At 73.1% G+C, this 57,671-nt stretch carries 41 protein-coding genes, 3 pseudogenes and 2 CRISPR repeat arrays (2 of these 46 cut by a window edge); of the genes and pseudogenes, 16 read left to right on the top strand and 28 right to left on the bottom strand.

Features of this window, described 5'->3' with window-relative positions; genetic code table 11:
- Together OYE22_RS23275 and OYE22_RS23270 are read left to right on the top strand one after the other, a co-directional pair.
- On the top strand, positions 1-1,998 hold the 3' portion of the coding sequence (locus tag OYE22_RS23275) for a hypothetical protein (RefSeq protein ID WP_277322213.1). Its footprint begins 1,164 nt before the window's first position; 1,998 of the gene's 3,162 nt are visible here — the last part of the coding sequence; its start codon lies off the left edge, out of view; the stop codon is at positions 1,996-1,998.
- A 329-nt stretch (positions 1,999-2,327) separates the two neighbouring features.
- Positions 2,328-3,359 carry an aliphatic amidase gene (locus OYE22_RS23270; RefSeq protein ID WP_277322212.1) on the top strand — a complete coding sequence of 344 codons (1,032 nt, stop codon included), beginning with the start codon at positions 2,328-2,330 and terminating at the stop codon, positions 3,357-3,359.
- A gap of 37 nt (positions 3,360-3,396) precedes the next feature.
- Here the strand turns inward: OYE22_RS23270 and OYE22_RS23265 are convergent, their stop codons facing one another.
- The 7 genes from OYE22_RS23265 to OYE22_RS23235 form a co-directional block, all read right to left on the bottom strand.
- Positions 3,397-4,599, bottom strand: coding sequence for a LuxR C-terminal-related transcriptional regulator (locus tag OYE22_RS23265; protein WP_277322211.1), 1,203 nt, complete (start codon positions 4,597-4,599; stop codon positions 3,397-3,399).
- A 24-nt stretch (positions 4,600-4,623) separates the two neighbouring features.
- The gene (gene sbnB, locus OYE22_RS23260) at positions 4,624-5,625 is read right to left on the bottom strand and encodes a 2,3-diaminopropionate biosynthesis protein SbnB (RefSeq protein WP_277322210.1); all 1,002 of its coding nucleotides are present in this window, start codon (positions 5,623-5,625) and stop codon (positions 4,624-4,626) included.
- Positions 5,626-5,747: 122 nt separating this feature from the next.
- Positions 5,748-6,728: a 2,3-diaminopropionate biosynthesis protein SbnA gene (gene sbnA / locus OYE22_RS23255; protein ID WP_277322209.1), complete on the bottom strand. Its 981-nt coding sequence runs from the start codon at positions 6,726-6,728 to the stop codon at positions 5,748-5,750.
- A gap of 183 nt (positions 6,729-6,911) precedes the next feature.
- Positions 6,912-14,189, bottom strand: a complete 7,278-nt coding sequence (locus OYE22_RS23250; RefSeq protein ID WP_277322208.1) for a non-ribosomal peptide synthetase — start codon at positions 14,187-14,189, stop codon at positions 6,912-6,914.
- Positions 14,179-16,143, bottom strand: a complete 1,965-nt coding sequence (locus OYE22_RS23245; protein WP_277322207.1) for a non-ribosomal peptide synthetase — start codon at positions 16,141-16,143, stop codon at positions 14,179-14,181. Before OYE22_RS23245 ends, OYE22_RS23250 begins: the two co-directional genes overlap by 11 nt.
- A gap of 149 nt (positions 16,144-16,292) precedes the next feature.
- Positions 16,293-17,228: an ornithine carbamoyltransferase gene (locus OYE22_RS23240; protein WP_277322206.1), complete on the bottom strand. Its 936-nt coding sequence runs from the start codon at positions 17,226-17,228 to the stop codon at positions 16,293-16,295.
- Positions 17,229-17,429: 201 nt separating this feature from the next.
- A complete protein-coding gene (locus tag OYE22_RS23235; RefSeq protein ID WP_277322205.1) occupies positions 17,430-17,630 on the bottom strand; it encodes an MbtH family NRPS accessory protein in 201 nt (66 codons plus the stop codon).
- Between the two features lie 1,476 nt (positions 17,631-19,106).
- On the opposite strand from OYE22_RS23235, the gene OYE22_RS23230 reads away from it, so the two are divergent.
- Both OYE22_RS23230 and OYE22_RS23225 read left to right on the top strand, forming a co-directional pair.
- On the top strand, positions 19,107-20,489 hold the full coding sequence (locus tag OYE22_RS23230) for an MFS transporter (protein WP_277322204.1): 1,383 nt from the start codon (positions 19,107-19,109) through the stop codon (positions 20,487-20,489).
- Positions 20,490-20,672: 183 nt separating this feature from the next.
- Complete coding sequence (locus OYE22_RS23225; protein ID WP_277322203.1) at positions 20,673-21,248, top strand: hypothetical protein; 576 nt, start codon at positions 20,673-20,675, stop codon at positions 21,246-21,248.
- A gap of 84 nt (positions 21,249-21,332) precedes the next feature.
- On the opposite strand, the gene OYE22_RS23220 is transcribed toward OYE22_RS23225, so the two are convergent.
- The 5 genes and pseudogenes from OYE22_RS23220 to OYE22_RS23200 all read right to left on the bottom strand — a co-directional run.
- The gene (locus OYE22_RS23220; protein WP_277322202.1) at positions 21,333-21,608 is read right to left on the bottom strand and encodes a hypothetical protein; all 276 of its coding nucleotides are present in this window, start codon (positions 21,606-21,608) and stop codon (positions 21,333-21,335) included.
- Positions 21,605-22,195 carry a hypothetical protein gene (locus OYE22_RS23215; RefSeq protein ID WP_277322201.1) on the bottom strand — a complete coding sequence of 197 codons (591 nt, stop codon included), beginning with the start codon at positions 22,193-22,195 and terminating at the stop codon, positions 21,605-21,607. Before OYE22_RS23215 ends, OYE22_RS23220 begins: the two co-directional genes overlap by 4 nt.
- Positions 22,192-22,644, bottom strand: coding sequence for a hypothetical protein (locus OYE22_RS23210; protein WP_277322200.1), 453 nt, complete (start codon positions 22,642-22,644; stop codon positions 22,192-22,194). Before OYE22_RS23210 ends, OYE22_RS23215 begins: the two co-directional genes overlap by 4 nt.
- 111 nt (positions 22,645-22,755) lie before the next feature.
- On the bottom strand, positions 22,756-23,481 hold the full coding sequence (locus OYE22_RS23205; protein WP_277324443.1) for a hypothetical protein: 726 nt from the start codon (positions 23,479-23,481) through the stop codon (positions 22,756-22,758).
- Between the two features lie 261 nt (positions 23,482-23,742).
- Positions 23,743-23,940: pseudogene (locus tag OYE22_RS23200) on the bottom strand (helix-turn-helix transcriptional regulator); the annotation flags it as partial.
- Between the two features lie 67 nt (positions 23,941-24,007).
- Between OYE22_RS23200 and OYE22_RS23195 the strand changes: the two are divergent.
- From OYE22_RS23195 to OYE22_RS23185, 3 genes are all read left to right on the top strand, one after another.
- Positions 24,008-24,685, top strand: a complete 678-nt coding sequence (locus tag OYE22_RS23195; protein ID WP_277322199.1) for an HAD hydrolase-like protein — start codon at positions 24,008-24,010, stop codon at positions 24,683-24,685.
- Positions 24,686-25,582: 897 nt separating this feature from the next.
- The gene (locus OYE22_RS23190; RefSeq protein ID WP_277324283.1) at positions 25,583-28,117 is read left to right on the top strand and encodes an SdrD B-like domain-containing protein; all 2,535 of its coding nucleotides are present in this window, start codon (positions 25,583-25,585) and stop codon (positions 28,115-28,117) included.
- A 407-nt stretch (positions 28,118-28,524) separates the two neighbouring features.
- Entirely contained in the window at positions 28,525-29,205 is a 681-nt protein-coding gene (locus OYE22_RS23185; RefSeq protein WP_277324282.1) for a hypothetical protein, read from the top strand.
- Between the two features lie 31 nt (positions 29,206-29,236).
- Here the strand turns inward: OYE22_RS23185 and OYE22_RS23180 are convergent, their stop codons facing one another.
- On the bottom strand, positions 29,237-30,589 hold the full coding sequence (locus tag OYE22_RS23180) for a right-handed parallel beta-helix repeat-containing protein (protein WP_277322198.1): 1,353 nt from the start codon (positions 30,587-30,589) through the stop codon (positions 29,237-29,239).
- 90 nt (positions 30,590-30,679) lie between these two features.
- Here OYE22_RS23180 and OYE22_RS23175 point away from each other — a divergent pair, with 90 nt between their 5' ends.
- Both OYE22_RS23175 and OYE22_RS23170 read left to right on the top strand, forming a co-directional pair.
- A complete protein-coding gene (locus OYE22_RS23175) occupies positions 30,680-31,867 on the top strand; it encodes a Dyp-type peroxidase (protein ID WP_277322197.1) in 1,188 nt (395 codons plus the stop codon).
- A 104-nt stretch (positions 31,868-31,971) separates the two neighbouring features.
- The gene (locus tag OYE22_RS23170) at positions 31,972-32,847 is read left to right on the top strand and encodes a GNAT family N-acetyltransferase (protein ID WP_277322196.1); all 876 of its coding nucleotides are present in this window, start codon (positions 31,972-31,974) and stop codon (positions 32,845-32,847) included.
- 1,132 nt (positions 32,848-33,979) lie between these two features.
- On the opposite strand, the gene OYE22_RS23165 is transcribed toward OYE22_RS23170, so the two are convergent.
- Positions 33,980-34,714 (bottom strand): SDR family oxidoreductase, encoded by a 735-nt coding sequence (locus OYE22_RS23165; RefSeq protein ID WP_277322195.1) that lies wholly within the window; start codon positions 34,712-34,714, stop codon positions 33,980-33,982.
- A complete protein-coding gene (locus tag OYE22_RS23160) occupies positions 34,711-34,977 on the bottom strand; it encodes an Atu4866 domain-containing protein (RefSeq protein WP_277322194.1) in 267 nt (88 codons plus the stop codon). Before OYE22_RS23160 ends, OYE22_RS23165 begins: the two co-directional genes overlap by 4 nt.
- A 141-nt stretch (positions 34,978-35,118) precedes the next feature.
- Between OYE22_RS23160 and OYE22_RS23155 the strand changes: the two genes are divergently transcribed.
- Complete coding sequence (locus OYE22_RS23155; protein WP_277322193.1) at positions 35,119-35,952, top strand: helix-turn-helix transcriptional regulator; 834 nt, start codon at positions 35,119-35,121, stop codon at positions 35,950-35,952.
- 112 nt (positions 35,953-36,064) lie between these two features.
- Positions 36,065-36,750: direct repeats of the CRISPR family, unit length 28 nt; unit sequence GGGCCATCCCCGCGCGCGCGGGGACCAG.
- Between the two features lie 422 nt (positions 36,751-37,172).
- Positions 37,173-37,367, top strand: a pseudogene (locus OYE22_RS23150) (transcriptional regulator); the annotation flags it as partial.
- Here the strand turns inward: OYE22_RS23150 and OYE22_RS23145 are convergent.
- From OYE22_RS23145 to OYE22_RS23125, 5 genes are all read right to left on the bottom strand, one after another.
- On the bottom strand, positions 37,348-38,010 hold the full coding sequence (locus OYE22_RS23145; RefSeq protein WP_277322192.1) for an HAD family hydrolase: 663 nt from the start codon (positions 38,008-38,010) through the stop codon (positions 37,348-37,350). The pseudogene OYE22_RS23150 and the gene OYE22_RS23145 overlap by 20 nt on opposite strands.
- An 803-nt stretch (positions 38,011-38,813) precedes the next feature.
- Positions 38,814-39,095 carry a hypothetical protein gene (locus OYE22_RS23140; RefSeq protein ID WP_277322191.1) on the bottom strand — a complete coding sequence of 94 codons (282 nt, stop codon included), beginning with the start codon at positions 39,093-39,095 and terminating at the stop codon, positions 38,814-38,816.
- A gap of 5 nt (positions 39,096-39,100) precedes the next feature.
- Positions 39,101-39,526 carry a hypothetical protein gene (locus OYE22_RS23135; protein WP_277322190.1) on the bottom strand — a complete coding sequence of 142 codons (426 nt, stop codon included), beginning with the start codon at positions 39,524-39,526 and terminating at the stop codon, positions 39,101-39,103.
- Positions 39,523-39,936: a hypothetical protein gene (locus OYE22_RS23130; RefSeq protein ID WP_277322189.1), complete on the bottom strand. Its 414-nt coding sequence runs from the start codon at positions 39,934-39,936 to the stop codon at positions 39,523-39,525. The genes OYE22_RS23135 and OYE22_RS23130 overlap by 4 nt, the downstream gene beginning before the upstream one ends.
- Positions 39,937-40,050: 114 nt before the next feature.
- The gene (locus OYE22_RS23125) at positions 40,051-41,226 is read right to left on the bottom strand and encodes a helix-turn-helix domain-containing protein (protein WP_277322188.1); all 1,176 of its coding nucleotides are present in this window, start codon (positions 41,224-41,226) and stop codon (positions 40,051-40,053) included.
- Between the two features lie 120 nt (positions 41,227-41,346).
- On the opposite strand from OYE22_RS23125, the gene OYE22_RS23120 reads away from it, so the two are divergent.
- Positions 41,347-41,874, top strand: a complete 528-nt coding sequence (locus OYE22_RS23120) for a flavoprotein (protein WP_277322187.1) — start codon at positions 41,347-41,349, stop codon at positions 41,872-41,874.
- A 126-nt stretch (positions 41,875-42,000) separates the two neighbouring features.
- A complete protein-coding gene (locus OYE22_RS23115; RefSeq protein WP_277322186.1) occupies positions 42,001-42,696 on the top strand; it encodes a hypothetical protein in 696 nt (231 codons plus the stop codon).
- Positions 42,697-42,963: 267 nt separating this feature from the next.
- Positions 42,964-43,175: a CRISPR direct-repeat array (repeat unit 29 nt; unit sequence GGGTCCATCCCCGCACGCGCGGGGACCAG).
- 246 nt (positions 43,176-43,421) lie between these two features.
- Here the strand turns inward: OYE22_RS23115 and OYE22_RS23110 are convergent.
- Both OYE22_RS23110 and OYE22_RS23105 read right to left on the bottom strand, forming a co-directional pair.
- Complete coding sequence (locus OYE22_RS23110; RefSeq protein ID WP_277322185.1) at positions 43,422-44,330, bottom strand: NADP-dependent oxidoreductase; 909 nt, start codon at positions 44,328-44,330, stop codon at positions 43,422-43,424.
- A 265-nt stretch (positions 44,331-44,595) separates the two neighbouring features.
- Positions 44,596-47,631, bottom strand: a complete 3,036-nt coding sequence (locus OYE22_RS23105) for a LuxR family transcriptional regulator (protein WP_277322184.1) — start codon at positions 47,629-47,631, stop codon at positions 44,596-44,598.
- Between the two features lie 654 nt (positions 47,632-48,285).
- Here OYE22_RS23105 and OYE22_RS23100 point away from each other — a divergent pair.
- Positions 48,286-49,893 carry a S8 family peptidase gene (locus tag OYE22_RS23100; protein ID WP_277322183.1) on the top strand — a complete coding sequence of 536 codons (1,608 nt, stop codon included), beginning with the start codon at positions 48,286-48,288 and terminating at the stop codon, positions 49,891-49,893.
- A gap of 157 nt (positions 49,894-50,050) precedes the next feature.
- Here OYE22_RS23100 and OYE22_RS23095 read toward each other — a convergent pair whose 3' ends face one another.
- From OYE22_RS23095 to OYE22_RS23080, 4 genes are all read right to left on the bottom strand, one after another.
- A complete protein-coding gene (locus OYE22_RS23095; RefSeq protein WP_277324281.1) occupies positions 50,051-50,383 on the bottom strand; it encodes an antibiotic biosynthesis monooxygenase family protein in 333 nt (110 codons plus the stop codon).
- 444 nt (positions 50,384-50,827) lie between these two features.
- A complete protein-coding gene (locus OYE22_RS23090; protein ID WP_277322182.1) occupies positions 50,828-51,595 on the bottom strand; it encodes a GNAT family N-acetyltransferase in 768 nt (255 codons plus the stop codon).
- Positions 51,596-51,657: 62 nt separating this feature from the next.
- Entirely contained in the window at positions 51,658-52,614 is a 957-nt protein-coding gene (locus tag OYE22_RS23085; protein WP_277322181.1) for a helix-turn-helix domain-containing protein, read from the bottom strand.
- A gap of 56 nt (positions 52,615-52,670) precedes the next feature.
- A complete protein-coding gene (locus OYE22_RS23080; RefSeq protein WP_277322180.1) occupies positions 52,671-53,546 on the bottom strand; it encodes a serine protease in 876 nt (291 codons plus the stop codon).
- A 142-nt stretch (positions 53,547-53,688) separates the two neighbouring features.
- On the opposite strand from OYE22_RS23080, the gene OYE22_RS23075 reads away from it, so the two are divergent.
- Both OYE22_RS23075 and OYE22_RS23070 read left to right on the top strand, forming a co-directional pair.
- Positions 53,689-54,981: a helix-turn-helix domain-containing protein gene (locus OYE22_RS23075; RefSeq protein WP_277322179.1), complete on the top strand. Its 1,293-nt coding sequence runs from the start codon at positions 53,689-53,691 to the stop codon at positions 54,979-54,981.
- A 424-nt stretch (positions 54,982-55,405) separates the two neighbouring features.
- Positions 55,406-55,981, top strand: a complete 576-nt coding sequence (locus tag OYE22_RS23070) for a snapalysin family zinc-dependent metalloprotease (RefSeq protein ID WP_277322178.1) — start codon at positions 55,406-55,408, stop codon at positions 55,979-55,981.
- 15 nt (positions 55,982-55,996) lie between these two features.
- Here OYE22_RS23070 and OYE22_RS23065 read toward each other — a convergent pair.
- A pseudogene (locus OYE22_RS23065) lies at positions 55,997-56,928 on the bottom strand (IS5 family transposase).
- Positions 56,929-57,298: 370 nt separating this feature from the next.
- Positions 57,299-57,671, bottom strand: the 3' portion of a protein-coding gene (locus OYE22_RS23060; RefSeq protein WP_277322177.1) for a TerB family tellurite resistance protein. The gene runs 83 nt beyond the window's last position; only the last 373 of its 456 coding nucleotides appear in the window; the start codon falls outside the window, past its right edge — the gene reads right to left on this strand; it ends in the stop codon at positions 57,299-57,301.

Below are 57,671 nucleotides of genomic sequence, written 5' to 3'. Positions count from 1 at the left end.
CTGGCCGAGGACTTCCTCGCGCTGACCTTTCCCGGGCACGGCGTCACGGGCTACGCCAGCGCGCCGTGGGCGGCGGAGGCCGCGAGGCTGCTGCTGGCCCGCGACGCGCGGGGCGAGCCGCCGGCGTACGCGGCCCGCGCGGTGACCTTCCTCGCCTCGGCGGCGGCCCCGCACCGCTGGCCGCACCTGACGGACGGGCTCGCGGGCGTGCTGCGCGCCGACCCCGCGCTCGCCGTGGACGCCGGTGGCGCCGCGCTTGGCGCGTTGGCCGAACTGGACCTGGACCGTGCCCTGTTGGAGGCCATCGACGGCCACCTGCCGGAGCTGGGCCAACTCGACCTGGACGCGGGCATCGCGCCCTTCGCCGAGCGGCTGAGCGCGCTGCGGCTGGCCACCAGCGCGACCCCGCTGGAGCGGGCGCGGCTCCACCTCGACCTCGGGTTCCGGCTGTGGCGGGCCGGCCAGCGGCACGAGGCGCTCGCGGCGACCGAGCGGGCGGTCACGGACTTCCGGCGAACCGACCAGGAGACGGAATTGGCGGCCGCGCTCGCGCAGGCGAGCGAGTACGCCGGGCGGGTGGGCGACCGCACGCGGAGCCGGCTCGCGGCGCAGGAGGCCGTGGACCTCTACCGCCGACTGGCCCAGAGCGACCCGGCCACCCACGAGCCGGGGCTCGCGGTGTCGCTGGCCCACCTCGGGCAGGGGCTCCTCACCGAACAGCGGGGCCGCGAGGCGCTGCGGGCCATGGACCGGGCGACCGAGATCTTCCAACGGCTGGTCGACGCCCATCCGGTGGCGTACGAGCCGGGGCTCGCGATGGCCCTGGCCAACCAGGGCTCGCTGCTGTGGAGCCACCGCCGGTGGGACGCGGCGCGGGAGGCCACCGAGCGGGCCGTAGCCCTGTTCCGGCGCCTGGTCGCGCCGGACGGCGGGGCCGAGGGGACTCCCGCGCCGGACGCGGGGCCGGCCGCCGACGAGGGCGCGGTGCCACCGGCCGACGGGGGCCCGGATGCCGGGGGCCCGGACGCCGGGGGCCCGGACGCCGAGGGCCCGGACGCCGAGGGCGCGGAAGGCGGGCGGCCCGGCGGTGGGCCCGCGGCGGGCGGGCCCGGGCTCGGTCGTGCGGTGACGGTGGACGAGAGCGACCTCGCGCTGGCGCTGAGCAACCTGGGGGTCATGTACTGGGGCGCGCGGGACCGTACCCGGGCGCTGGCCACCGCCCGGGAGGCGGCCGACATCTACCGGCGCGTGGCGCGCGCCAACCCGGCCGCCTTCGAGCCCGAGCTGATCCGGGTCCTGAACGACCTGCGGAGTTTCCTCTTCCGCAGCGAGCGGTGGCGCGAGGGACTGGTGGTGGCCGAGGAGGCGGTGGGCATCGTCCGCGAGCGGGCGGCGGACGACCACGCGGCCCGGGCCCGGCTGGCCGGGCTGCTCGTGCGGTGCGCGCGAGGACGCGTGCGCTCCGGGCTCGACGTGCACCGGGCCGAGCACGAGGTGGCGGAGGCAGTCGCCCACTACGAGCACCTCGCGGCGGCCCACCCCGACTTCGCCGGCTCGCTGCGGGAGGCGCGCGAGGCCCAGCGGGAGGTACGGGACAAGCTCCAGGGCATCCCGCCCGAGCCGCACCGCGACTGGACCGCCGAGGAGCACTGGGTCACCCTCCTCGGCCAGGACGAGGTCTGGCAGGACGCCCAGGACCACCGCTACCTGCTCGACTCCATGTCGCCGCGCTACTGCCGCAACGTGGAACGGTTCATCCTGAGCCAGGCCGACGCCGTCTACGAGCTGCTCGTACGCACCCTGCGCATCGCGCCCGACACCCTGGACCGCGGCCCGGAGGAAAGCGCCGCCCAGTGGCTGCGCCGGCAACCCCTCCTGGTGGCCCTCCGCCGCCGCGCCGACGGCAAGCCCGCCAGACCCGCACTCTGCCACTGCGGGTACCCCATCGCCCCGGACTGGCAGCACGACCACTGCTACCCGGGCATCATCGTGGACTGAGCCGGACGGCGGCCGGCCCCGCGCAGCCACCCGCCACCCACGCCCCCGTCCCGCACGCTCCCGCCCCGCCCCACCCCACCCCGTGCCGCCGAACGCGCCACGGGGGTAGCGGGTGGGGCGGGGTCCGCGCTTTGCTGGAGGTCCCGCGGAACGCGAGCGTCCTGTTTGCCGCTCCCCACGCCCCTACTCCCCCACCCTCCGCCCCACTCGGCAAGCGCCGCACGACGCCCCCTGGCGCCCGTCCGGCGCGCGGGACCCGCGCACCGCGACCGCGCCGGGCCGCCCGGCGCGGGAACCGCGCCAGAGGTGAGGATGAGGAGGAGCGAGCGATGCGACACGGTGACATCTCGTCGAGCCCGGACACGGTCGGCGTCGCGGTCGTCAACTACAAGATGCCCCGTCTGCACACCAGGGAGGAGGTGCTGGACAACGCCCGCGCGATCGCCGACATGGTGGTGGGCGTGAAGAGCGGGCTGCCCGGCCTGGACCTGGTGGTCTTCCCCGAGTACTCCACCCAGGGGATCATGTACGACCGGTCCGAGATGCTGGCCACCGCGGCGTCCGTACCGGGTGAGGAGACGGACGTCTTCGCCGCCGCGTGCCGCGAGGCACGGGTGTGGGGCGTGTTCTCGTTGGCGGGCGAGCGGCACGAGGAGCATCCGCACAAGCCGCCGTACAACACGCTGGTGCTCATCAACGACCAGGGCGAGATCGTGCAGAAGTACCGCAAGATCCTCCCGTGGTGTCCGGTGGAGCCCTGGTACCCGGGTGAGTCCACCTACGTCTCGGACGGGCCGAAGGGCCTGAGGATCTCGCTGATCATCTGCGACGACGGCAACTACCCGGAGATCTGGCGGGACTGCGCCATGAAGGGCGCCGAACTCATCGTGCGCTGCCAGGGCTACATGTACCCGGCCAAGGACCAGCAGGTGCTGATGTCCAAGGCGATGGCGTGGGCCAACAACTGCTACGTGGCGGTGGCCAACGCCGCCGGGTTCGACGGCGTGTACGCGTACTTCGGGCACTCGGCGATCATCGGGTTCGACGGGCGCACGCTGGGTGAGACCGGCGAGGAGCCGTACGGCATCCAGTACGCGCAGCTCTCGGTGTCGGCGATCCGGGACGCGCGGACCTACGACCAGTCGCAGAACCACCTGTTCAAGCTCGTGCACCGGGGCTACACCGGCACCGAGGCGGCGGGCGAGGGCGCGGCGGGCCTGGCGGAGTGCCCGTTCGACTTCTACCGGCTGTGGGCGAACGACCCCCGGAAGGCGGCCGAGCGCGCGGAGGCCGTCACCCGGTCCACGGCCTCGGTGCCACCCGTGCCACCCGTGCCACCGGGCGGGGGCGGTACGGCCTGAGCCGGCGCGGGGGGCGGCGGGCCGGTGACCGTGTGGGCTAACCCGCCCGCTCCCGGCCCGTCGGGCCGTGTTCGGCGCGTGGGTCGAAGGTGCCGTGTTCCGTCTCGTACTGGTGGATGAGGTAGCCGGCGCGCATGCGGTTGCGGGCGCCGAGGCGGCGCAGGATCTCGTTGATGTGGCGCTGGCAGGTGCGGACGGACATGCCCATGCGGCGGGCGATGGCCTTGTCGTCTTCGCCGGCGACGAGCAGCCGCACGATGTCGGACTTGACGGCGTCGGACGCGGCGATGGCCTGCTGGCGGCCCAGCTTGGCCGGGAAGGGCGTGGCCTGGTCCCACAGTCGGTCGAAGGTGGTGGCCACGAAGTCGACCGTGCTGGGGTCGCGGACGACGACCGCGCCGCGCGGGTCGCCGCGCAGCGCGAGGACCGCGACCTGCCGGTCGACGACGAGCGCGCGGGCGAACCGGTCGCCCAGCGTCCTGGCCGGGCAGCCGAGGTCGGCCAGATGCTCGGCCTGGTCGACGGCGGCGTGGTGGAACTGCGCCGTGTGCTGGTACAGCGCGCGGACGCGCAGCCCGCGGGCGCGCACCGGCTCGGCCAGTTCCAGCGGTTCCCACGGCGCCTCCTGCGGCCCGCCGGCGCCCGGTTGGGCCGCGAGCAGCTCGCGCGTGGCGTGCGCGAGCAGTTCGGCCACGCGGCGGCGGACCGCCAGCGCGCCGGTGACCACCTCGGTGCCCTGGCCGCGCAGCCGGTGCGCGACGCCCTCCTGGTAGCGGTCGGCGAGGGCGGTCAGCTCGCCGCGCACGTGCGTGAGCGTCTCCTGGAGTTCGGCGATCCGGCGCGCGGCGGGCTCGACGAGGTGCAGTTCGGCGTGGTCCGGCGAGACGGCCGTCAGCCGGCCCGGCTCCGCCTGCGCCGGCCGCAGCAGGCGCAGCCGCAGCAGCGTCTGGAGGCAGCGGGTCAGCTCGTCCTCGGGGCGGCCGGTGAGGCGTACGAGGTCGGGCAGGCCGATGCTGGTGGTACGGCTCGCGTGCGCGTAGACCTCGACCGCGGCGGGCTCCAGCGGGGTCAGGGACGCCAGCTGTTCGATCTCCGCCTCCGCCGACGCCGCCTGGGGTGCGGGCTGGCGCTCGCGCCGGGGCGGGGCGCCGGCGGAGGGGGCCGGGCGCGGTGCGCGCGCGTGCGGCACCGCGTCCGGCCCGAGGGCCGTCGCGTCGATGTGGTGCGGGGAGGTCGTCACCCTGTGCCTCCTGACGGTGGCGTCCTACCAGCGCTTGGTCTCGCCGATGAAGTCCGGGATCTCGATGGCGGTGCCCTGCCGGCGGGCCTGGCCGAGCACGTGGTGGCCGACGGCGAGGTCGAGGATGCCGAGGCCGAACGGGGAGAAGACGGTGGGCTTGGCGGGGTCGAGGGTGACCTCGCCCTGGAGCAGGGCGCCGAGCGTGCCGGTGATGAAGTCCCGTCCCCCGGTGAGCTGTTCGGCCAGGTGTGGCGAGGTCTGCGCCTTGAGGCAGTGGTCGACGTCGTCCACCACGTTGTTGCTGCGCAGCAGCACCTCGGGGGCGATGTCGCGCAGCGAGATGTTCAGCAGTACCTGGCTGGGGCGCAGGCTGGTGTCCGCGCCGACGTAGGGGGTGGCCGCGGTGGTGGCGAAGACCACCAGGTCCCGGTCGAGGGCGTCGTCCAGGGTGCCGATGGCGACCGGGACGCCGAAGCGGGTGGCGGCGTGCTCGCTCAGGTGGCCGGCGCTGGTGGGGTCGAGGTCGTGGACGAGCACGTCGGCCACGGCCACGCCGGCCGCGTGCAGGTAGTCGAGGATGGTGCGGGCGATGACGCCGGCGCCGACGACCGCGAGCCGTGCCGGTTCTGCCGAGGTGACCAGCCGGGAGGCGGCGACGGCGGCCGATGCCGCGGTGCGTACGGCGCTGATGGTGGCGGCCTCCAGGCAGGCCAGCGGGTAGCCGGTGGCGTAGTCGTTGAGCAGCAGCGTGGCCGAGGCGCGCGGCAGGCCCTCCTTGATGTTGTCGGGGAAGCTGGCGATCCACTTCATGCCGATGGTGTCGACGTCGCCGCCGAGGTAGGAGGGCAGGGCGATGACGCGCGCGTTGGGCTTGTCCGGGAAGCGCAGGAAGTAGCTGTCGGGGTTGACCGACAGTCCCTGCTCGTGGGCGATGTAGGTGTCGGCGACGATGCGCAGGACGTCCTGGTGCGCGCCGGCCAGGACGGTGGAGACGGCCGCGCCGGGCACGACGAAGAAGTGGGACATCGGCTCTTCCTTCTGGGTGGGTGGGAGTGGGCGTGAACTCGGTCGGGCTGACTGCGATGTGGCTGGTGGTTGGCTGGTGGTCGAGGGTGCCGGCCCGCGCCCGTTTCGGGTGGGCCGGGTGGTCAGGTGGTGGTGACGTGGCCGAGGCTCGCCAACCCGGAGACGTCCGCGTAGCGCTCGGTGACCCAGGTGTCGGAGTAGACGGTGTCGATGTACTTGTCGCCCATGTCCGGGGATATGGCCGCGACCCGGGAGCCCTCGGGCAGCGAGGGGGCGAGTTGCCGCACGGCGGCGAGCACGGTGCCGGTGGAGCCGCCGACGAGGAGCCCGTAGGTCTCGGCGACCCGGCGGCACATGGCCACGGTGTCGGCCTCGGCGATCAGGGTCTTCTCGAAGCCGCCGTCGTCCACGAAGATCTCGGGCCGCCGGCTGGCGCCGAGGCCGGGGATGAAGCGGGGGGCGGCGGGGGCGCCGAAGGTGACCGAGCCGACCGAGTCGACGGCGATGACGCGGGTGGCCGGGCTGTGTTCGCCGAAGTAGTCGACGCAGCCCATCAGGGTGCCGGTGGTGCCGCAGCCGACGAACAGCGCGTCCACGGGGCCGAGCCCGGCGTGTACGGCGGCGGCGGTGCGGTCCCGGTGGGCGCGGACACCGGCGGGGTTGGCGTACTGGTTGAGCCACACTAACTCCGGGTCGGCGGCCAGGCGTTGGTGGATGTAGTTGATCCGGGTGTGCAGGTAGCCGCCCTGCGCGTCGCGGGTGCTGACCACGACCACGTCGGTGCCCAGGCTCTCCATGACGCGGATCGAGTGCCGGGCCGCGTTGGGGTCGGTGACCACCGTGAGCCCGTACCCCCTGGCCGCGCAGGCCACCGAGAGGGCGACGCCGAGGTTGCCGGACGAGGACTCGATGACGCGGGAGCCGGCGCGCAGCGCACCGGTCCGCTCCAGTGACTCGATCAGCGCGACGGCGGTCTTGAGCTTGACCGATCCCGCCGGGTTGAGCCCTTCCAGCTTCAGGAACACCTCGCCGGTGGCGAGGAAGCCGGGCAGACGGAGGAATACGTCGTCCATGACGACGTCGGAGGCTCTTTCGAAGATCATGTCGATCGTCCCTCTCCCGGGCCTGCGAGATCGTCGCGGCCTCGGACCGGTCCACACCTGACAGCTACGGGTTGTTGGGCGTGCGGGGCGTGCTCGGCTGGTCCGCCCGGGGGGCGGGCGCCCTCGCGGGCCCCGCCCGTCCCCGGTCGCGCTCGGGTGGTCGCAGCGGCGGACTCTGGCTTCCTACGGACGCCGGGTCGCGGCTGACTCCACGGTAGTGAGGTGCTTCTCCAGGACGGCCGCTATCTCGGCCAGCGGCCCGGGAGCGGTCATCTCCAGGTGGTGGCAGTCCACGACGTGGTCGTGGACCCGGCCGGTGACGTACGGCTTCCACAGCTCGGCCAGCGTGCCGCCGGTCACGGCCTCCCGGCCCGTGGTGCGGCCCGCGGTGAAGAACAGCACGTCGCCGTCGAAGGGCCGGGCCGGTGGCTCGGCACCGATGCCGGCCTCGTTGCGGTAGGTGGCGTACAGGGCGTCCAGCGTCGTGCCCTCCAAGCCGGTGAGCGGGGATTCGGCGGCGGCGAGCGCCGCGCCGAGGGTGCCGGGTGGGGCGTCGGCCCCCTCCGCCGCGGCCCGCCGCAGTTCGGCCAGTGTCAGGGGCCGCTCGTCCCAGGCGGTGGCGCTCAGTCCCGCCTCGTGCAGGAGGTGCGCGACGAACTCCGCCTCGGCGGCCGGGTCGGGGGCGGCGGCCGGTGGCTCCGCGTGGCCCGCCCGCGGCGCGGCGCCCCCGTGCGCGGGCTCGGCGTCCAACAGGGCGAGCACCGGCACGCGTTCGCCCGCCGCACGCAGCCGCACGGCCACCTCGTGGGCGATCCGGCCCCCCGACGACCAGCCGAGCAGCAGGTAGGGGCCGTGCGGGGTGACCGAGCGGATCCGCTCGGCGTAGTCGGCGGCCATCTCGGCGGTGCTCACGGGCGCGAAATCGGGCCGGGTCAGGGCCCTGGCCTGGAGGCCGTACAGCGGCTGTTCGGCGTCGAGCAGGCCGGCGAGGCGGGCGTACGGCCAGGCCAGGCCGGTGCCGGGGTGGACGCAGAACAGCGGGGGCCGGGAGCCGGCGCGGCGCAGCGGCAGCAGGACGTTCAGGCCGGCGGCCCGGTCGTCGGTGTCCAGGCGGGCGGCCAGGCCCGCGACGGTGGGCGCCTCGAACAGCAGCCGCACCGGGAGCCGCACGCCGAGCCGGGCGCGCACCCGGGCGGCGAGCCGGGTGGCGAGCAGCGAGTGGCCGCCGAGGTCGAAGAAGTCGTCGTCCACGCCGACCCGGTCCACCCCGAGCACCTCGGCGAAGAGCGCGCACAGGGCCTGTTCGCGCTCGGTGGCGGGGGCGCGGCCGGCGCCGGGCGTCGGCAGGTCGGGCTCGGGGAGCCGGGCCCGGTCCACCTTGCCGTTGTCGCTGAGCGGCAAGGTGGGCAGCGGGACGAGCGCCGAGGGCACCATGGCGGCGGTGAGCGTGCCGGTGGCGTGGGCGCGTACGTCCTGGGGGGTGGCGTCGCCGGTGTAGTAGCCGACGAGTCGGTTGTGGCCGCCCTGGTCGGTACGGACGGTGACGACGGCGTCGCGTACGCCGTCGGCCTCCCGCAGGGCGGCCTCCACCTCGGCGAGTTCGATGCGCTGGCCGCGGATCTTGACCTGGTGGTCGTTGCGGCCGAGGAACTCAAGCTGCCCGTCGGGGCGGTAGCGGGCCTGGTCGCCGGTGCGGTACAGGCGTGCGCCCGGCCGGCCGGAGAAGGGGTCGGGCAGGAAGGTGTCGGCGGTCTTGGCGGCGTCGCCGACGTACCCGTAGCCGACGCCGACGCCGCCCACGTACAGCTCGCCGACGGCGCCGAGCGGCATGGGGCGCAGGTGAGCGTCGAGGACGTACAGCTCGGTGTTGCGGATGACGCCGCCGATCGGCACCCGCTGCCCGGCCGCCGGCGGGGCGTCGGCGGTCAGCCAGGCGTGCGTGACGTCGTCCGAGCACTCGGTGGGCCCGTACGCGTTGACCAGCGGGATGCCGGGGAAGCGGGCGAACCAGCGGGCGCACAGGTCGGCCGCCAGGGCCTCGCCGGTGACCATCAGCCAGCGCAGCGCGGGCAGTTCGGGGGCCCCGCCGGTGGTGTCCCAGGTGTCCAGGGTGGTGCGCAGCAGCGAGGGCACCACCTCGACGCCGGTGACGCGCTCGGCGGCGACCTGGCCGAACAGCCGGTCCGGGTCGGCCACCAGGGAGTCGTCGGCGATCCGGGTGCGCCCGCCGACGACGAGGGCGCACAGCATCTGCCAGATGGAGATGTCGAAGCTGAGCGGCGCGTTCTGCAACACGCTGTCGGCCGCGGTGAGGGTGAGGTCCTCGGCCTTGGCGAGCAGGTGGTTGTTCATGCCACGGCGGTGCACGATGGCGCCCTTGGGGCGGCCCGTGGTGCCGGAGGTGAACAGGATGTACGCCAGGTCGTCCGGGGTACCGACGGGCGGGGCCAGCGCGTCCGGCGCGTCGGCCTCCCCGTCCAGCGCGATGACGGCCACCTCACCGTCGACCAGCCCGGTCAACTCCGCTGCTTTAGCCGTCAGTTCGGGGTCGGCGAGGACGGCGGTGGCGCCACCGCGGGCCAGCATGTCGGCGTTGCGGCCGGTCGGCCCTGTGGGGTCGAGCGGCAGGTAGGCGGCGCCGGCGCCGAGGATGCCGAGCAGCGCGGTGGGCACGGCGGCCGAGCGGCGGGCGAGGACGGCGACCACGGCGCCGTGGCCGGCGCCGGCCTCGACCAGCCGGCGCGCGAGCGCGGAGGCCCGGCCTGCGAGGGTGGCGTAGTCCACCGGGCCCCGGTCGTCTACGAGCGCGACGGCGTCCGGCGTGGTGGCGGCGAAGTGCTGGACGCGGGCCACCACGTCGGTGAGGTCGGTGGGCCGTTGGCTGCGGTTGAACTCCACCAGCAGGCGGTGGCGTTCGGCGTCGCCGAGCACGTCGAGGGAGCCGATCGTGCGGCTCGGGTCGGCGGCGACCTGGCGCAGCACCCGCAGCAGGCGATCGACCAGGGCGCGGGCGGTGGCCGGGTCGAACAGCTCGGTGCTGTAGTCGAGCCGGCCGCGCATCCCGGCCGGGCCCGCGTCGGTGGTGCGGGCGCTCAGCTCGAAGGAGAGGTCGAAGGGCACGGCCGCCGAGCCCACCGGGACGCTGGTGGCCGTGAGCCCCGCGAACTCCGGCTCCTCGTCGGCGTTCTCCTGGACGCCCAGCTCGACCTGGAACAGCGGGTTGCGGCCGGCGACCCGGGTCGGGTTGACCACCTCGACCAGCCGCTCGAAGGGCACGTCCTGGTGGGCGTAGGCGGCCAGGTCCACCTGGCGTACGCGCTCCAGGAGTTCGCCGAAGGCGGGGTCCCCCGCGACGTCGGTGCGCAGCACGAGCGAGTTGACGAAGAAGCCGACCAGGTCGTCGAGGGCCGGGTCGGCGCGGCCGGCGACCGGGGTGCCGATGGGGATCTCGGTGCCGGCGCCGAGCCGGTGCAGGAGCGCGGCCAGCGCGGCCTGGACCACCATGAACAGGCTGGCCTGGCGCCGCGCGGCGAGCCTGGCGAGCGCCGCGTGCAGCTCGGCGTCCACGGTGAACAGTTCGGCCCCGCCGCGCCGGGCGCTGGTGGCCGGGCGCGGCCGGTCGGTGGGCAGCGCCAGTTCGTCGGGCAGGCCGGCCAGCGCGTCGCGCCAGTGGGCGAGCTGGCGGGTCAGCAGGCTGTCCGGGTCGGCCTCGGAGCCCAGCCGCTCGTGCTGCCAGGCGGCGTAGTCGGCGTACTGGACGGGCAGCGGTCGCCAGTCCGGGGCGCGCCCGGCACGGCGGGCGGCGTAGGCCCGGGACAGGTCGTCGGCCAGGGGGCGCATGGACCAGCCGTCGGCGGCGATGTGGTGGACGACGAGCAGCAGCGTCCACTCGCCCGGGCCGTGGGAGAAGAGGGTGGCCCGCAGCGGGGGCTGGGTGCGCAGGTCGAAGGGGCGGAAGGTCTCGGCGATCAGCGCGTCGGGCAGCTCGGCCACGGTGGCGGTCCGCTCCGCCAGCTCCGGCGCGGCCCGGTCGGCGGTGAGGATCGCCTGCTGGGGCTCGCCGTCGCGCTCGGGGTAGACGGTGCGCAGCACCTCGTGCCGGGCGACGACGTCGGCCAGCGCCCGGCGCAGCGCGTCCCGGTCCAGCTCGCCCGCGAGCCGGATGGCCAGCGGGATCTTGTACGGGGAGTGCGCGGGGTCCATCGTGTCGAGCAGCCACAGCCGGCGCTGCCCGAAGGAGGTGGGCGCCTGGGTGCCGCGCGGGCGCGGGCGCGGGGGCGGCCCGGCGGCGGGCGCGCCGCCCAGCTTGTCGGCGATGCCGGCGACGGTGGGCGAGTCGAAGACGGCCCGCACCGGGAGTTCGGCGTCCAGGACGGTGCGCACCCGGGAGGCGAGGCGCATGGCGAGCAGCGAGTTGCCGCCGAGGTCGAAGAAGCTGTCGTCGATGCCGAGTCGGGCGCCGCCCAGGGTCTCGGCGAACAGCTCGCACAGCCGCTCCTCCAGCGTGGTACGCGGGGCGCGGCTGGTGGCGAGGCCGGCGAGTTCGGGGGCCGGGAGCCTGCCGCGGTCGAGCTTGCCGTTGGGGCTGAGCGGCAGCCCGGCCAGGACGACGACGGCGGCCGGCACCATGTAGTCGGGCAGCTTCTCGGCGGCGAAGCGGCGCAGCGCGGCGGGGAACTCGCCGGTGCCCAGGGTGGGCGCGACGCCCGCGCCGTCGGGTGGCACGACGTAGGCCACCAGTCGCCTGCCGCCGCCGGTCGCGCCGTCCCTGGCCAGCACGGTGGCCTGGGCGACCTGGGGGTGTTGGAGGAGTACGGCCTCGATCTCGCCGAGTTCGACCCGGAAGCCGCGGATCTTGACCTGTTCGTCGGCGCGGCCGACGTACTCCAGCGTGCCGTCGTCCCGCCAGCGCACCAGGTCGCCGGTGCGGTACATGCGCTCGCCCACCCCGAAGGGGCAGGGCACGTACCGGTCGGCGGTCAGCCCCGGGCGGCCCAGGTAGCCACGGGAGACGCCGGCGCCGGCGATGTACAGCTCGCCCACGACGCCGACGGGCACCGGCGCGTACGCCGCGTCGAGCACGAAGGCGCGGCCGTTCCACACCGGGCGGCCGATGTTCTGCACGCCGCCGTCGCCCAGTCGCTGCGGGCTGGTGGCGTCGGCGGTGCACTCGGTGGGCCCGTAGCAGTTGTACGCCTCGACGCCGGAGAGCCGGCCGACCTCGGCCAGCAGAGCCTCGCCGATGGCCTCGCCGCCGAGCACGAGGACCCTCGGGTGCTGGGGTCCTTCGAGGAGGCCGGCGAGCAGCAGTTGTTCGGCGAAGGAGGGGGTGACGTCCACCAGGTCGATGCGCCGCTCGGTGGTGAAGCGTACGAACCTGGCCGGGTCGTACCGGCAGTCGTCGCTGATCAGGTGCAGTTCGTGCCCGTCGAGCAGCCACATCATGCCGGCCACCGACGCGTCGAAGGAGATGGAGGAGGTCAGCGCGAGCCGCAGCCGCCGCGCGCCGGCCCGCTCTGCGGCCGGGCGGAAGAACTCGGTGCGGTGGTTGTGGAACAGGTTGACCGCGTTGCGGTGCTCCATGACCACGCCCTTGGGCCTGCCGGTGGAGCCGGAGGTGTAGATGACGTAGACGGGGTGGGCCGGCAGCAGGGGCGCGTCGCGGTCGGCGTCGGTGAGGTCGGCGCCGCTGGCCGCGTCGGCCTCGGCGACCACGGCCGGGTCGTCCAGGAGCAGCGTGGGGGTGCCGGGTGGCAGGGCGGCGGCGTCCGCGCTGGTGGTGACGACGGTGACCGGTGCGGAGTCGCTGACCAGGTGGGCGATGCGCGGGCCCGGGTAGTCCGGGTCGATGGGCACGTAGGCGGCGCCGGACTTCTGGATGGCCAGCACGGCCGGCATCATCTCGGCCGAGTGCCGCAGCGTGAGGCCCACCAGCCGCTCGGGCCCGGCGCCGCGCGCCACCAGCACCCGGGCCAGCTTGTTGGCCCGTTCGTTGAGTGCGGCGAAGGTGTGGGCGTGGTCCCCGTACGCGGCGGCCACCAGGTCGGGGGTGCGCGCCACCTGCGCCTCGAACAGGTCGACCAGCGTCATGGCCGGCACCGGGTGGGCGGTGTCGTTCCACTCGACGAGGACGCGCCGCCGCTCGGCCGGGCCGAGCAGGTCCACGGCGGAGTGCGGTTGCCCGGGGTCGGCGGCGAACGCGGTCAGCAGCCGCACCACCCAGTCGAGCAGCCGGTCGGCCGCGTCGTCGTCGAGCACGTCACGCTGGTGGTCAAGGCGCAGCGTCAGCTCGTCGCCGGGCAGCACGGTCAGCGCGAGCGGGTAGTGGGTGGCGTCGATGTCGTACGCCTCGACCACGCGCGGTCGCGCGCCCGCGTCGGCGGGCCGGGTGGGGTAGTTCTGGAACACCATCAGGGTGTCGAACAGGGTGCCGTGGCCGGCCAGTTGCTGGATCTCGGTGAGCCCGATGCCGTGGTGCGGCAGCAGCGCGGCCTGCTCCTCCTGGAGGCCGGCGAACTGGTCGGCCAGCGAGGCGCCGGGCCGCACCCGCAGTCGGGCCGGCAGGGTGTTGATGAGCAGCCCCACGAGCCGGTCGACGCCGGGTACCTCGGGCGGTCGGTGCGAGACGGTGACGCCGAAGACGACGTCGTCGCGGCCGGTCAGCCTGGACAGGGCCAGCGCCCACGCGCCCCGCACGACGGTGTTCAGGGTCAGCAGGCCGGCGCGGGCGCGGGCGGCCAGCTCCGCGGTGGTCGCCGCGTCGAGGCTGGCCCGCGTGGTGCGCGCCGGCCCGGCGACGGCGCCTGCGGCCTCCGGGGCGACCAGGGTCGGCCCCTCCAGGTCGGCGAGCGCCTCCCGCCACGCCGCGCGGGCCGCGGCCCGGTCCTGCCGGCCCAGCCACTCCAGGTAGCTCTTGTACGACCCGGCGGGCGGCAGCCCGGTGGTGTCGCCGCGCTGCCGGTAGAGCGTGAGCAACTCGTCCACCAGCGTCGGGATGGACCAGCCGTCGAGCAGGATGTGGTGGTGGGTGAGCACCAGTCGCCAGCGGGTCCGGCCGTGCCTGATCAGCGTCAGCCGCAGCAGCGGCGGCTGCGCCAGGTCGAACGGGACGGCCTGGTCGGCGGCCATGAGGCGGTCCAGTTCGGCCGCGCGCTCGTCCTCCGGGAGCCCGGTCAGGTCGTGCTCGGCCAGCGGCACCCGCACGGTGGCGGGGATGAGCTGGGCGGGCGTGCCCTGCTTCTTGGCCAGCCGGAAGCAGGCGCGCAGCGTGGCGTGCCGGTCCACCAGGGCGTCGACGGCCACCCGCAGGGTGTCCGCCTCGACGTGCCCTTCGAGTTCGATGACCATCTGCGGCATGTACAGGCCGGCACCGCGCTCCTCGAACAGCGAGAGGAACAGCAGCCCCTCCTGTAACGGTGACAGCGGCCAGATGTCGGAAAGCCCCCGGCGCTCAGAACTCATTGGCCCACTCCCCCGTGAGGTCGTCGATGTCTTCCTGGCTCAGCGCGAGCAGCCCGGGCGCCGGCTCCGGCCGCGCCCCGTGGCCGGCCGGCCCCGGCGGCGAGTCCGGTCCCACCGGCCCCGTCGGCACGCTGGTGGGCTCGGGCGCGGGTTCCAGGCGTTCGGCCAGGGCGGCGGCCCGCTGGAGGGTGAACACGTCCTTCGGGGCGAGCACCCAGCCGGCCTCGCGGACCCGGGCCGCGAGCCGGATGGCCAGCACGCTGTCGCCGCCGAGGTCGAAGAACGCGTCGTCGGGCCCGACCCGTCCCACGCCGAGGACCTCGGCGAACAGCGCGCACAGCAACTCCTCGCGCGGGGTGCTCGGCGCGCGCCCGGTGCCGGTGCCGGTCAGCTCGGGGGTGGGCAGGGCGGCGCGGTCCAGCTTGCCGTTGGGGTTGAGCGGGAAGGCGTCGAGCAGCACGAGCGCGCTGGGCACCAGGTAGTCGGGCAGCCGCTCGGCGAGGTGACGGCGCAGGTCGGCCACGGCCGGGCGCGGGCCTGGCGCCGGGACGACGTAGCCGACCAGGCGCTTGGATCCGGGCCGGTCCTCGCGGGCGACGACCACGCAGTCCGCGACCCGCGGGTGGGCGGCGAGGGCCGCCTCGACCTCGCCGGGCTCGACGCGGAAGCCGCGGATCTTGACCTGGTGGTCGACCCGGCCACGGAACTCCAGGTTGCCGTCGGGCCGCCACCGCACCAGGTCGCCGGTGCGGTACATGCGCCCGCCGGGCGGGCCGAACGGGCAGGGCAGGAAGCGCTCGGCGGTCAGTCCCGGCTGCCGCAGGTAGCCGCGCGCGAGCCCGGCGCCGGCGATGAACAGCTCGCCCTCCGCGCCGACGGGCACCGGGCACAGGTCGGCGTCCAACACGTACACCCGCGTGTTCAGCACCGGGCCGCCGATCGGCGGTGGGGCCCCCGCGCCGGCGCGTACCTCGGTGGCCACGGCGTCCACGGTCGCCTCGGTGGGCCCGTACGCGTTGAACATCCGCCGCCCGGGCGCCCACTGGTCCACCACCGTGGCCGGCAGCACGTCGCCCGCGGTGGCGATGGTGCGCAGCGTGGGGTGCGTGGCGGACGGCAGCGCGGCCAGCACCTGGGGCGGGATGGTGACGTGCGTGGCGCCCGTACGGTCGATGAGCGCGCCCACCTCGGCGCCGGACAGGCAGTCCCGTGGCCGGATGATCAGGGCGGCGCCGGAGCACAGCGCCATCAGCATGTCGCCGACCGAGCAGTCGAAGCTGAACGAGGCGAACTGGAGCACCCCGTCGCCCACGGTGATCCCGAACCGTTCGATGTGGTCGACGGCGAGGCTGGCCAGCCCGGCGTGGGTGACCACCACGCCCTTGGGCGCGCCGGTGGACCCGGAGGTGTGGATGACGTAGGCGGCGTTGCCCACCGCGAGCGGCCCGCGCCGGTCGGCGTCGGTCAGGTCGGCCGGGTCCTGGCGCCCGACCAGCTCGGCGGTGTCCGGGTCGTCCAGGACCAACACCGGTGTGCCGGCGGGCAGTTCGGCCGCGACGGCGTCGGTGGTCAGCGTCAGCAGCGGTTCGGCCGAGCCGAGCAGCGCGGCGATCCGGGCGGCCGGGTACGCGGTGTCCACCGGGACGTACGCCGCCCCCGCCTTGGCCACGGCCAGCGAGGCCAGCAGCGTCCGCTCCGAGCGCGGCACCGCCAAAGCCACCAGGTCCTCGGGCCCGGCGCCACGGGCGACCAGCACCCGGGCCAGCCGGTTGGCCCGCTCGTTCAGCTCTCGGTAGCTGAGGGTGGTGCGGTCGTGGACGACCGCCGGATGGTCGGGCGTGCGCCGCGCCTGCGCCTCCACCAGGTGGGGAAGCGTGGCCGCCAACCCGGTACGGACCGTGTCGTTCCAGGCCACCCAAGCCGCTGCGGACTCGGTGGCGGGCAGTGGATTCACCGGAATCTCCCGCGTCGATGTGATCAGCTCTGAGCACCTGTCCGTGGGCAGCAGTCAGCACCGGGCGTCCCCCGTCCGGACGGCGGGGCACCTCGCGGGCGCCCCGCACGCCGCCACCTCAGCGGGCAGTCAGCGAACGACGGTGCGGATCACCGCTTCGCCGCGCACCATTCCAGGACGGCCATAGCCGCGTACATCTTGTTCTCCGACTGGTCGAAGGCCAGGCTGTGCGGGCCGTCGAGCACCTCGGCGGTGACGTCTTCGCCGCGGTGGGCCGGCAGGTCGTGCAGGAAGACCGCGTCCGGGCTGTCGTCCCAGAGCGCGGTCGTCACCTGGAACGGCGCAAAAACGTCACGCCACCCCGGGTCGGGCTTGCTCGTGCCCGTCGTCTGCCACCGCGTGGTGTAGATGACGTCGACATCACGCGGCGGGCTCGCCATGGAGTGCGTCTCGCTCACCCGCGCGCCGCTGGCGCGCGCGTTCTGCTGGGCCCGGCCCAGTACCCGCGGGTCAAGGCCGTAGCCGGGTGGCGTCCGCAGCTCCAACTGGACGTCCGGGTAGCGGCTGAGCGTCAGCGCGAGCGCGGCGGCCGAGTTGTTGCCCTCCCCCACGTAACACACGCGCAGCCCCTCGACGCGGCCGAAGTGGGCGAGCATCGTGGTCAGGTCGGCGATGGCCTGCGTGGGGTGCTCGTCGGCCGTCATCGCGTTGACCACCGCCATCCGGTCCTGCCGGGCGAAGGCCCGCAGTTCGGCCGGGTCGCCAGCGGTCCGCACCACCAGCAGGTCCAGCATCCGCGAAAGCACCTCGGCGGTGTCCTCCAGCGTCTCGCCGGTGTTGGTCTGCAGGTCGCCGGGCCCGAACGAGATGAGCTGCGCGCCCAGCCGCAGGGCGGCGGCCGAGAAGGACGTACGGGTACGGGTGGAGGTCTTCAGGAAGTGGATGCCGGCGACCAGGCCCGCCAGTTGGTCACCGGAGCGGACGGAGCCGCGGGAGAACTCGGCGCCCCGCTCGACCAGGGCGCGCAGTTCCGCATCGGTCAGGTCCTTGGTGGAAATCAGGTGTCGCACCGTGGCGTTGCTCACTGTCTACCTTCTGCCTTTCACGACGCACCGGTTGGGTGTGGAGCGCGGCTCAACTCGTGGCCCCACACGGCGGATTCACCCTGCGGACGCACACGGCGGCCCCTCGCATCGCGGTCGATGCCGAGCCGGGTCCGGCCGCTCGCGGTGGCGATCGACGGTCGGACGGTGGCGGGGCGGGGCGGAACGGGCGACGCCCCGGGGTCAGGAGGCGCGGGGCGTGGCGCGGCGCAGACTGGCCGGCCGCATGTCGGTCCACACCCCGTCGATGTGCGTCAGGCAGTCCTGCTTGGCGCCCTCGAACCCCTCGGCACGCCAGCCCGGCGGAAGCTCGCTGGCCGCGGGCCAAATGGAGTACTGCTCCTCATCGTTGAGCACCACGCGAAAGCGTTGGTCGTCACTCATGGACTCCCCCGAGCCAAGGCGGCCCTCCAGCAGAGAGCCGTACGGAATTCCGGTCGTGTCCCGGTCATCTGCGAACACCGGTCGTGCGGTGGTGCTGGTGCCTGTGCTGGGTGGGGCTGGCCGACGCCACTGACCGACGCCCGATCGCTCGGCGACCCCCTCGCCGCCCCGCTCGCGTTGGACTCTGCCACGGTCCGGGACCCCTCGCTACTCCCCTCACCGCGCTGGCAGTTGACGCCCGGGGAGAAGACGGAGCAAAGGCGGGAGTACCACCCCGACGCCGCCGTTGTCGCAGCCGCAGGTTGCCATCGAGTGACATCCCGAAGATATGACCAAGATCACACTCGGGTACGCACGGTGGTGCCACGGGCACGCGCCGGTGGCCAGTTCGACGCCCCTATCCACCCCCGTCGACCGGCCAGGTGGCCAACCCGTCACCTTCCATCGCTCGTCGTCGACGCGTTCCGGCCGGCGACCACCCCGTTCACCCCGCGTCCCAGCTTCCGCCATTCGGCTTGAAATGACTGTCCGGTACGAGGCTTTGGTCGCCCCACCCCGCGCGGCGGGTACGCCATCTCGGCCACGCCGCACCGGATTCTGGGTGACTCGGCGACCTCATCTAGCTTTCGCCGTAAGCGAGTTGACAGCCTCCCGGGCCACCCCGTCCCACCGCGCCCCCCGCGCGCGATCGCGCCTCCGAACCCCGTTCTCCGTACGCCCCCGACACGGCCCGTACGGGGCGGAGGCGGCCGGGGCACGACGCCCGGAGGACCAGAAGGCGCAACCGGAAGGCGCGAGCGGCCGGGCCCCGGCGGGGACCGGCCCCAGAGGGCCGGGCGGTCACGGCCGGACCCGGTCGCCGGGGCCGCCAATGCCGCCTGTACCGCCAAACCGGTGAACTCCTCACATCGCCGCTGGCCACGACCGCGCCCTTCAGGACGTACCGATCCCGCCCATACGAAACCCGAGCCCACCGCCCCGCGCCCGCCCGCACCGTCGCACCGAGGTCACACCGGGCATTCCGGCCGTTGCCGCGACGGCGCGCCCCGCGCGCCCACGCCGACACCCCCGGGGGCGTGCCACCCTTGTGTGCCCGCGTGGCCCGCGCATATCTTTCTGCCCGTCAAGTGGGGCCGCAGCGAGGCCGACCGCGATACCCGATGATCCTGACCGGTGTGGGTCAGGAAGAAGCCGAAGAATTCGGCGGGGTGGCGGGGGCCGCGCCGGTGACCAGTGCCGGTGGCGTCGTCACCGGCCTTCGCTGTGCGCGGGCGCTGTGCCCCCGCCCCGTGACGTGCCGTGGCTACCGCCCGCCGCGGCGCTCCCCCTGCCTTCCCGGTCGCGGCCCAGTGGCGCGCGCGTGCCCCCGCGAGTCGCGGCGGCACGGGCCGCGCCCGCCGGCCCGCGACCGCGTCCGACTCGAACTCCGGACGTGCCGCCACGCGTCCGCGCCTGAACCAGGTCTCAAGGAGCAACGTGTTCAAGGATCTGATCCCGCCCCCGGGCCCGCCGCGCGGCCTGGCGCTCGCCCAACTGGTGTGCCGCCTCGGTGACGGCGCCTACAACATCTGCGCCGCGCTCTACTTCACCCGCATCGTCGGGCTGTCCCCGTTCCAGATGAGCCTGGGCCTGACCATCGGCTGGTCCGCCGCCCTCGTACTGAGCGTGCCGCTGGGCCACCTGGCCGACCGGGTGGGCCCGCGAGGGACCTCGGTCACCCTCTTCGTCTGCGCGGCCCTGTCGGTGGCCTCCTTCATCTTCATCACCTCCTTCGTGCCGTTCATCATCGCCTCGTGCGCGTACGCGGTGAGCCAGCGCGGTGGCTCGGCCGCCGAACAGGCACTGCTCGCCGGTCTGGTGCCCAAGGAGCAGGTGACCCGGGTGCGGGCGTTCGTCCAGTCGAGCTACAACGCGGGCATGACGATCGGCGCCGGCCTCGGTGGCCTCGTGCTGCTCTTCGACCGACAGGGCGCGTACTACGCCGCGTTCGCGCTGAACGGCATCGCCTTCCTGATCGCCGCGTACATCCTGCGCCGACTGCCGGCCGTGGCCCCGGTCCCGAAGGAGCAGCTCTCCCCGGACGGCAAGTCGACCAGCAAGTCGGTCTTCCGGGACGCCCCGTACGTGGTGATCAGCGTCCTGAACACGGTGCTGCTGCTGTACGTGCCGCTGATCGCCGTGGCCCTGCCGCTGTGGATCAGCGAGCACACCTCGGCGCCGGTGTCGCTGCTCTCGGTGATGCTGATGCTGAACACTGTGGTCGTGGCGCTGTTCCAGGTCCGCGTCTCGGAGGGCGTCAAGGACCTGACCAGCGCCATCCGCTACCTCCTCCTCGGCAGCTTCCTGCTGGCCGCCGCGTGCGTCGCGTTCGCCTTCTCCGGCACCTGGGACTCGGCCTGGACGGCCGGCGTCCTGCTCGTCGTCGCCGCGGGCCTGATGGTCGTCGGCGAGATGATGCAGGCCGCCGGCGAGTGGGAGGTCAGCTTCGGGCTGGCCCCCAAGGGCAAGACGGGCCAGTACCAGGCGTTCTTCGGCAACGGCATCACCGTCGCCGAGATGCTCGGCCCGCTGGTGCTCACCGGCCTCATCGTCTACTGGGGCGCCCCCGGCTGGATTCTGCTGGGCGGGCTGTTCGTCGCGGTCTCGGCCGCGATGGCCCCCGTGATCCGCTGGGGCGGCCGGGTACGGGACGAGAACGAGCGGCTGGAGCAGGAGTCGGTGGCGGCGGCCGACGCGGACCGGCCCACGGACCGGGCGGAGCCCCCGGCCGGCTTGGCCCCGGCCCCGACCGCGACGTCAGCCCCGGCCGCCAAGCCGGCCACCGGCCACCCGGGCGAGGCGGTGGACGACCTGGTGTAGCGGCCGGCCCACGCCGAAGCACGCACGCCCGGTCGCGCCTGCCCGAGCCCGAGCCCGGTCGGTGGATTTCCACCATGCCCCGACGAACATGACGTCATAGCGATATTGGCCTTAGACGCACGGAAAGCGAAGTCATAGCGTCAGGAGTGTTCGCATCGGGGTTCGCAACGAGGGGAATTCACCATGGGCGTCGGATATCCGAAGACCATTGACGCGCACCGCCCGGGGCAGGGGCCGGGGAATGGTCAGGGTGCCATCAAGAGGCGGGCGAAGCTGAGGAAGTTCCTCGGGGTGTCGCTGGCCGCCGCCGCTGTCGGCGTCTGCGCCGTGAGCAGCGCGGACGCCACCACCAGCGGCAGCGCCAGCAGCACCCCGGAAAAGCCACGGGTCCAGGTCATCGATATCAAGCTGAAGAACGAACAGCACGCGGAGACGGACCTCGGCCCGGCAGGACCGAGCCTGGGCGACTTCAACTCCTTTTCCGGCCGAGCCATAAGGGACGGCCGCGAGGTCGGACTCGGCGCCGGTTCCTGCAAGACCGTTCATATCGAGGGCGCCAAGGCCACGACACAGTGCGTGATCACGGTGGAGATCGGCCGAGGCTCGGTGACGATGCAGTCGCTCGCGCCAAAGGGAGGCAGCTCGCTCGAGATGGCCATCACCGGCGGCACGGGCGCCTACAGCGGCGCACGCGGCACCGCGCAGTACTGGGCCATTGGTACGCCGGACGAGTGCATGCGGGTCCGCCTCCTGCGGTGAGCCCCGACGCGCGGCCGGGCCGCTCGGCGGACCGCCGGCCCACCGGGCGGCCCGGGAGGCCCTGAAGTCCCGGGAGTCCCGCGCTCACGCCGACGGACCGATGTCCTCCTCCGGCGTGACGGTCCAGTGCCAGGTGATGGTGGCGGTGTAGTCGAAGTGCCGGCCACCCGGGTGGTCGCGCGCCGTGTGGGCGCTGCACCAGCGCTGGGCGTGGGCGCACTGGGCTTCGAGGTCGTACGTGGGGTCGACCTCGGGCGAACGGTCGCCGCACGTGCGGCACACCGCCCGGGTGAGCGGGGGCGGTTGGCTGGGGTCCATGTCGACGGTCATGGCGACGAAGCGGTAGTGGCTGCGGGTCACTGGGCTGGGCCTTTGATGGTCAGACGGGCGTGGCGCGCGCACGCGCGGTGCGCGGTGAGCCGTCGGCGTACGGGATCGTCCGGACGACGACGGCCCACGGCGGTAACGGCCCGATCCCGCTCGACGGCACGGTCACAGACCTGACATCGCAACGGGAGGGCGTCCGCCCCGTGGACGGAGAGCACGGCCGGGGCCAGCGCCGCGGAGAGGATGGCGGGCCGGCTCAGGTAGTCCCCCGACCACCCACCCGGCACCCGCCAGTGCAGGCCAGGACCGTTGTGCCGGCCTGCGGGCGGTACGCCGAGATAGGTGACGCTGGTGTCGGTGCGGGCCGGGAGCACGGTGACGTACGGCCGCAGCCGCTCCCACTGCTCCCACGGCGCGAGGGCCGCCTCGCGCGGCGGGAGCAGCCAGTACGCGGTGCAGGCGTGGGGGTCGATGATCGCGGCGCTGCCCTCGATGCCGTCCAGGACGTCGAAGGCACGGGCGGCGATGGCCGTGTGGGTACGTACGGCGTCCCACCGCTCCCCCGTGAGCAGCAGCGTCACCGCCTCGCCCGCCGGCGGAACCCAGGCACGCTCCCTCACCAGACGCCCCCGCGAGCCCGGTCGGGCCGGCTCTCCGCCGTACGCCCGACGGACCGCTGGACGACGGCGTACGCCTCGGCCAGCCGCCCCGCGTCGGTCAGCAACCGCCCGGGCTCCGGCGCGACCCGCCACCAACACAGCCGGGCCCGCGTCATGCCGGGCACGAACAGGTAGCTGCCGTCATCCCCGGCCAGCGTCACACCCTCCCGCTCCCGCAGGTGCCGCACGGCCTCGGCCCACGGCTCGATGAGCCAGGTGAGCTGCTGCTCGCCGTCCATCTGGATCACGGCCCCGCTGTCCTCACCCAGTTCGGCGAGGACGCGGTCACCGCGATGCATGGGCAACGTGAGCGCGTGCCACCCCAGTTCGCCAACCCGCGTCCAGCGCACGCCTCCGCCGGGGGGAATCCAGTCGTGGGGCGGAGTGGGTGTGGTCGGTTCGGTGGACATGGCGCAGCCTCCGGCGTCATCGGTGATCGGTTGATGACTGACCGTAAGGATTCGGCGGATGGGGCCTCAAGGGCAATCTGACGAGGTGCTACCGCGTTGTGCCACGGAGCGTCACAGCGGCACCCCCAACGCGTCGGCCAGTACCCGCATTTCGGGGGTAAGCGTCCGCCGCCGTTCGATAACGCGCCCCATGATGTCCTGCGCGTAGCGCTGCGCGACAATCCACTGTGGCGCCTCGGCTCGCACCTGCTGGAGCACACGTACGCAGCGCGCCTCGTCCCGCAGGCGGAGGTGGGCGTCCGCCACGTCCAGCAGGTGCCGGCACCTGCCGCTCTTCCCGCCACCTTGCGCGGGCACCCACTCGCGTACGGCACTGTGCAGCCGCAGTACGCGATCGGGCCGCCGCTGGATGGCGGCGTGCTCGGCGCGTTGGTGAGTAACCGTCACTGGACCGAAGTGCCGCAGGTAGTCCGGGGCGCTGATCACCTCACGACCGAGCCCGACCGCCGCGATGTGCGCCATTCGCAGGGCGTCGGCGGCCTCCTGCTTGCGGTTGTCACGTACGGATGCGGCGCCGATGCGTAGTTGGAGGCCGCCCCAGACTGCCAGTTCCTCGGTCGTCGCGCGGGACATGCGAGGCTCGACATCGTCCGCCCAGCGAGTAGCCAACTCGGCGACTTCAGCAAGGCGTCCTCGCCGCAGCATCTGCTGACATTGGGCAACGATCGCCGCTCCCCCGTCGAGTTCGTCGGTGGCGGAGTCCAGCGCGCGCTGCGCGGTGTCGTCGGCCGCCTCGTATTGCCGTACCTGCCCCAGGAAGGACGTGGCAAGTTGCATGGTCTGGTAGCGCAGGCGCCGCGATGTCTGAGAGTCATCGAGGGCCCGGGCATCCCGGATGAGCGCGGGGAGCATTCCACCTAGGGCGTCGTACCGCTCTGTCGCGAACAGCGCCCGACCTCCCGCGAGGGCACCGGAGACCCCGGCAGGCGTCGGAGGATCAGACAGTTGGTCAGTAGGCGCTCCCAGCGCTGCCATCACGGGACGCCAAATATCCTCGGGTACGGCCGGACGCCAAGGTGTCGGTGCCTCGGTGAGCAGGTGGGACGTGGTGACACCGAGCGCGCGAGCGAGTTGGTGGGCGGTCTCCAACCGCACGTCGGTCCGCTCTCCCTGTTCCAGCTTGCGCACGGTGGAGACGGATAGGTCAGCGGCTTTGGCCAGTTCGCTCTGGGAAAGGCCGCGCCTTTTCCGGGCGATTTGCAGTCGTTGGCCGATAGTGCCAGGGGCCTCGGGCATACTGAGCTCCGTTCTGACTCGACACCAAAACGGTACTCCGACGCGACGACGTGACGGTGACGCAGCGATGCCGGACGGGCTGCTGGTGCTCTGGGACATCGACCACACTCTCGTGGACACCCGCGGCATGGGGCGCGAGCTGTGGGCCGCCGCGTTCCGCGAGGTCACGGGCGTCGAACTGCGCGAGCAGGCAAGCATCGAGGGACTGACCGAGCCCGTCATTCTCCGCGAGACGGCCAGGCGCCATGGAGTGCGTGACAGCCGGGAGTTGTTCGAGCGGTTCGCGCACGCCCTGGGCGCCGCGCACGTACGGCACGCGGCCGAACTACGCGTACGCGGTCAGGCCCTGTCCGGCGCCCGCCAACTCATCGCCGCCCTGGCCCAGCGCCCGGAGGTTCGGCAGACGGTCGTGACCGGCAACATCCGCACAGCCGCCGAGGTAAAGCTGGCAGCGTTCGGTCTGGAACATGAACTCGACCTGGGCATCGGGTCGTTCGGAGAGGACGCCGACGAACGGCCGGGCCTGGTACGCGTCGCCTTGCGCCGTTCCGACACCCCGGCCGAGCAGGCGGTACTCCTCGGGGACACACCGGCCGATGTGCGCGGCGGACTGGCGCACGGCGTACGAGTCATCGGCGTAGCGACCGGCCACACGAGCGCGGCCGACCTGACAGCGGCGGGCGCGACACAGGTGCTGCCGGATCTCGCCGACACGGAGCGGGCACTGCGCCTGATCGTGGGCTGACGCGACCTTCAGGACGGTGGACCAGAACGCCACCGTCGGCCCTCTCAGCCCGCAGACAGGCGCACGCCGGTGTGTCCGAAACGCGACTCCAAACGCCCCTGCAACAGCCGCAGTTGACCATGCTCAGGCACGAGCCAGCAGGCCCCTTACGCCGCAGCGCCTCCCTCTCCCGCCCCAACCACCCCGCTCCCGCACCCGACCCAGCCCCCACGCCAGCGCCCACACCGCCGAAACCCGGAGGTCGGCCGGCCGGCGGGCCGGGGCGAGGACGGGGGCGTACGCCGCGTACGTATGAGCACGCGCATCCACGGCGCGCCCTCCGGGCGACCAGTATCGACGGGCCATATTCGGCCACCCGTCCACCGTCGCACACTTTTCCGGGCGCATTCCGCGCCCTCTCGCGGGACGTCGGGGCGGCGACTGAAAAGAGGAGTTTTGCTGGTGACGGCAGGAAACCGGGGATAAGATATCGCGCGCTGCTCGCGATGGCGGTCAGTGAGGGTGGTGTGGGGTGGGGGCACCGTGCTTGAGCTGCGAGAACACGCTACCCGGGACGGGTTCACCCGAGGCCGTGAACGTGCGTTTGCTTTTCCTGGTCTGCCACGCTTACGTACTGCCCCAATACACCCAGACGGCCATCACAAAGCGGTCCACGCAACGTCAGTGGGCCCTTTTTCTTCCCTGATGTTCGCGGCCGGCGTCCGCCCGAAGTCATGAAGTGGACGTGTGGCGAGAAGCGGGTGCTTCGTTTCACGACAGAAGTGACACGACGAGAGAAGTGTGGAGTGTGATGCCATGAACCGAGTCGATAGGGACGACCCGCGCGGGTTAACCCGGAGACTCACGGAGTCGTCGGGGCGCATCGGGTTGTCCGTTCTCCTGTTGGCAGGCGGCGCCCTGGGGGCGACGGCTGGGCCGGCCGCCGCTTCGGCCGACGACGGCACGCTGACGGTCCAGGTGCTGCGCGACTTCTTCGGCACCGGCGTGGTCAACGCGACCATGGACGTGCCGCAGCGGGGCATGAAGGTGGAGGTCACCGACCCCGAAGGGCACGTCGTGCGCGGCGTCACGGACGCCACGGGCAAGGTCGTGGTGGAAGGGTCGACGAAGCTGGAGGGTGGCCGGTACCGGGTCGACGTCAGCGTTCCGGCGCCGTACGACAAGTACCTGCGGGCGGCGCCCGCGTCCACGGCGGAGAACCACTTCGACAGCTTCACGTCGTTCGTGGACGTGTCGGAGGGCAAGGACGCCTCGGTGGTGACGGGGGTGTGGAACCCGGCGGACTACGCGCTGCCGGACACGCGGTACTTCGTACCGATCCACAACGGCGCCAACGCGACCGACAAGCGGGCGTTGGTGGCGTTCGACGCCAAGTCCCGCGGCACGTGTCCCACCGACAAGGCCTGCCCCACCACGCTGGCCACGCAGGACCAGGTGGGTACGACGTTCGGGCTGGCGTACGACACGGACGACGGCCGGTTGTTCCAGAGCGCGTTCGCCCGCCGCTACTCCGCGTACGGGCCCCAGGGTGGCGGCGCGATCTACACGGTGCCGGCGGACGGCTCGGGCGCTCCGAAGCTGTTCGCGCGGGTGCCGGACGCCGCGGTGACGGAGCACGACACCGCGAACCTGATCAAGGACCCCGGGTTCACCCAGGCGCCGGGCAAGGAGAGCATCGGTGGCCTGGCCCTGTCGGATGACGGTTCGACGCTGTACGCGGTGAACCTGCGCACCCGCAGCCTGGTGAGCTTCGACGCCACGGGCGAGACGGCCGACAAGCCCAAGGCGACGGTCCCGATCCCGGACCCGGGGTGCGCGAGCGCCGACGACTGGCGGCCGTTCGGTCTCCAGTTCCACAACAACACGCTGCACGTCGGCGGCGTGTGCAGCGCGGAGAGCACACAGAAGCGCGCGGACCTGAAGGCGGTCGTCGCCACGTACGACGGCAAGCGGTTCTCCACGGTGCTCAGCCACCCGCTCACGGCCGCCCGCGGCAGCGTCTTCGGGGCCGGTGACGACAAGGGCACCCACTGGAACCCGTGGAACACCGACCTGGAGACCTGGGACGACCGCAAGCAGGGCAACGTCTTCATCGATCCGCAGCCGGAGCTGTCATCGATGGCCTTCGCGCGCGACGGCTCGATGATCCTCGGTTTCCGTGACCGGTTCATGGACGTGCTGAGCTGGGGCGGGCTCGACCCCAGGCCGGGGAACGACACGGCGGAGAACGGCATGTCCGGTGGTGACATCACCATGGTGTGCGCCACCCCCACCGGCGAGTACCAGTGGGAGGGGACCGGAAGCTGCCCCAACCACGCGACTCCCGCCAACAGCGGTGGTCAGGCCGCCGGCGTGGTCGAGTACTTCCCGGGCGACTTCTACACCAGCGCGCACCAGGAGACCGCGCTCGGAGCGGTGGCGTACATCCCGCAGCAACAGTGGGTCGCCAGCACCGAGTTCGACCCGGTCGTCGACGTGGCCACCTCCGGGACCGGGTACTTCGACATCACGACCGGTCAGGGTCCGGGCAACGCCCCGAAGGACAACGGGTACGAGTTCGTCAGCCGGGCGCAGGGCGGTTTCGGCAAGGCCGGCGGGCTCGGTGACATCGCGTACGCGGCGGCGAACGCGCCGATCCAGATCGGTAACGTCGTGTGGTTCGACGGCGACCACAACGGCATCCAGGACCCGGGGCACGTGTTGCTGCCGGGGGCGACGATCAGCCTGCTGGACGCCGACGGCAAGGAGGTCGCCACGACCGAGACCAGTGCCGACGGCGAGTACTACTTCGGCGGTGTCGGTGCCGAGTACGAGCTGACGCGGGGCGCCAAGTACACGGTGCGGTTCGACGTGTGCACCGCGGACACCAGCCAGGTGCCCGAGCAACCCACCGCGGACAAGCTGAGGTTCACGCTCCCGCGGGCCGGCGACAACCGTGCGCACGACTCCAACGTGACGCCGCCGAAGACCGGGCCGCTGTGCACCGGCGAGGCGCCGGTCACGGCACCGGCCAAGGCGGGCGGGGTCGACCACACGATCGACGCCGGGGTCTACATCCCGAAGGACACACCGTCCCCGACCCCCACCCCGACGCCGACGCCGACCCCGACCCCGACGCCCACGCCGACCTCGGAGCCGACCCCGACTCCGACGTCGACCTCGACCCCGACTCCGCCCACGGGCACCACTCCGCCGGCACCCGTGCCACCCGGCAACCAACCGGACCCGGACGGTGGCGGCGGACCGGGCGGCGGAGGTAGCGGCGGCAGCGGCGGCAGTGGCGGTGGCGGCGCCCAGGACGGTGGCGGCGGTTCGCTGGCCAACACCGGTGCGTCCAGCGTGCCGGAGCTGGTCGGCCTCGTCGGTCTGCTGGTGGGTTCGGGCCTGGTCATCGCGTACGTGACCCGGAACCACCGCGCCCGGCGGCACTGAGCGAGCCCGACAACCGCCGAACAGCCCGCACGGCACCGAGAAGCACGTAAAGGGGCCGTGCGGCGCTGAACGCACCGAACAGCGCTGTGCGGAGCGCACGAAGATGAGCTGCCCGTCCGCGTCCCACAAGGGCGCGGGCGGGCGGCTCACGTCTCGGCCGGCCCACGAGGGCCGGCCTCGATGTCGTCTGCCACCTGACCGTCGCGTACCGCGTGTGCGCGCGGCGGTACGGCGGTGGGGTGATCGAAAGGGTGAAGCGGCAAGTGTCAGCGTCGAACCGCGTGCGGAGCGCGCGCCCGAGCAGGGTCCCCCCGGGGCGTCCGGCCGACCGGCGTCGGTGGCCGCCGTCGCGGCGGGCCGGGATCGTCATCGGCGTCGCGGCCGTGGGGGTGGCCGCGCTGGTCGCGGTGGTCGTCCTGCTGCTCGCCGACGACGATTCCGGCGGCGACGGGCCGCGCCGGCTGACGTCGGAGGAGGCGAGCCGGCTGGCGATGGCCCGGTTCCGCAACTACGAGGCGCGGGGCCGCGCGGTGACGATCACCGTGCCGGGCGCCGCCGGCGAGCTGACCGTCACCGGGGCCGTCGACTACCGGCGCAAGGTCGGTTACGGCGTGGTGCACGGCACCGGGCGCAACAGGTCCAGCGACGGGCTGATCCAGTGGACGCCCAGCGCGGTGCGCGTCCACCCGATGGCGGACGCCCCGGCGCACGCCCCCGCGTCGCCGCCCCGCTCGGGCTGGCACGACCGCCCGCCGCTGGCGGCCGGCAGCGCGCTGGACACCGCCCTGTCCATCGCGCTGGGCCTCGGCGGCGACCGCCCCGACAACGCCGAACTGCTGTCGCAGAACGGCGCCGCCTGGTGGGGGCGGGAGCGGGTGGCCGGGAAGCGGGTGGACGTCATGACCGGTCCGTCGTCGCCCGACCGCTCCGGCACGGCGGGCAACGTGCGCTACTGGATCGACTCCGACGGCGCCATGCACCGGGTGCGGGTCACCGTGGAATCGCAGCCGGAGCCGGTGGTCATCGACTTCGACACCCACCCGTACGTGCCCGTGAAGCCCGCGCCCACGGCCGCCCCGGCCCGGTAGCTGTATCGATCGCGGGCGTTGTCGACGCCGGTCAGGACGCCCGCACCCGGGCGTTGGCGGCGAGCAGGGAGACCGGTGGCAGCGGGATGTCCGCCGTCCTCGGCAGCGCGGGGACGGGCGGCACGGTGGTGGCGCCCGCCGTGGCCGCGTCGGGGAACTGCGGTTGCGGGGCGGGCGCCGCGACCTCGGTGAACGGGATGCCACCGGGCGCCGTCGGCGCCGGCCACGTGCCGGTCGGCGAGGACGTCCCGGCCGGCACCGGGCAGGCCGCGGTGGTCGCGAGCCGGGCGGGCACGGTCTTGCGCAGCTCGTTGCCGCGCAGACAGTTGCCCCGGCGCGGCGTCGCGGTGGGGAACGTCCAGCCGACGTCGACGGCGTTGTCGGTGAACGTGTTGTCCGTGATGCGGTTGGCGAGCGTGGGGATGTCGGCGGTCGCGGTGAGCACCAGCCCGGCGTTGCGGTGGCCGGCGACGCGGTTGCGGACGACCTGGTTGTCGCTGCCGCCGTCGATGCCGATCCCGACGCCCCACCCGCCGTCGGCCTGCTGCGGGGTGGCCGCCTGCTGGTTGGCGGCGATCAGGTTGCCGGCGATGACGGAACCCTTCTGCGGGAGCAGCTTCTCCTGGTGGTTGGAGTTGGTGGTCAGCCCGACCCGGTTGCCGACCAGGCGGTTGCGGACCACGTACATGTCCTCGCTGGCGTTGGTGCCCTCGTAACCCACCGCGTTCAGTTCGGCGACGTTGTCCCGGACCACGATGTTGCAGGGCTTGCACTGGCCGACGTAGATCCCCGAGTCGGCGCCGCCGGACGCGTAGCTGTGCGCGATGACGCCGTTCTGGGCGGAGAACGCGTAGATGCCGTACAGGCCGTTGCGGGTCGCGGTCACGTGCGAGACCAGGAACGATTTCAGGAAGGTGACGGGCTCGTCGCCGGTGTCGTAGCCGTCCCCCGACCCCGGCAGGCCGGCGGCGGCCTTCGCCGAGCCGGTGATCAGGACCCCGTTCTGCGTGTTGTTCCGCACGGTCAGGTTCTGCACGGCCACGCCGGGCGCGGAGACGAGGACGCCGTTGGGCTGCCGCGACCGCCCGTCGATGACGACCTTGTCCCGGGAGACGCCACGCAGGGTGACGCGCGGCCGGTCGATCCGCACCGACTCGTGGTAGACGCCGGGGGCGACCAGCACCAGGTCGCCGGGTTGGGCCAGGGAGACCGCGGCCGAGATCGTCGGGGCGTCGGCCGGTACGCGGATCGTGACGTGCGCGCCGGCCGGGCGCCGGCCCTCGCGCGAGTCGTCGCCGCCACCGCCACCATCACCGCCGCAGCCGGCCACCAGTGTCAGCGTGCCCACTACCGCCGCACACACGCGAAGAGCTAATCGAGGCATGATCCCAGTCTGGCACGGTGCTCCCAATTCCTCCCCGGAAAAGCCGGGTTGACCAGCGGGCGCGGATTCGGGTGTGGCACGCTGCACGCCATGCGCCGCCGAGCCGATCGCCAGCCGTCCCGCCGCACGTTCCTCGACGCCACCGGCGCCCTGGTGGCCGCCAGCCTGACCGCGGGCTGCACGGCGGACTCCGCCCAGCCGGGCCGGCACGCCGCCACCCCGGAGGCCACCTCGGCGGCCACCCCGGTGCCGGTCTCCGCGACGGGCCGCCACCAGGCGGGCATCACGCTCCCCGAACCCGCCCAACCCCACCTGCTCGCCGTGGTCGCCGACCTCGACACCGGCGTGGCTCCCGGCCCGCTCCTGGCCGAACTCGGCCGCGCCATCCGCACGCTCAGCTCGGGCACCGACCCGCGCCTCCTCGGCCTGGAGCCGGGCGACCTGACCGTGACCGTCGGCGTGGGCCCCCGGCTGGTACGCGCGGTCGGCGCCTCGCTGCCCGGCGCGAGTGACCTGCCCCGCTTCTCCCGCGAACGGATCGCCCCCGGGGCCGACGGCGGCGACCTGCTGCTCCAGCTCTGCGCCAGCGACCCGCTGCTCCTCCCGATCGCCGCCGCCGCGCTCGCCGACCAGGCCGGCGACCGCGTCCGCGAACGCTGGCGCCAGTCCGCGCGCCGCGGGGCGAACGTGCCTGTCGGCGAGGGCCGTACCGCGCCCCGCAACCCGCTCGGCTTCGTCGACGGCATCATCGGCCCGCACAGCGCCGCCGAGCGGGAACGCGACCTGTGGCTGGCCGGGCCCCCCGAGGTCGCCGGTGGCACCCTGGCCGTACTGCGCCGGATGGAACTCGACCTGCCACGGTTCGCCGCCCTGTCCGTGGCCGAGCAGGAGGCGGTCTTCGGGCGGCGGCGGGCCAGCGGCGTCCCGCTCTCCGGCGGCAGCGCCGCCTCGGGCCCGGAACTCGGGGCCAAGACACCGGACGGGCGCTACCTCGTCCCCGCCGACGCCCACGCGCGCCGGGCGCACGCCACCGCGGTCGGCGTCGGCCTCATGCTCCGCCGCTCCTACGGCATCGACGACCCGGCCCCCGGGCTGCTGTTCATCAGCTTCCAGAACGAGTTGCGGACCTTCACCGCCACCCTCACCCACATGGACACCTCCGACGCGCTGCTGCCCTTCACCACCACGACCGCCAGCGCGACCTTCCTCATCCTCCCCGGCTTCGACGCCCAACGCCCGCTGGGCGCCGGCCTGTTCGGTCGTTCGCGGGCCGCCTGACACGGGCTGGGGCGGCGGGCCTGTTCCACGGTGATGCCGGCCCCGAGACCCGCCGGCCGATATCCAGGTGCGCGCGATCGGCGCGGTGGTGTGGGATCGACGCCATGGCGATCGTGCTGGGCACACCGGACGTTGACGGGCTGGGCGAGGCCGTGGCCGAGCTGCGGGAATGGCAGGAGGACGGGGCCGCGACGCAGCTCCACCCCGGGGACCTGGGCTGGTACTGGCGGTTCGGCGCCAAGGCCACGGCCGCCGCGGTACGCACCTGGCGACGGGACGGGCGGCTGCTCGCCGTGGGCCTGTTGGACGGCCCCACCCTGCTGCGGATGACGACCGCACCCGACGTACGGGCCGACGAGGAGCTGGGCCACCAGCTGGTCACGGACCTGACCGCGCCGGAGCGCGGCGTGCTGCCGGCGGAACGGGTGTGTGTCGAGGCCCCGATGGACGCGCTGCTCCAGGACCTGCTGCCCGCGGCGGGCTGGCACCCCGACGAGCCGTGGACCCCCCTGCGCCGCGACCTCTCGGAGCCGGTGGAGGACCCGGCCGTACGGATCGAGGTGGTCGGCCCGGAACGGGCGCGGGCACGGGCCGAGGTGCAGCGGGCGTCGTTCGGCGGGTCGACGTTCACGGCCGAACGCTGGCACGCGATGGCCGCCGGCCTACCGTACGCCGACGCCCGTTGCCTGCTCGCGTACGACGCCCACGGCGAGGCGGTGGCAACGGTGACCGTCTGGTCGGCGGGCCCGGGCAAGCCCGGCGTGCTGGAGCCGATGGGCGTCCACCACGACCACCGAGGCCGCGGCTGCGGCAAGGCCATCACCCTCGCCGCCGCGATCACCCTGCGGGAGCTGGGCTCCTCCAGCGCACTGGTCAGCACCCCGACGTCCAACGTCGGCGCGGTGGCGACATACGCGTCGGCTGGGTTCCAGCCGTTGGGCGAGGTGCGGGATGTGTGTCGGGAGGGGGTGGGTGGGTGAGGGGTGCCCCGTGTGGGCGGGGGGCCAGCGCGAAGCGGCTTGGCCTGGCCCCCACAGGGGGGCATCCCCGCGCGCGGGGGGGGACCAGCCCGAAAGTCCGCCAGGTCCGGGCCGACGGCCGGGTCCATCCCCGCGCGCGGGCACCAGTAGTACGACGACGGGACGTGAACGGGTACGCCGGGTCCATCCCCGCGCGCGCGGGGAGCAGTCCAGCACGGGGCGCCGCCTCTCGGTGTCGCGGGGTCCATCCCCGCGCGGGCGGGGACCAGAGCGCTGCGGCGGCTTGGGCGGAGGAGTTCGCGGGTCCATCCCCCCGCGCGCGGGGACCAGCGCGTTGTCGGGCGCCGTGGTGGGAAGGGTCGGGGTCCATCCCCGCGCGCGGGGACCAGTATCGGCCCCACCAGCTCATCGGCGGCCGGGTGGGTCCATCCCCGCGCGCGCGGGGACCAGCGCCTCGACCTTCTGCCGGCATGCACCGATGCGGGTCCATCCCCGCGCGCGCGGGGACCAGGACCGCCTGACCGTCACACACTGCCAGGCCGTGGGTCCATCCCCGCGCGCGGGGACCAGTCAGGGGCGCGCTGGCTGGGCTTGCGCAGCATGGGTCCATCCCCGCGCGCGCGGGGACCAGCGCGAACGCTCACTTCGTATCGCTGGTGACCCGGGTCCATCCCCGCGCGCGCGGGGACCAGAGCAATTGACCTGCGGGTTCATCGCGCGGTACCCCGGTTTTTTGCAACTTCCGCGAACTCCGACCTATCGCCCAAGCTCGGCATAATGCTTACCTCAACCTCCCGACAAGCCAGCCTCCGCAGCCTATCCGCAGTCCACCCCACAAGCAGACCGACTGCCGACACCAGACGCGCCCTCAAGGCACGCAACTGCCCAACCCCGAAGACCCGTTCACCCGGCTTCGCCGTCGCGACAGTCACCAGGGCAGGCGCGGCAAGCAGCCCGGACGGTGTACGAACCGGCGAGCGAGGCGAGGGCCTGGCCCGCCTCGGCGTAACGCCAAGGCGCCCGCCCCTCGGGAAGTCGCGTGCCAAGAGGCGGGCCGGGGCGAGTTCGTGCAAGCCAGCATCAGCACGGCTGACGCCGCCCCCACGAGCGAAACGAACAGCACCACCGAGGCTTACTGGGCACTCGCGGCCGGGCGGACGACGACTTCGTTGACGTCGACCTGTGGGGGCTGGGAGATGGCGTAGGCGATGGCGTCCGCTATGGCGGAGGCGGGGAGGGCCACAGCGCGGTAGGTGCGCATGGCCTCCCTGGCCACGGGGTCCGAGATGGTGTCGGCGAGTTCGGACTCGGTCACGCCCGGGGAGACGAGGGTGACCCTGATGTCGCCGGCGGACTCCTGGCGTAGCCCCTCGGAGATGGCGCGTACGGCGAACTTTGTCGCGCAGTAGACGGCGGCGGTGGGTGAGACCTCGTACGCGCCGACGGAGGCGATGTTCACGAAGTGCCCGCCGCCCTGGGCGCGCATCGTGGGCAGGGCGGCGGCGATACCGTGCAGCACTCCCCGCACGTTCACGTCGATCATCCGGTCCCACTCGTCGGTCTTCAGCGCTTCCAGCGGCGAAAGTGGCATCACTCCCGCATTGTTGACCACCACGTCTACTCGGCCATAGCACTCGCGGGTGGCGGACACGAAGGCCCGTACGTCGGCGGCGTCCGTGACGTCCAGCCGCTGGAACGCCGCGCTGCCGCCCGCAGCAGTGATCTCCTTGGTCAGGGCGTCGAGACGGTCGGTACGTCGCGCCCCGAGGAACAGGTTGTGTCCGTCGGCGGCCAGCCGGCGGGCGGTCGCCTCGCCGATTCCGCTGCTCGCCCCGGTGACCGCGACGACCTTGGCTGTCTCTGTCATGCCTGCGATTCCTCTCGATAGAGCACCAGGTGCTCGTGGTAGAGCACTCCGTCACGGATGTCGCCCGTGGCGGTGAACCCGGAGTCGTCGACGTAGTCGATGTGGTTGCCGGTCACCGTGTAGCGGCCCGTGTACGCGCTGTCGCGGTTGCCTCGGGCCTCGTCGTACCGGCCGTCCGCCCGCAGCTCCTGGCGGATGTGACCATCCGCGGTCACCCACATGCCGACCACGTCGGCATCGCCATCCGCCGCGTCCCCTGTCATGACGCACTCCCCTCGTCCATGGCCCGTGGGCCTGTCTGCTCGACCGAGTCTGGGCAGGTCGGGGGGTGCCGACCAGGTTGTGTGTTGCCTGGGTGCGGCACACCCAGGCAACACACCGTCCCCGCGGCCTAGCCTGGACACATGGCCGACAACCACCTGGGAGAGTTCCTCCGCGCGCGCAGAGCGGCGCTGCGGCCGGAGGATGTCGACATGGCGAGTTACGGCGTCCGCAGAGTCGCCGGGTTGCGTCGTGAGGAGGTCGCCGTCCTGGCCGGGGTGAACGTGGACTACTACACCCGCCTGGAACAGGGACGCGAACGCCACCCGTCGGCCCAGGTACTCGACGCGCTCGGCCGAGCGCTGCGGCTGGACCCCGACGCGTACGCGCATCTGCACCGGTTGGCTGGGACAGCGCCGGACAACCATTTCACCCACACCACGGACCGGGTCACCCCGGCCCTACGCCAACTGCTGGACGGCTACCCGGGCGCCCCGGCGTTCGTCATCAACCGGACCCTGGACATCCTGGCGACCAACACCCTGGCCGAGGCCCTGCACTCACCCTTCGAGCGGGCGGACAACCTGGCCCGCATGGTCTTCCTCGACCCAGCGGGACGACAGGTCTACTCGCGGTGGAACAGCACGGCGCAGGCCACCGTGGCCCACTTGCGTCAGGCGGCCGGCCTCGACCCGGACAACCCACGACTGCGGGAACTCGTCCACACCCTCACCGAGCGCAGCACGGACTTCACCCACCTGTGGGCCACCCACGCCGTGCGCGGCAAGACCCAGGACGCCAAGCACTTCCTCCACCCCGCTGTCGGCGCCCTGACCCTCACCTACCAGACCTTCGACGTACGCGACGCCCCCGGCCAACAACTCGTCGTCTACCAGGCCGAACCCGCCAGCCCCAGCGCCCAGGCGCTTAGCTTGCTCGGTTCGCTGCACGCCTCTTCGGGGCGGGCCACGATGTAGCTGCGGGGGTGGTGGGGGTGTGGTGGCTTGGGCAGCGCTTTGCGGCGGCGCGGGGGCCGGATAGGGCCGGGGAGCCAGTTGCTGACGGCGAGGTCCTTTCTCGCATTTTCTTGGTGGCCATCCCCGCGCGCGGGGACCAGGGTGAACTTCTGGGTCGGGCTGAGCCGGGTCCATCCCCGCGCGCGGGAACCAGCCCACCACCATCGTGGGGCGGTGACCAGTACGGGGTCCATCCCCGCAGGCGGGGCAGGTCGCGTTGTGGGTGTACGTGAAGGTAACGGCGGGTCCATCCCCGCGCGCGGGGACCAGAGGGGACACCGGAACGTTCCGGTGTCCTTAATGGGTCCGTCCCCGCGCGCGCGGGGACCAGAGCACGTCACGGGCCGTGCTCTGCACCATGTAGGGGCCATCCCCGCGCGCGCGGGGACCAGCGCGGAGGACCTTCCGTGGCAGAAGGCGCGATGGGGGCCATCCCCGCGCGCGCGGGGACCAGTCGCAAGGCGGCGATCCGGCACAGCTCGGGTTGGGGCCATCCCCGCGCGCGCGGGGACCAGAACAGAGCAGCGATGACCGGTTGGTAGAAGTCGGGGCCATCCCCGCGCGCGCGGGGACCAGCTCATGCGTCGCGTGGTGTTCGAGTCGAACGGGGGGCCATCCCCGCGCGCGCGGGGACCAGTGCACAATCTCCTGCTCTGCCGAGACCAGGTGCGGGCCATCCCCGCGCGCGCGGGGACCAGTTCCGCGCCCGCACGGACGCGAGGTTGATGACGGGGCCATCCCCGCGCGCGCGGGGACCAGAGCAATTGACCTGCGGGTTTATCGAGCGGTACCCCGGTTTTTTGCAACTTCCACGAACTCCGACCTATCACCCAAGTTCGGCATACCGCTCACACTTTCCTCCCGGCAGGACGGTGTTCGCAGCGTATCCGCCGGCCGCTCCAGACGTGAGCCGGACGCCAACACCAGCCTCCTGGAGCGCGCAACCGCCCGCCACCGAGGACGGGTCACCCTGGCGTGTGCCTTAACGCCACGTCACGCTCCCCGCCTTCGCCCGCCTACGGTGCGATGGGCCCGGATGTCCTCACCGGGAGTGGCCAGCCACCGCAAGGTGATGTGGGCGGTGTAGCGCAGGTGGCGGCCGTCGGGATGGTCGCGGGCCGCGTGGCTCATACACCAACGTTGGGCCTGCTCGTGCTGACCGGTGATGGACTCCGACGCTAGGTCACCCGGACGAGGCGTGCGAAGGGGCGTGCCGTGCGCTCGATCAACTCGCCGTCACCTGGTACGCGACCGACATGAACCGCGTCAAAGAAGCACGCCGCGCGTTGGCGCCGTGGAAGAACGAGGCGTGCGTGCGCGCTCTTGACGATCGCCTGTACGACTGGGGCACGACGGTCAGTGCTCTCGCGCGTTGAAGCGGGCGATCGCGCCTGGTAGCTCGCGAAGGCTCTCGACCCGAAGGGACGGGAGTTCGCGCGCGTCTTCGCTCACCCACTGGATGGTGGCCCAGGGCCCGCGACGTACCAAGGCTGTGTGCATGCCGCTTAGCCGGGCGGGGGCGATGTCGTTGTCGACGCGATCACCCACGTACAGGATTTCCGCCACGCCAAAGGGAACGGCTTCGCCGACACGCTGAAAGAACGCCGGGTCGGGCTTTGAAGCACCCCAGTCGTCCGAAGTACCGATGAGATCCACGTCATCGCTGAAAAGCTGGCGCAGGATCTTGCCCGCTCGCACGGTTTGATTCCCCGCAATGCCCAACCACAGCCCACTCGCGCGGAGTTGCCGCAGAGTGGATCGTACGTCCGGGTAGAGGTCCTCTTCCCCGAAGTGCTCCGGCTGGCCGGCCTGAGCGCGCCGCTCGCGCTCGGCGTAGAGGTCGAAGCCTGGCCGGAACTCCTGGAAGGTCTCCCGGTAGTCCCGGCCCTGGGCGATGACCGCACCGAACGTCGCCGCGAACGTATGACGGGGCACACCGAGCCAATCGGCCCAGGTGCCGTACTCCCGCGTCTCATCGACGAGGCATTCCCCCACGTCGAAGACCACTGCTCGAATCATGCGGGCAGGGTAGCGACCACCTGTGTCGGCTCGCCTCACGCGGGCTGGCTATTGACAGCCTCCCTTTGCCAGTTGCTGCCGGCTCCGTCACCGTCGGCGGGCGGCCCACCCCCGCACGCGGGGACCAGCGTCGTCGGATCGTCGGGGGTGATGCGGACGTTGGGGCCATCCCCGCGCGGGGGCCAGTGCAGGCGTTCATGGACGACGCGGTCACCGCCGAGGCCGTCCCCGCCCGCGCGGGGACCAGCGCTTCGGAGGTCGGCGCCTAGCTGTTGCGCTGAGGCCATCCCCGCGCGCGGGGACCAGGGGGCGCTGGTGGCCCCGGCCTGCACGGTCGCGGGGCCATCCCCGCGCGCGGGGACCAGGCCGTGTTGTGCCAGCACATCAACTCTGAACCGGGGCCATCCCCGCGCGCGGGGACCAGCAGTCGATGCGGTGCTGGGCTTGGTCGGCCCAGGGGCCATCCCCGCGCGCGCGGGGACCAGGTGGAGCGCGCGTACAGGTCGTAGCGGAGTCCGGGGCCATCCCCGCGCGCGCGGGGACCAGAGCAATTGACCTGCGGGTTTATCGAGCGGTACCCCGGTTTCTTGCAACTTCCACGAACTCCGACCTATCACCCAAGTCCGACATAATGCCCACCCCAACCTCCCGGCAAGACGGTGTTCGCAGCGTATCCGCAGGCCGCTCCACACGTGAGCTGGACGCCAACACCAGCCTCTTGACGTGCGAACTGGTCGCCACCGATGGACGGTTCACCCTGACGTGCGCCTGTACGCCACGTCACGCTCCCCGCCTTCGCCCGCCTACGGCGCGACGGGCCCGATGTCCTCGGCGGGGGTGACCAACCACCGCAAGGTCACATGAGCGGTGTAGCGGAGATGACGGCCGTCGGGATGATCGCGGGCCGCGTGACCCGTACACCAGCGTTGAGCCCGCTGGTGCTGGCCAGTGATGGACTCCGACGGTTCGGGTTCCGGGGACTGCTCGGCGCAGGTGAGGCACGTGGCGCGGACGGTGTACGGGTCGGCTGCCGGGTCAGGGGCCAGGCTCATCTCCACGTAGCGGTAGCGGCGTCGGTGGGTCATGGCGGTTACCGGTTGTTGTGGGGGCCGTGGGCGGCGTGGACGGCGGGGGTGAGGGCGGCGGCGAGGTAGGCGGGTTCGGTGAGGTAGCGGCCGGACCAGTTGTGCGGCACGTACCAGTGCAACCCCGGGCCCGTACGGCGGTGCGCGGGCGGGATGCCGACGTAGTGCGTACCGGGCCTGGCCGGGAGCACGGTCACGTGGGGGTGCAGGCGTTGCCAGTGGATGAAGTCGTGTGCCTCACCCGGTGGTAGGAGCCAGTACGTGGAGCAGGTGTACGGGTCCACGATGGCCGCGCTCTCGTGCGGGCCGTTGAGGATGGGGAAGGCCCATCGGGCGGTGGCGGCGTCGGCGCGTACGGCGTCCCAGTCCCGGCCGGCGGGCAGCAGCGAGACACTGTCGCTGGGTGGTGGGCACCAGTCGGGGTGGGTCACGGCCGAACTCCCGGGCGCAGTACGGCGATGGCCTCAACCAGCCGACCGACGTCGGTCAGGAGGCGGCCCGGGCTCGGGGGAATACGCCACCAGACCAAGCGGGCACGGGCCATACCCGGCACGAACAGATACGACCCGTCATCACCGGCGACGGTGATCTCCTCGTGGTCACCGAGGTGTTGCACGGCCGGGGCCTTGGGCTCGATCAGCCACACCAGCCGCGCCGGCACGTCCTCCTCAATGACCGCCCCACTCGCCTCCCCGAGCCCCGCCAACACCCGATTGCCCAGGTAGCACGGCAGCGACAGTGCGTGCCAACCCAGTTCACCCACCCGCGTCCACCGCACCCCACCCCCAGGCGGCACCCAGTCATAGGGCGAAGCAGCGGTGTACTCGGCTCCGATGGGCATGGCACAGCCTCCGGCGTCATCAGGGGTGATCGCGTGATGACTGACCGTAGGACTCGACGCGAAGGTGACTCAATGTCACCTCCTCAGAACACGCTAGCGATGTGCCAACGAACGTCACATCGGTACGCGCAGGGCGACGGCCAGTGTGCGCATCTCCGGCGTGAGCGTGCGCCTGCCGTCGATCACGTCGACCATGATGTCCTGCGCGTACCGTTGTTCAGCGCTCCATTCCGGTGACCGTCGATACACCTCGGACAGCACGGCAAACGCCTCGCCGAAACGGTGCAGCATGAGGTGCGCCTTGGCGACATCGAGTCGGTGCCGGTCGTATTCGGTCCCGGCGGGGGGATTGGCCTTGGCCAAACGCTCGGCCGTGGCGAGTACGTCATCCGGCTTGTCCGTCACGATTCCCTTTTCCGCCTTCTTGTAGGCCACGGTGAATGGCCCCCAGGTAGCGAGGCGCGATTCGCCGGCCGGGAGTTCTCGGCCGGTCAGGACGGCCGCCGACCGTGCGAGTTGCATGGTGTCGTGAGCGTCGGCGGGGCGCGCATTCCGCAGGCTGGCGGCGGACGCCTGTACCAGCAGCCAGCCCCATGCCGCCAGCTCGTCCGGGGTGGCCCGGGACATGCGCGGCTCGATGTCGTCCGCCCACCGAATCGCCAGTTCGGCGGATTCCGTAAAGCGACCCTGTCGTACGAGCAACCAGGCCCAGGTGGTGATGATCGAAGCCGCCCGTAGCCGGTCGGGGGCGTCGTCAAGGGCCCGCCGGAGCGCCGTCTCCGCTGCCGTGAACTGCCGCGCCTGGGTGAGCGTTGATCCCGCGATCTGCAGGAGATACGACCGAGCCGCACGCGCTTCGTGCTCGGTGTCGTCCAACGCGTCGGCGTCCCGGAGAATCGGTCCGATGAGCGTGGACAACTGCCCGAGTTGCTTTCCGAAATACGCTGTCCGAACCTCGCCGAGAGAATCCGTGATGCCCGAAAGCGAGGGCTCCTCATCGATCTGCGCGGGGGGCGATGCAATAGCCTGCTGGAGCGGACGCCAGGGTGCAGATGTCGATTCCGATGGGCGCGGCTCCTGGGGGATCAGACTGTTGGTGGGAATGCGCAAGGCAGTGGCCAGGCGGCGCACGGTTTCCATGCGCGTATCGGTAACTGTTGCCTGCTCCAGCTTGCGGATGAGGGAAAGGGATACGCCAGACGCGTCGGACAGACCTTGCTGCGACAGCCCGCGCTGCTTTCGAGCGCGCTGAACCAGTGCTCCGATTGGCAGGGATTCGTTGTCGGTCACTGCGACTCCTCGCGACTCCTCGCGTGCACCTGCTACTACCGGAAACGGTACTCCAGCCCGTGGGCGGCGCCTCCGCCAACTGGGAGCTGGGGAGCGCCCGTACGTGGTGGACTGCTCCGTATGACAAGCGTGTTGTACCTGTTCGGGGCGGCTGCCCCGCCCGTAGCGGAGTTCCCTCGGATCGTGTGCCGCGCGCAGGCTGACGGATGGGACGTGTGCGTGGGGTTGACGCCGACCGCTGCGGACTGGTTGGCGGACGCGGTGGCGGAGTTGGAGGAACTGACCGGCCATCCCGTACGGTCCCGGTACAAGCGCCCGGGCGAGGCTGATGTCTGGCCCAGAGCCGACGCCATCCTGTTCGCCCCGATCACCATGAACAGCATCAACGCCTGGGCGTTGGGGTTGACCTCGTCGTTTCCGGTGGGCGTCGTAGCCGAGGGCATCGGTAAGGGCATTCCGCTGCTCACGATGCCGTGCGTGAATTCGGCATATGCCCAGCACCCCCAGTTCGCACGCTCCGTCGCGGAGCTGCGTGCGGCGGGGGTCAGCGTGCTGTACGGGGACAGCGCATTCGTTCCCAACGAACCGGGTCAGAAGCGTCCTTTTCCGTGGGACGTGGCGCTCGCCGAGGCGAAGGCGTTCGCTTAGGGCTCGAAGCTCGCTGGTCGCCACCCGGCTGCTGGAAAACCAGAGTGCCCTCTCTCTCATATTCACGCTGCTGGCCGCCAAGAACAAGACTGTAATTTTTTTGTCGCGACCCGGACCATGGTGGCCATGACCTTCGCTTTATCGGGCAGCGAGACCCGGCATGATCTCGCAGACCGACTCGCGCACGTGCGGTGGATCGCCGGCGGCACAGGTGCGGGCAAGAGCACGCTGACTCGTATCCTGGCCGACGCCTACGACATCGAGATCTACGACGGCGATCGCGCCGAACACGGCTGGCTGGAGCGGTGCACGCCGCAACGTCACCCGCACCTTGCCGGCCTACGGGACCTGTCGCCCGGAGCCATGTGGCGAGACCGCAGTGGGCAGCAGGTGTTCCAGGCCATGCCGAGCCTGCACGGTGAGACCATCGGCTTCATCGTCGATGACCTCCTCGGCCTGCCCAACAACCGAGTCATCCTGGTCGACTACTTCGGGGTACTGCCTCGTCACCTGGCTCCGCTGCTGCGCCAGCGCGAGCAAGCCGTCTTCCTGCTTCCCACCCCCCAGTTCAGGGAAAGCACACTCACCGACCGCTATTCCGACCCCGCTCGCGCTCGGGCCAACTGGGGTAGTGAGCACCCGGCAGACGCAATCGCCAAGCGCCTCGTCCGCGACGCTCACTGGGACGCCGAAGTCCGCGAACAGGCCACGCTGCACGGCCTCGACACCATCACGATCGACGGAACGGTGCCCAGCACCGACCTGGCCAACCAACTCGCCACTCGGTTCGGACTGGGGCTGGAGCTTCACCAAGGGGGCTGACACGAGGTGACCTGACGCCTCAGTTCTTCCGTCCGCGACGAGGAGGAAAAGGCGGGACAGTGCGGACGGTCAGTCATGAGTCGGCGCCGGCACTCTCGGCCGACTTGAGGTGACTTCGTTCCCTGCAAGGCGCCTGGTCATCGGAGTGATCGGCTTCGGTGACCAGGCGTATCGAAGAGCTGGACAAATCGTACGCGGGCTTGTTTCGAGAGGCTGAGCAATGCCCGCGTTGTCTGACGTTGCCGGCCCCGTTCCAAGCGGAGAGGGTGGGCCATCCCCGCACGCGCGGGGACCAGCCGGTGTGTCCGCACCGGGTCGGGGCCGTCCCGGGTCCATCCCCGCACGCGCGGGGACCAGCGCCGTCCGACTGTGCTTGTTCCTGGCCGGGTGGGTCCATCCCCACACGCGCGGGGACCAGGCGCTCCCGCCCGACCAGGGGGACTGGGACTGGGGTCCATCCCCGCACGCGCGGGGACCAGAGCAACTGACCTGCGGCTTTATCGCGCGCCACCCCGGTTTTCTGCAACTTCCGCGAACTCCGACTTACCAACCAAATCCCGCATACCACCCATAACCCTCCCCCTCACTCACCAGACTCCCCAGGCTATCTCCCACACCCACGCGAAGCCGCCACGCATCAACACCAAGCCCTCAACTCCCCTCCCCCACCACAGCCCGCCGCAGAAAGCCGCCTCCAGCCAACCCCAGGCCCTCACACACCCACCTCACACCCGCACCACAACCTTCCCCCGCGTCCGCCCCCGTTCCCCGTACGCGTGGGCCTCCCGCACCTCATCCAGCCGATACGTCCGCTCGACCCTCGGCGTGTAGCAACCCTGGCGGCCCAGTTCGGCCGCCTCGGCCAACAGCGTCGGGTCGTTCTCCGCGTTGGCCAGGTGGGTCCCCAGGCGCTGCGCGTTGGCGTGGTCGGCGACCGTCGCTACGCGAGTCGGGTCGTCGCCCACGAGCGCGATGAGGTCGGGGAGGGAGCCGGAGGCCGCAGTGTCGAGGGCGAGGTCGATGCCGGTGGGGGCCAGGGTGGCGAGGCGGTGTGCGAGGCCGGGGCCGTAGGTGGTGGGGGTGGCGCCGAGTGAGGTGAGGAAGGCGTGGTTGCGTTCGCTGGCCGTGCCGATCACCGTGGCGCCCTGGGCCACCGCGATCTCGACGGCGGCGCTGCCCACGCCTCCGGCGGCACCCTCGATGAGGAGGGTGCGTCCGCGCAGCGGGCCGAGCGCCCGCAGGCCGCCCAGCGCGGTGACGGAGGCGAGGCCGGCGCCGGCGGCCTGCTCGTCGGACCATCTGGCCGGGGAGTGGGCCCAGGCGGAGAGGACGGCCAGTTCGGCGGTGGCGCCGGTGACGCCGCCGAGGCCGAAGACGCGGTCGCCGATGCTCACGCCCCGTACGGCCGCGCCGATCTCGTCCACCACGCCCACGGCGTCACGCCCGGGGATCGCGGGCAACTCGACGGGGAGCAGGTCGCGTACGGCGCCGGAGCGTACCTTCCAGTCGACGGGGTTGACGCTGGCCGCCGCCACCCGGACGCGGATCTCGTGGGGCCCGGGGTGCGGGTCCGGTGCCTGCTCGACCGTGAGGGTCTCCACACCGCCGTACTCGTGATAGCGGACTGCGCGCATGACGTTCTGCCTTTCCGCGCGGCGGCCTCGGCCGGCCGGGCGTGCGATCGGGGAGGTGCCGGCCGTCCCCGGCCGGCGCCGATGTCCGTCACGCTAGAAGCTCACACTGGCGTCAGTGGCAAGCCCGACCAGCGAGTCCGACCAGCGAGCCTGGCCAGCAAGCCCGACCGGCGAGTCGGGCCGGCGGGCCCAGCCAGCGGCCCGGGCCCGGCCCCGAAGGAGGCGCGCGCCCCGACGCCCCAGGGCACGCGCGGGCGGGCGCTGCTCACGCCTCCGGCGCGGCGTGGGTGGCCAGGTGGGCGGCGGCGATGCCCGTACGGGACGTGACGTTGAGCTTGCGCATGATGCTCGCCACGTGGTGTTCGACGGTACGGGGCGAGAGCACCAGGCTCTCGGCGATGTCGCGGTTGGCCCGGCCTTGGACGACGAGGCGGGCCACCTCCTGTTCGCGGGGGGAGAGTTGGTCGCCGTAGCCGAGTCGGCCGCGGCGGTGGGTGGTGACGATGTCGTGGCGGCGTAGCAGCCGGTGGCAGCGGGCGACGTCCCAGCGGGCGCCGAGTGCGCGGTAGGCCTCGATGGCGGCGAGGATGATGTCGACGGCCGCCTTCTGCCCCTCCGCCGCCTGCCCGGCAGCCCGCCCCGCGTGCCCCGCCTGGCTGGCGGGCCTTGGCCCCTCGGAGCCTTCCCGATCGTCGCGCGGCTGTCGCGCGTGCAGCAGGCAGCGGCCTCTGGCCTCGGTCGCCCGGGCGGCGTCGAAGGGGCGGTGGAGGTGGCGCCAGTCGTCCGCCGCCCGGGCCAGCAGGGTGGCGGCCTCGTCGTACCGGTGGTCGGCCTCCGCCAGCAGGGCCCGAGCGACGGTGAGGGCGGCGCGGGCGGCCGGGGCGTCGCGGTCGCGGATGCCCGCCGCGAAGTCCTCGACCAGTTGGCGGGCCCTGGCGGGTTGGCCGCTGCCGTGCAGGGCCTCCACGGCGGTGGGGACGACCTCGGTGGCCCACACCCAACCGCCGGTCCGCTCCAGTCGGTGCAAGGTGGCCTCGACCGCCTCGCTCGCCTGGCCTGGGCGCCCGGCCTCCAGGTGGACGCGGGCCAGGGCGGCGGCCGACGCGGTGAGGATGAAGCCGGTGTCGAAGCAGGTGATGCGGGCGGCGTCGGCCAGGTCGCGGCGGGCGTGTGGGACGTCTCCGCGTACGTGCAGCGCGGCCAACCCCCGTACCAGCATGGCCTCCGCGGTCAGGTCGGGGATCTCGCGGTAGAGCCGCGTGGTGTGGTCGGCGGCGGCGTGCAGGTCGTCCCAGCGGCCCTCGTGCCAGGACAGGACGAGCCGCGCGGTCTGGGTCAGGCCCTCCACGTACGGGCTGCTGGAGTCGGCGAGGCCGGCCGCGGCCCGGCGCAGGAACTCCCAGGCCCGGGTGGTGTGGCCGAGGGCGGTGGCGGCGTGCGCGAGGTTGGTCCAACCCCGGGCGTACTGGGTGGCTTCCATGGCCGAGCCGGGTGGCTGGCTCAGCACGTCGGCCGCGGCCCACGCGCGGTGGTCGCCGAGCAGCATGAGCGCGGTGGCGCGGTTGGCGGCCACCGCGGCGCGCGCCACCGGGTCCGTGACCCGCTCGGTGAACGTCTCGGCCCGCTCCAGCCACGCCCGGTGGCGGCTGATGGGCCAACCCTTGATGGAGGGGATGGCGGCGACCAGCATGGCGCGGGCGGCGGTCTGCGGGTCGGTCTGTTCCAGGTCGGGGATGGCGCGGGCGATCTCCGCCAGGCTGTCGAGCGCGCCACCGCTCTGGTTGCGGAGCAGGACGCCGAGGTGGAGGCGGATCTCGCCACGGAGTTGGGGAGGCGGGTCGTCCTCGTCGAGGACCCGGCGCACCGCGCTCACCACCCGTTCGTCGGCTCGGGCGAGTTGGGCGGTACGGGCCAGCTTGGCGGCGGCGCGGATGCGGCCGGCGGGCCGTGGGTCGTGGTCGATGGCGCGGGTGTACAGGTGCGTGGCGGCGGCGTAGTCGCCGTCGGCGGCGGCCCGGTCGGCGGCGGTGGCGAGGTAGCGCAGCCCCTCGCGGGTCCTGCCGCCCGCCAGGTACAGGCCGGCCAGGTCGGCGAGCGGGACCAGCCGGCCGTCGCGGTGCAGGGCGCGGGCCGCGCGCAGGCTGAGCCGGGCCAGCCGGGGCGGGGGCACCTCGTCCAGGGCGGCCTGGCGGTCCAGGGGGTGCCGGAACGTCGGACACGGGCCGTCGCTCCGCAGCACCGACCGCCGCAGCGCCAGGTGGACGGCGCGCTCCGCGCGGTCGGGGGTCAGGCCCGCCACCTCGGCCAGTACGTCGACGGGCACCGGCCGGCCCACCACCGCCGCGGCCTCGACCAGGTGGCGCGCGTCGTCGGTGAGCCACTCGCGCCGTCGGGCCAGCTCGCGGCGGAGCCGCGCGGGCACCCCGACCTCGCGTACGGCGGCCACGACCGAGTCCGGCGCCGCGTCGTGATCACTGACGGCGCGCAGCAGGGCCTCGAACGCGCCGGGCAGCCCGCGGGTGCGCGCGTGCAGCAGCTCCACGAGTTCGGGTTCGGCCGCCCGCTCCCCCAGCCAGCGCCCGGCGGCGTCCCGTACCTCCTCGGCCGTCCACGGGCGCAGGGTGATCTCCTCGACCGGGACGTGCCCGGGCGCGTGGAGCCCGAGGCGGGGCAGGCCGGGGGCGTGGTGTTCGGTCAGGACCAGGCGCAGGTGTGGGGGCGGGTCGGCCAGCAGGTGGTGGAGCAGGTCGCGGGTGGCCTCGTCGGCGGCGTGCACGTCCTCCACGACGAGGACCACGGGGCCCTGTGCCGCCAGCAGGGCGCGTACGGCGCGGCGCAGCAGGCCGGGGCAGTCCGCCGGGTGGGGCGCGGGCGCGGGCGGTTCGGGCAGCCACTGCGCCAGTTCGGGCACGGCCCAGGCCACCGCGCCGGCCACCGGCGGCAGCGGCACGTCCGGGCGGCACGGCAACCCGGCCAGCGCGTCGAGGATCGGGCCGAGCGGAGCGGGGTGCCGCAGGTCGGGGCAGACGCCGCGGAGTTGCACCCGGTCGCCGGCGGCGGGGTCGGCCAGCGCCTCGGCCACCAGATGGGAGGCGCCGACGCCGGGTTCGCCGCGCACGACCACCACGGACGGCGCGCGCCGCAACGCCGCGCGCAACCGCGCCAACTCGCCGCCCCGCCCGACCAGCCCGGCCCGGGCGCCGTCGGTGCCGGGGGCAGTGCCGGCGTCGGTGCCCGGGGCGGCGGGGACGTTCGCGGCGGCGGGGGGTTCGCTGGTACGGGGTGACTCGGCACGGGGCACGTCGGCACGGGACCCGTCGGTACGGGGTGACTCGGCGCGGTCTCCGTCGGTTCCGGTTCCCGTCGCGGTCCCGGTGGCGGCCCCAGGCCCGGTTCCGGTCGCGTCGGCGGCGAAGGCACCCTCGTTCACAGTTCCCCCTCCACGCCACGGCCCCTGCCACCCGGGCGGGCTTTCGAGCCCGTGAGCAGGTGGTCTACCCGGCGGCGTGCGCGGGAGCAATAGGGGACGACCACCTAGAAATTGGTTTCGCCGCCGGTACGGGCGGGGCGGGTGGGGTCGTCCGTGGCCGCCCGCTCTTTGGGTAGCCACTACGGATTGCTGGGCTCAGGGCCGCTGGCCGAAGCTGCGGACGGTTCGACCTCGCCGATCCCGTACCCCACGGCCTCACACCCCAGGACCGACCGACGGGGCTGCTCCCCGCAGCCCGGCTGGGTCGAACCCGTGCCGCGCGTCACCCCACGACGCGCGGCGCACCCCCCACCACTCGCGGCCCCCGAGACCCGGGCACGCCGCGGTGGCCGCGACCGCCACCTCGGCGCGCCAGCCACCGCACGGCGACGCGCCGACCACCGCACGGCGGTGCAACGCCCGACACAGCCGCGGGTGTCGCCTTCCGGACCCGATCCGGGCCGGACAGCTTTCGAGGGAGTAACCATGAAGTTCGACGCCCGTGCCATCCGGCACGCGCTCGTCATCGGCGCCGGCGCCACCCTGCTCGTCGGGGCCGCCACCACCGCCGGCGCCACCACCCAGGCCCCCACCCCGCCCGGCGGCGAGGGTCGCGTCGTGGGCGCCGACCGCCCCGGGGCGGTCGAGGGTTCGTACATCGTCACCCTCAAGGACTCGGTGGCCCGCGCCGACATACCCGCCTCGGCGAAGGCCCTGGCCAAGCGGCACTCGGGCGACCTGCGGTACACGTACACGGCGGCCCTGCGCGGCTTCGCCGTGAAGATGAGCGAGGAGCGGGCCAGGCAACTGGCCGCCGACCCGTCCGTCGCCCGGGTCGAGGCGGACGCCGCCGCGTACGCGGTGGAGACCCAGACCAACCCGCCGTCCTGGGGCCTGGACCGCGTCGACCAGCGCGACCTGCCGGTGGACAAGAGATACACCTACGGCTCCGCCGCCAACGTCGACGCGTACATCGTGGACAGCGGCATCCGGATGAGCCACCGCGACTTCGGCGGGCGGGCGGTGAGCGGTTACGACTTCATCGACAACGACTCCAACGCCTCGGACTGTCATGGGCATGGCACCCATGTCGCCGGCACCGTCGGGGGCAACGCCTACGGCGTCGCCAAGGACGTCAAGCTGATCGGCGTCCGCGTGCTCAACTGCCAGGGCAACTCGGGTGAGACCTGGGCGCCGGTGCTCGCCGGCATCGACTGGGTCACCAAGAACGCGGCCAAGAGCGACCGGCCCGCCGTGGCCAACATGAGCGTCGGCGGAGGCAAGACGCAGTCGGTCAACGACGCCGTGGCCTCCTCCATATCCTCCGGCGTCAGCTGGGTCGTCGCGGCCGGCAACAACAACGCCGACTCCTGCTCGTACTCCCCCTCCTCCACCCCGGCCGCCGTCACCGTGGGCGCCACCAACAGCCGGGACGCGCGCGCCACCGGCTGGAACAACGGGCAGGGCTCCAACTACGGGAGCTGCCTGGACATCTTCGCCCCCGGCGACAGCATCGTCTCCACCTCCAACTCCGGTGACACCGCCTCGCAGTCGATGAGCGGCACCTCCATGGCCGCCCCGCACACGGCGGGAGCGGCGGCCCTGCTGCTCCAGTCCAACCCGGGCTGGACCCCGGCGCAGGTCCGCGACAAGCTGGTCAGCAACGCGACGCCGGACAAGGTCACCGACGCCCGCACCGGTTCGCCGAACAAGCTGCTGCACACCGGCGGCAACGACAGCACGCCCCCCGGCAAGACGTTCGAGAGCACCGCTGACGTCACGATCAGGGACAACGCCACCGTCGAGTCCCCCGTCACGGTCTCCGGCGTCGGCGGCAACGCCCCGGCCACCCTGGCCGTCACGGTCGACATCCGGCACACCTTCCGCGGTGACCTGCGCGTCGAACTCGTCTCCCCGGACGGCAGCGCCTACCTGCTCAAGGACTACGACAGCAACGACGGCGCGGACAACGTGCAGGGCACCTTCACGGTCAACGCCTCCAGCGAGGCCGCGGACGGCACCTGGAAGCTGCGCGTGAGCGACAACTGGGTCAACGACACGGGATACGTCAACGGTTGGAAGCTCCAGTTCTGACGCCGCGTCCCACCCCGTGCCACTGACCCACCGGCTCACCAACCCACTGACGCGCTGACGCGCCGACGCGGGCCCGGCGACACGGCGTTGGCCCGACCCCTCTCCACGGGGCCGGGCCAACGTCCGTGCGCTTGTTACGGCCCCGCGGGGCGCGGGCTCAGTCCTGGCTCGCGGCGGGGCCGCCCGCGGCCGGGCCGACGAACTCGACGGCGACGTCGTACAGGCCCGGGTTGGGCACCACCGGCGCCTGCGCGCTCTCGCTGGCGGCCTTGGTCCGCCGCTGGAACTCCGGGTCGGCGCCGGCCGCCGCGTACTCCTCCTCGCTCGCCCAGTGGGAGACGTTGACGAGTTGGAACCGGGTCTTCGAGGAACGGGCGCGGTGCAGCCGGGAGTCGAGGAAGCCGGGTTTGGTGCTCATCAGCGCGGCGCGCTCCTGCCAGTGGGCGAGGAAGCCGTCGAGGTGCTCGGCGTCGATCTCGAAGACGTTGATGAAGGTGACGGACGTGTCGGGTGAGTCGGGTGAGTTGGATGCGCCGGTCGCGTCGGGTGCGGGAGACGTCTCGGGCGTGGGCTGCTGGCTGGCTGTGGTCACGGCGTACTCCAAGAACGGACGGGGCGGCCCCGGCCACTTCTGGCGCCGGCCGGGCAGCCGGTGGGTCAGGTCCCGTCGCGGCGCGCTGCCACGCGGCGGGGCCGCCGGGTGGCGAACTCCGGTGCGGCCAGCGGCCCGTGGGCAGCCTCGCGCCACGCCGAAGGTGGGGGCTCGCACCCGTTGCACGACGAGGTACACGATACGTTCCGCCGCTGCCGCGCCCCTGGTCAGGGGCCTCGATCAGGCTGCCGCGGCGGGCCGATCCGGCGCCGTGGAACGCGCGTTGCCCCGCCGCGCGGCAACGGGGCGACGGGTGACGCGGGGGCGTTGCCGGCCCGCCCCTCACCGGGCGCGGTCGAAGCAGTGCAGGCGGCCGATGTCGGTGAAGCCACGGCGCCCATACCACTCGCGCGGCCAGTCCGCCGCGTCCGCGATCAGGAACCGGGTGCCGCAGTCGGCGTCGGCGGCCCGGCGCAGCGCGGTGGCCAGGACGGCGTCGCCGTAGCCGCGCCGGAGGTGGGCCTCCGAGGTGACCAGGTCCTCGATCTGGGCCAGGCCAGCGGCCGGGTCCAGGTAGAGGTCGGCCCAGGAGGCGACCTCGCCCTCCGGCGTCCGGGCGCCGATGAACCGCACGACGTCGGCCCCGCGTCGGCGGGCCTCGCGGCGCTCCACGAGGTGGCGTACGACCTCGTCGTCGACGTCCGGCAGAAAGCCCCGCCAGCGCCGGGTGAGCGGGGCGCGCAGCGCGTCGAGGTCCACCTCGTCGGCGGGGCCGCCGGACGGCAGGGGACCCGTGTGCAGCATGACCAGATAGCGGGAGTGCGTGTACCCGGCCCGGACCAGCGGCTCCGCGCAGGCCGTGGCGGCCGCGTCGTCCAGGACGGTGATCATCCGGTACGGCAGGTGTCGCAGCGCCTCGTCGGCGACGGCGGGCAGCGCATCGGGGTCGACGTCCGCGCCGACGAAAACCTGGTTGTCCGCGCGGGAGTGCGCGAACTCGTCGTCGTACACGGCGAACCCGCCCGGGAGTTCGACGGTACGGGCGGCCTGGCGGCGGGCGAAGGTCGCCAGGAAGGAGTAGCTGCGCTGGAGTGCTGAGGTCGTCGGCATGGGGGGAGGTTAGGCGGCGACGCGCGCCCGGCGCCCGGGAATTACCGCTGGTGGGGCCGGGGCTACTCGGTACGGCGCGCCTTCCGGTGTGCCGTGCGGTACGCGCGGGGCACGACGCCCGTGGCGCGGCGGAAGTGCCGGCGCAGGCTCTCGGGGGAGCTGAACCCCGCGCGCTCGGCGACCCGTTCCACGGGCTCGTCCGTCTCCTCCAGCAGGTGCCGGGCCCGGTCCAGCCGGACGTGCAGCAGGTACTGGAGGGGGCTGTGCCCGGTGTGGTCCCGGAAGCGCCGGTTGAGGCTGCGCACGCTCAGCCGGGCGTGGGCGGCGATGTCGGCGAGGGTCAGCGGGCGGTGCGGGTTCGCCTCCAGCCACCGTACGGTCGGCTCCAGGCCCGCGGTCTCGGCGATGCCCCGGTCGATCTCCTCCTGTGCGGAACTGGCCTCCGCGAACAGCGGCCGCAGGAGGTGGCGGATGGTCGCGGCGACGACCCGGGGCCCGTGGTCCCGCTCGATGAGCGCCAGCACCAGGTCCAGGCCGCCGTGGATGCCGGCGCCGGTCAGGAACGGGCCGTCCGCCACGAGGCCGCCCTCGGGGTCCACCACCACCCGGGGGTGGCGCGCCGCCAGCTCGGCGGCGTGCTGCCAGGTGGTGGTGGCGCGGCGACCGTCGAGGAGGCCGGTGGCGGCCAGCGTGAAGGTGCCCGTGCCGACCGCGAGGAGCCGGCTGCCGCGCCCGGCCGCCGCCCGCAGCGCGGCCGCCACCCGCGCCGGCGGGTCCCCGAGGGCGCCGGCGTGGCCGGGCACGATGACGGCCGCGGCGTCCGCGAGGCCCGCCAGGTCCCAGGGAGCGCTGACGGTCAGGGCCGCGGGGGCGCCGGTGGTCAACGTTCCCCCGGGGGCGCACACGCGCAGCTCGTAGCCGACCCCCGAGCTGTCGCGGGCGGCGCCCAGCACCATGCCCGGCGTGCTGAGCTGGTGTGCGGGCATCCCGTCGAGCGCGAGCAGCGCGACCACTGACATGTCGCGAACCTAGCCTCGGCCGGCGCCAGCCGCGCCCTCGGGTCCGGGTCGGCGCGTCAGCGGTGGCTGGCCAGCACCTTCGTCAGCCACGCGCGGTGCGCGGGCACGGAGGTGTACACGCCCGGGCCGGTCGCGCAGTGCGGGTCCGCGTCACCGTCGCCGGAGGTCGTGCCGACGAGCTGCCAGCGCCCGTGCACGCGCTGGATCTGCGGGCCGCCCGAGTCGCCCTTGCACGCCATGGCGTCGGGGACGCGGCTGGTGGTGCACAGCTCGGTCGCGGCGTCGATGTCCTGGCACGCGGAGGCGGGGGCGCGGCGCGTGTTCAGCTCCTGGAGCCGCTCGGGGAAGACCCAGTCCTTGAAGTCCAGCTCGTCCACGACGGTGCCGAAACCGAGCACCCGGGTGGGCGCGCCCACCCGCGCCTCGCGGTCGGCCATGCGGATCGGCTGCTGGCTGACGGGGCGGTCCAGCTTGAGGAGGGCGATGTCGTGGTGCGAGCGCACGGGGCTGCTCACGTCGTACGCCGGGTGCACCACCTTCTTGACGATCTTGCGCACCGTGCCGCCGGAGTTGCGGTGCTCGCTGCCGATCCGCACGGTGCCCTTCGGGTGCGCCCCCACCGTTTCCGGCTGCTGGGCGCAGTGGCCCGCGGTGACCACCCACTGCGGGGCGACGAGCGCGGCCCCGCACACGCCGTCGACGTCCTTCCCCTCGCCCTCGCCCGTCTCCAGGGCCATGGGGATCGAGGCCATGAACGGGTACGCCTGGGTGGAGTCCTTGCCGTTGATGACGGCGTGGGCGCTGGTGCTGGCGGTCGTCGCGCACAGCGCGGTGGCCGCGCCGACCATCGCGGCGCGGACCAGCAGCCGGCGCGCCCGTCGGGGGCGGCGGGTCGGCTGGGAGGTGGGGCTCGGCGGGGTGTTCTGAGGCATGACGAAGTCCCTTCGCGTGCAGGTTGGTGGAGCGCCCGGGCGGTAGGGCGTTCCCCCTGTTCCGCGGCGCGTTCCCCATCCTGCGCGAGGCGACGGGGGCCGAAGAACCGACGCTGGTGCCACCCCTGGTTAAATTCTGGCCATGCCCGTGGTCGCACTGCTCCTCCTCGACGGGGTGCCCGCCCACCAGGTCACCGCCGCCGGCATCGTCTTCGGCTCCGCCTCCCCCGTCGCGTACCGGCACGCCCCGTACGACCTGCGGTTGTGCTCCGCGTCCGAGGACCCGAACGGCGCCCCGGCCGACGTGGCCACCGAGGGTCCGGGGTCGGTGCGGATCGCCGTCGACCGGGGGCTGGACGGCCTGGCCGACGCGGAGACGGTGATCGTCACGGGGCACGCTGGGTTCCGGGCGGAGCCGTCGGCCTCGGTGGTGGAGGCGCTGCGGGCCGTCGCCGACCGTGGCGGCCACGTCGGCGCGATCGGCACCGGGGTCTTCCTGCTGGCGGCCACCGGGCTGCTCGCCGGGCGCCGGGCCACGACGCTGTGGCGGCACGCCCCGGAACTGGCCCGCCGCCACCCCGAGATCACCGTCATCCCCGAGGAGTCGTTCGTGGCCGACGGGCCCTTCCTCACCTCCGCCGGGGTGTTCGGCGGCAAGGAACTGTGCCTGCACGTCATCGAGCAGGACCACGGCGAGGAGGCGGCCGTCGAGGCGGACCGGCACCTCTTCCTGGCCCTGCCCGACCCCGCCGAGGCGCGAGGAGGCCGGATGATCGAGGAGACCGGGGAGACCGGGGAGCCTCTGGGGGGCAAGGGTGCACATGGGACTGAACGTGCGCAGGGGGCGCAAGGCACTCAGGGGGGCGATGGGGCCGGCGAGGTGGAGGCCGTCGCGCGATGGATGGCGCACCGGCTCGACCGCCCGCTGATCCTCGCGGAGATCGCCGACCAGGCGGGCATGAGCGTACGGAGCCTCACCCGGCGGTTCCGCGCGGAGACCGGCCTCTCGCCGCTCCAGTGCCTGCTGCGCGCCCGCGTCCGGCGGGCCCAGTGGCTGCTGGAACGTACGGACCTGCCGGTCGGCCAGATCGCGACGCAGACCGGCCTCGGCACCCCGGCCAACCTCCGCCACCACTTCCAGCGCCACAACGGCACGACCCCCGGCACCTACCGCGCGGCCTACCGCTCGCTGGCCGGCATGTTCGCCGCCGCGGTAGGCACCGAGACGGACGCGGCGGACGCGGGCGAGGCGGAGGCTGGGGAGACGGACGCGGGTGGGGCGGACGCGGGTGGGGCGGACGCGGGTGTGACGGGGGCGAACCAGGCAGACCGGGCGGGCCGGGCGGGCGCGGTCCCGGCGGCAACAGAAGGGGCGGCGGAAGCGGGCGAGCACGTCGCGCCCGGTGGCCCGTGCGGCCCACCAGACCGCACCTGACCAGCGAAGACGCCCACCGGACACATCACGTCACGGTGTTATAGATAACTGCTATCTCCACGCGACCAACGCGGACCGGTACCGTCGCATTCGGCTGCCACCCGTGACCCCCGGGCCACCATCGCCTCGCCCGGCCCCTCCCCCCTACCCCCCACCCACGGGTCACGGCAGTCCTCACGGAGCACCACATCCACCGGCTCCCCGGGCAGCGGAGGACCGTCGGCGCTTGCCGTCGAGGGTCCTCCTCCGCCCGTGTCCTGGTCGCGACGGCGGGACGTACGACTCCCGTGGCGGGTCCTGTCCCAGACCCCGCCCCGGTCGGTCACCCCGCACCGCCCGAGCGACCCGCTCACCGGCCGGCTCGCCCCCGTGGCCGCGCCGGCTCGCGGCGCCGTCGAGTCCCATCCATCGAGTGGAGATGTGTATGAATTCCCGGAAGATCCTGAGAGCATCGCTCGCGCTCTGCACGACGGGCCTGCTGTTCGGCTCGGGCGTACAGGCCGCGTCCGCGACCGACCAGGCCGACGAGCGCGGCGCGCAGGCCGCGGCCCGGGTGGTCACGTACGACTCCAGCGGTGCCGCCGAGTTCAAGGACGCGGTCACCCAGGGTGCCGCGGCCTGGAACGAGAGCGTGCAGAACGTCCAGCTCAAGCCGGTCCAGCCGGGGCAGCGCGCCAACATCATCATCGTCGCCGACAACGGCTGGCCGCGGGCCCAACCCACCTCGCTGGGCAACGGCCGGGTGTGGATAGGACGTCAGGCCGTGAACCAGGGCCACAACACCGTCCGCATCGCCTCGCACGAGCTAGGGCACATACTCGGCCTGCCCGACGTGAAGCCGGGCCCGTGCTCCAGCCTGATGTCCGGCGCGTCGGCCGGCACGTCCTGCACCAACCAGTACCCGAACGCGCAGGAGAAGGCCTCGGTGGAGCGGAAGTTCGCCGGCTCCAAGGTGTACGCGCGGGACGTGGCCTCGAAGTTCGCGCTGGCCGTCTACTAGGACTTGTCCGGCCGATCATGCGCGGAGCCAGATGACGAGGGTTGCGGCAGTCGCGGTGCCGAGGAAGACATAGCCGCGCTTGTCGTAGCGGGTGGCCACGGCTCTGGCGTGCTTGAGCCGGTTGATCGCCCGTTCGACGGTGTTGCGTTTCTTGTACCGCTCTTCGTCGAAGCCGGGTGGCCGTCCGCCGCGTGACCCTTTGCGCAGGCGGGCGGCCTGGCTGTCGGCCTTCTCCGCAATCGTGTGCCGGATGCCCCGGCGCCGCAGATACTCGCGGCAGGGGCCGTTGCTGTACGCCTTGTCGGCGGCGATGCTGTCGGGGTTCTTGCGCGGCCTGCCCGGCCCGATCCGCGGGACGCGGATCTTCTCCAGCACGGGCTTGAACTCGGTGCAGTCCGCCCGCTGTCCCGGTGTGATGCTCAGGGACAGCGGGCGGCAGCGGCCGTCCGCGCTCAGGTGGAGCTTGGTGGTGAACCCGCCCCGCGAGCGACCCAGGCCCTCACCTCCTGCACCACCTCCACCAGGCGGGCCACCAGACTCTGCCACGGAGTTTCGCCCTGGTGTTCTGCCGGTGCCTCCCCCTTTGAGGCGGGAGCCGGCGGTGGTTCGGTGCGGGCGCCGGCGGCGTGTTGATGCGCCCGCACGATGGTGGAGTCGACCGAGATGTCCCAGTCGATCTCCCCGGCCGCGTCCGCCTCGGCCTGAACCTGCTGGAGTAGGCGTTCCCAGGTTCCGTCGGCCGACCACATGCGGTGGCGTTCATAGACGGTCTTCCACGGGCCGAACCGTTCGGGCAGGTCACGCCACTGCACGCCGGTCCGCACCCGGTGCAAAATCCCGTCGATCACCTGCCGGTGATCCCGCCACCTGCCACAACGCCTGTTGCTGACGGGCAGGAACGGCCGCAGCCGTTCCCACTCCGCATCCGTCAGATCACCCCGCCCCATGTCCACATCAACGACACGGCGGCGGAGCAGTCGCATGATCGGCCGGACAAGTCCTAGGTCCGCGCGGGCCGGGCCGCCCCCGGGCGGCCCTCGGGTGACCCGGCGGGGTCGTACGGAGCGAGCGACCCCGCGGGCCACCACGGCCCGTACGACGGCCCGGCCTCGGCGGAGGCACACGGGCCGCGTGCGGCCGATCCCCATCCGCCCGGGCGCGCCCGCGCGCGCCCGGGCCCCCTTGGGGAACCTTGGGGGAAGGACAACGGCGGTGGGGAGGCGGGCTGTGCCCGCCTCCCCACCGCCGACGCCTTGACGCTCGCAGACGCTCGGCCTCTCGGTGCTCGAACTCGCCCGGAGGCCGAACTCGGCTGTTCTAGAGGTCGAACTCGCCGGGCGCGATGTCGAGCGCGTAGCAGACCTCGCGGACGACGGCCTGCTCGGTCAGGTCGAAGTCGCCGTCCGCGCCGCCGATGACGATGCCGATCTGGATGACGGCGCGCGCCTCGACCGGCTTCTTCTTGACCTTGCCGATGTCCTGGATGAGGGACACCTTGCCGAACTCGAAGTCGGTGGCCAGCTTGTCGAGGTACTCGTTGAAGCGGCGCTGCAGATCGTCGGCGGGGAAGTTCTGGAGCACGTCGTTGGTGGCGATCAGCGAGGCGACGCGCTGCCGCTCGGAGGGGTCGACCGACCCGTCGGCGGCGGAGACCAGGGCACACATGGCCATGCTGGCGTCCCGGAACGCG

Source organism: Streptomyces sp. 71268 (assembly GCF_029392895.1).
GTDB lineage: Bacteria > Actinomycetota > Actinomycetes > Streptomycetales > Streptomycetaceae > Streptomyces.
The sequence above is the reverse complement of the archived record's forward strand: the minus strand, read 5'-3'. Positions and strand labels throughout refer to the sequence as shown.

Excerpts from the sequence above, each read along its gene's own strand:
- OYE22_RS23080 (WP_277322180.1), bottom strand. The coding sequence starts at position 53,546 with ATGCCTCAGAACACCCCGCCGAGCCCCACCTCCCAGCCGACCCGCCGC.
- OYE22_RS23085 (WP_277322181.1), bottom strand. The coding sequence starts at position 52,614 with ATGTCAGTGGTCGCGCTGCTCGCGCTCGACGGGATGCCCGCACACCAG.
- OYE22_RS23165 (WP_277322195.1), bottom strand. The coding sequence starts at position 34,714 with ATGACAGAGACAGCCAAGGTCGTCGCGGTCACCGGGGCGAGCAGCGGA.
- OYE22_RS23225 (WP_277322203.1), top strand. The coding sequence starts at position 20,673 with ATGGGCGTCGGATATCCGAAGACCATTGACGCGCACCGCCCGGGGCAG.
- OYE22_RS23130 (WP_277322189.1), bottom strand. The coding sequence starts at position 39,936 with ATGCCCATCGGAGCCGAGTACACCGCTGCTTCGCCCTATGACTGGGTG.
- OYE22_RS23170 (WP_277322196.1), top strand. The coding sequence starts at position 31,972 with ATGGCGATCGTGCTGGGCACACCGGACGTTGACGGGCTGGGCGAGGCC.
- OYE22_RS23235 (WP_277322205.1), bottom strand. The coding sequence starts at position 17,630 with ATGAGTGACGACCAACGCTTTCGCGTGGTGCTCAACGATGAGGAGCAG.
- OYE22_RS23110 (WP_277322185.1), bottom strand. The coding sequence starts at position 44,330 with ATGCGCGCAGTCCGCTATCACGAGTACGGCGGTGTGGAGACCCTCACG.
- OYE22_RS23205 (WP_277324443.1), bottom strand. The coding sequence starts at position 23,481 with ATGCAACTTGCCACGTCCTTCCTGGGGCAGGTACGGCAATACGAGGCG.
- OYE22_RS23075 (WP_277322179.1), top strand. The coding sequence starts at position 53,689 with ATGCCCGTGGTCGCACTGCTCCTCCTCGACGGGGTGCCCGCCCACCAG.
- sbnB (WP_277322210.1), bottom strand. The coding sequence starts at position 5,625 with ATGTCCCACTTCTTCGTCGTGCCCGGCGCGGCCGTCTCCACCGTCCTG.
- OYE22_RS23140 (WP_277322191.1), bottom strand. The coding sequence starts at position 39,095 with ATGACCCACCGACGCCGCTACCGCTACGTGGAGATGAGCCTGGCCCCT.
- OYE22_RS23120 (WP_277322187.1), top strand. The coding sequence starts at position 41,347 with ATGACAAGCGTGTTGTACCTGTTCGGGGCGGCTGCCCCGCCCGTAGCG.
- OYE22_RS23210 (WP_277322200.1), bottom strand. The coding sequence starts at position 22,644 with ATGTCCACCGAACCGACCACACCCACTCCGCCCCACGACTGGATTCCC.
- sbnA (WP_277322209.1), bottom strand. The coding sequence starts at position 6,728 with ATGATCTTCGAAAGAGCCTCCGACGTCGTCATGGACGACGTATTCCTC.
- OYE22_RS23175 (WP_277322197.1), top strand. The coding sequence starts at position 30,680 with ATGCGCCGCCGAGCCGATCGCCAGCCGTCCCGCCGCACGTTCCTCGAC.
- OYE22_RS23160 (WP_277322194.1), bottom strand. The coding sequence starts at position 34,977 with ATGACAGGGGACGCGGCGGATGGCGATGCCGACGTGGTCGGCATGTGG.
- OYE22_RS23270 (WP_277322212.1), top strand. The coding sequence starts at position 2,328 with ATGCGACACGGTGACATCTCGTCGAGCCCGGACACGGTCGGCGTCGCG.
- OYE22_RS23070 (WP_277322178.1), top strand. The coding sequence starts at position 55,406 with ATGAATTCCCGGAAGATCCTGAGAGCATCGCTCGCGCTCTGCACGACG.
- OYE22_RS23195 (WP_277322199.1), top strand. The coding sequence starts at position 24,008 with ATGCCGGACGGGCTGCTGGTGCTCTGGGACATCGACCACACTCTCGTG.
- OYE22_RS23250 (WP_277322208.1), bottom strand. The coding sequence starts at position 14,189 with ATGAGTTCTGAGCGCCGGGGGCTTTCCGACATCTGGCCGCTGTCACCG.
- OYE22_RS23090 (WP_277322182.1), bottom strand. The coding sequence starts at position 51,595 with ATGCCGACGACCTCAGCACTCCAGCGCAGCTACTCCTTCCTGGCGACC.
- OYE22_RS23100 (WP_277322183.1), top strand. The coding sequence starts at position 48,286 with ATGAAGTTCGACGCCCGTGCCATCCGGCACGCGCTCGTCATCGGCGCC.
- OYE22_RS23145 (WP_277322192.1), bottom strand. The coding sequence starts at position 38,010 with ATGATTCGAGCAGTGGTCTTCGACGTGGGGGAATGCCTCGTCGATGAG.
- OYE22_RS23155 (WP_277322193.1), top strand. The coding sequence starts at position 35,119 with ATGGCCGACAACCACCTGGGAGAGTTCCTCCGCGCGCGCAGAGCGGCG.
- OYE22_RS23115 (WP_277322186.1), top strand. The coding sequence starts at position 42,001 with ATGACCTTCGCTTTATCGGGCAGCGAGACCCGGCATGATCTCGCAGAC.
- OYE22_RS23180 (WP_277322198.1), bottom strand. The coding sequence starts at position 30,589 with ATGCCTCGATTAGCTCTTCGCGTGTGTGCGGCGGTAGTGGGCACGCTG.